Origin of the sequence: Streptomyces iconiensis, assembly GCF_028657195.3 — a bacterium.
In the GTDB taxonomy this organism is placed as follows: domain Bacteria; phylum Actinomycetota; class Actinomycetes; order Streptomycetales; family Streptomycetaceae; genus Streptomyces; species Streptomyces iconiensis.
Window position 1 is genome coordinate 1 of the sequence record NZ_JANCPR020000060.1, and the last position, 57,093, is coordinate 57,093.

Annotated in this window: 47 protein-coding genes and 3 pseudogenes (1 of these 50 only partly in view); 31 read left to right on the forward strand and 19 right to left on the reverse strand. The window is 71.1% G+C overall.

Annotated elements, in window-relative coordinates; translation table 11 throughout:
- A pseudogene (locus NMN56_RS37410) lies at nt 1-111 on the reverse strand (electron transfer flavoprotein subunit beta); the annotation flags it as partial.
- 198 nt (nt 112-309) lie between these two features.
- Between NMN56_RS37410 and NMN56_RS37415 the strand changes: the two are divergent.
- Nucleotides 310-1,197, forward strand: a complete 888-nt coding sequence (locus tag NMN56_RS37415; protein ID WP_274045271.1) for a TetR family transcriptional regulator — start codon at nt 310-312, stop codon at nt 1,195-1,197.
- Nucleotides 1,198-1,419: 222 nt separating this feature from the next.
- Here the strand turns inward: NMN56_RS37415 and NMN56_RS37420 are convergent, their stop codons facing one another.
- On the reverse strand, nt 1,420-2,379 hold the full coding sequence (locus NMN56_RS37420) for an AraC family transcriptional regulator (RefSeq protein WP_274045128.1): 960 nt from the start codon (nt 2,377-2,379) through the stop codon (nt 1,420-1,422).
- A 283-nt stretch (nt 2,380-2,662) separates the two neighbouring features.
- On the opposite strand from NMN56_RS37420, the gene NMN56_RS37425 reads away from it, so the two are divergent.
- The 6 genes from NMN56_RS37425 to NMN56_RS37450 all read left to right on the forward strand — a co-directional run bounded on the left by NMN56_RS37425 (nt 2,663) and on the right by NMN56_RS37450 (nt 10,432).
- Nucleotides 2,663-4,171, forward strand: coding sequence for a 4-hydroxyphenylacetate 3-hydroxylase family protein (locus NMN56_RS37425; RefSeq protein WP_274045127.1), 1,509 nt, complete (start codon nt 2,663-2,665; stop codon nt 4,169-4,171).
- A 5-nt stretch (nt 4,172-4,176) separates the two neighbouring features.
- Complete coding sequence (locus NMN56_RS37430; protein ID WP_274045126.1) at nt 4,177-5,616, forward strand: MFS transporter; 1,440 nt, start codon at nt 4,177-4,179, stop codon at nt 5,614-5,616.
- Nucleotides 5,617-5,728: 112 nt separating this feature from the next.
- Nucleotides 5,729-6,649 carry an SDR family oxidoreductase gene (locus NMN56_RS37435; RefSeq protein ID WP_274045125.1) on the forward strand — a complete coding sequence of 307 codons (921 nt, stop codon included), beginning with the start codon at nt 5,729-5,731 and terminating at the stop codon, nt 6,647-6,649.
- A 454-nt stretch (nt 6,650-7,103) separates the two neighbouring features.
- On the forward strand, nt 7,104-8,330 hold the full coding sequence (locus NMN56_RS37440; RefSeq protein ID WP_274045124.1) for a monodechloroaminopyrrolnitrin synthase PrnB family protein: 1,227 nt from the start codon (nt 7,104-7,106) through the stop codon (nt 8,328-8,330).
- A complete protein-coding gene (locus NMN56_RS37445) occupies nt 8,318-9,613 on the forward strand; it encodes a flavin-dependent oxidoreductase (protein ID WP_274045122.1) in 1,296 nt (431 codons plus the stop codon). Before NMN56_RS37440 ends, NMN56_RS37445 begins: the two co-directional genes overlap by 13 nt.
- A 300-nt stretch (nt 9,614-9,913) precedes the next feature.
- Nucleotides 9,914-10,432, forward strand: coding sequence for a lytic polysaccharide monooxygenase (locus NMN56_RS37450; protein WP_274045120.1), 519 nt, complete (start codon nt 9,914-9,916; stop codon nt 10,430-10,432).
- A gap of 187 nt (nt 10,433-10,619) precedes the next feature.
- Here the strand turns inward: NMN56_RS37450 and NMN56_RS37455 are convergent, their stop codons facing one another.
- From NMN56_RS37455 to NMN56_RS37475, 5 genes are all read right to left on the reverse strand, one after another.
- Nucleotides 10,620-11,318 (reverse strand): LysE family translocator, encoded by a 699-nt coding sequence (locus NMN56_RS37455; protein ID WP_274045119.1) that lies wholly within the window; start codon nt 11,316-11,318, stop codon nt 10,620-10,622.
- Nucleotides 11,308-12,768, reverse strand: a complete 1,461-nt coding sequence (locus NMN56_RS37460; protein WP_274045270.1) for an MFS transporter — start codon at nt 12,766-12,768, stop codon at nt 11,308-11,310. Before NMN56_RS37460 ends, NMN56_RS37455 begins: the two co-directional genes overlap by 11 nt.
- Nucleotides 12,769-12,848: 80 nt before the next feature.
- Nucleotides 12,849-13,445 (reverse strand): ArsR/SmtB family transcription factor, encoded by a 597-nt coding sequence (locus NMN56_RS37465; RefSeq protein WP_274045118.1) that lies wholly within the window; start codon nt 13,443-13,445, stop codon nt 12,849-12,851.
- A 132-nt stretch (nt 13,446-13,577) separates the two neighbouring features.
- The gene (locus tag NMN56_RS37470) at nt 13,578-14,684 is read right to left on the reverse strand and encodes an amidohydrolase family protein (protein ID WP_274045117.1); all 1,107 of its coding nucleotides are present in this window, start codon (nt 14,682-14,684) and stop codon (nt 13,578-13,580) included.
- The gene (locus tag NMN56_RS37475) at nt 14,685-16,076 is read right to left on the reverse strand and encodes a type I glutamate--ammonia ligase (RefSeq protein WP_274045116.1); all 1,392 of its coding nucleotides are present in this window, start codon (nt 16,074-16,076) and stop codon (nt 14,685-14,687) included.
- A 249-nt stretch (nt 16,077-16,325) separates the two neighbouring features.
- On the opposite strand from NMN56_RS37475, the gene NMN56_RS37480 reads away from it, so the two are divergent.
- Nucleotides 16,326-17,345 (forward strand): helix-turn-helix domain-containing protein, encoded by a 1,020-nt coding sequence (locus tag NMN56_RS37480; RefSeq protein WP_274045115.1) that lies wholly within the window; start codon nt 16,326-16,328, stop codon nt 17,343-17,345.
- A gap of 104 nt (nt 17,346-17,449) precedes the next feature.
- Here the strand turns inward: NMN56_RS37480 and NMN56_RS37485 are convergent, their stop codons facing one another.
- Entirely contained in the window at nt 17,450-18,667 is a 1,218-nt protein-coding gene (locus NMN56_RS37485; RefSeq protein WP_274045114.1) for an acetyl-CoA C-acetyltransferase, read from the reverse strand.
- A gap of 313 nt (nt 18,668-18,980) precedes the next feature.
- Between NMN56_RS37485 and NMN56_RS37490 the strand changes: the two genes are divergently transcribed.
- Nucleotides 18,981-20,504, forward strand: coding sequence for a 3-hydroxyacyl-CoA dehydrogenase (locus NMN56_RS37490; protein WP_274045113.1), 1,524 nt, complete (start codon nt 18,981-18,983; stop codon nt 20,502-20,504).
- A 117-nt stretch (nt 20,505-20,621) separates the two neighbouring features.
- On the opposite strand, the gene NMN56_RS37495 is transcribed toward NMN56_RS37490, so the two are convergent.
- From NMN56_RS37495 to NMN56_RS37505, 3 genes and pseudogenes are all read right to left on the reverse strand, one after another.
- Complete coding sequence (locus NMN56_RS37495; protein ID WP_274045112.1) at nt 20,622-21,737, reverse strand: isoaspartyl peptidase/L-asparaginase family protein; 1,116 nt, start codon at nt 21,735-21,737, stop codon at nt 20,622-20,624.
- 40 nt (nt 21,738-21,777) lie between these two features.
- Nucleotides 21,778-21,984: pseudogene (locus NMN56_RS37500) on the reverse strand (cholesterol oxidase); the annotation flags it as partial.
- A 7-nt stretch (nt 21,985-21,991) separates the two neighbouring features.
- On the reverse strand, nt 21,992-23,923 hold the full coding sequence (locus NMN56_RS37505; RefSeq protein WP_274045111.1) for an AMP-dependent synthetase/ligase: 1,932 nt from the start codon (nt 23,921-23,923) through the stop codon (nt 21,992-21,994).
- A gap of 632 nt (nt 23,924-24,555) precedes the next feature.
- Here NMN56_RS37505 and NMN56_RS37510 point away from each other — a divergent pair.
- The gene (locus NMN56_RS37510) at nt 24,556-25,224 is read left to right on the forward strand and encodes a hypothetical protein (protein WP_274045110.1); all 669 of its coding nucleotides are present in this window, start codon (nt 24,556-24,558) and stop codon (nt 25,222-25,224) included.
- 390 nt (nt 25,225-25,614) lie between these two features.
- Here NMN56_RS37510 and NMN56_RS37515 read toward each other — a convergent pair.
- Nucleotides 25,615-26,823, reverse strand: a pseudogene (locus tag NMN56_RS37515) (PucR family transcriptional regulator); the annotation flags it as partial.
- A 576-nt stretch (nt 26,824-27,399) separates the two neighbouring features.
- Between NMN56_RS37515 and NMN56_RS37520 the strand changes: the two are divergent.
- From NMN56_RS37520 to NMN56_RS37600, 17 genes are all read left to right on the forward strand, one after another.
- Complete coding sequence (locus NMN56_RS37520; protein WP_274045109.1) at nt 27,400-28,017, forward strand: hypothetical protein; 618 nt, start codon at nt 27,400-27,402, stop codon at nt 28,015-28,017.
- A gap of 105 nt (nt 28,018-28,122) precedes the next feature.
- Complete coding sequence (locus NMN56_RS37525; protein ID WP_274045108.1) at nt 28,123-29,655, forward strand: DUF6801 domain-containing protein; 1,533 nt, start codon at nt 28,123-28,125, stop codon at nt 29,653-29,655.
- A 53-nt stretch (nt 29,656-29,708) separates the two neighbouring features.
- Entirely contained in the window at nt 29,709-30,839 is a 1,131-nt protein-coding gene (locus tag NMN56_RS37530) for an ABC transporter ATP-binding protein (RefSeq protein ID WP_274045107.1), read from the forward strand.
- On the forward strand, nt 30,836-31,873 hold the full coding sequence (locus NMN56_RS37535; protein ID WP_274045106.1) for an MlaE family ABC transporter permease: 1,038 nt from the start codon (nt 30,836-30,838) through the stop codon (nt 31,871-31,873). The genes NMN56_RS37530 and NMN56_RS37535 overlap by 4 nt, the downstream gene beginning before the upstream one ends.
- 126 nt (nt 31,874-31,999) lie before the next feature.
- Nucleotides 32,000-32,797: an MlaE family ABC transporter permease gene (locus NMN56_RS37540; RefSeq protein WP_274045268.1), complete on the forward strand. Its 798-nt coding sequence runs from the start codon at nt 32,000-32,002 to the stop codon at nt 32,795-32,797.
- A complete protein-coding gene (locus NMN56_RS37545; protein WP_274045105.1) occupies nt 32,794-34,155 on the forward strand; it encodes an MCE family protein in 1,362 nt (453 codons plus the stop codon). Before NMN56_RS37540 ends, NMN56_RS37545 begins: the two co-directional genes overlap by 4 nt.
- Nucleotides 34,152-35,183 (forward strand): MCE family protein, encoded by a 1,032-nt coding sequence (locus tag NMN56_RS37550; RefSeq protein ID WP_274045104.1) that lies wholly within the window; start codon nt 34,152-34,154, stop codon nt 35,181-35,183. Before NMN56_RS37545 ends, NMN56_RS37550 begins: the two co-directional genes overlap by 4 nt.
- Nucleotides 35,184-35,338: 155 nt before the next feature.
- The gene (locus tag NMN56_RS37555) at nt 35,339-36,343 is read left to right on the forward strand and encodes an MCE family protein (protein ID WP_274045103.1); all 1,005 of its coding nucleotides are present in this window, start codon (nt 35,339-35,341) and stop codon (nt 36,341-36,343) included.
- Between the two features lie 122 nt (nt 36,344-36,465).
- Nucleotides 36,466-37,605: an MCE family protein gene (locus tag NMN56_RS37560; protein WP_274045102.1), complete on the forward strand. Its 1,140-nt coding sequence runs from the start codon at nt 36,466-36,468 to the stop codon at nt 37,603-37,605.
- A complete protein-coding gene (locus tag NMN56_RS37565) occupies nt 37,602-38,858 on the forward strand; it encodes an MlaD family protein (protein ID WP_274045101.1) in 1,257 nt (418 codons plus the stop codon). Before NMN56_RS37560 ends, NMN56_RS37565 begins: the two co-directional genes overlap by 4 nt.
- Nucleotides 38,858-40,075, forward strand: a complete 1,218-nt coding sequence (locus tag NMN56_RS37570) for an MlaD family protein (RefSeq protein WP_274045100.1) — start codon at nt 38,858-38,860, stop codon at nt 40,073-40,075. Before NMN56_RS37565 ends, NMN56_RS37570 begins: the two co-directional genes overlap by 1 nt.
- Nucleotides 40,076-40,185: 110 nt before the next feature.
- The gene (locus NMN56_RS37575; protein ID WP_274045099.1) at nt 40,186-40,803 is read left to right on the forward strand and encodes a hypothetical protein; all 618 of its coding nucleotides are present in this window, start codon (nt 40,186-40,188) and stop codon (nt 40,801-40,803) included.
- On the forward strand, nt 40,803-41,351 hold the full coding sequence (locus NMN56_RS37580) for a hypothetical protein (protein ID WP_274045098.1): 549 nt from the start codon (nt 40,803-40,805) through the stop codon (nt 41,349-41,351). Before NMN56_RS37575 ends, NMN56_RS37580 begins: the two co-directional genes overlap by 1 nt.
- A gap of 111 nt (nt 41,352-41,462) precedes the next feature.
- Nucleotides 41,463-42,026, forward strand: a complete 564-nt coding sequence (locus tag NMN56_RS37585; protein WP_430542818.1) for a hypothetical protein — start codon at nt 41,463-41,465, stop codon at nt 42,024-42,026.
- Nucleotides 42,027-42,043: 17 nt separating this feature from the next.
- On the forward strand, nt 42,044-42,943 hold the full coding sequence (locus tag NMN56_RS37590; protein WP_274045097.1) for a hypothetical protein: 900 nt from the start codon (nt 42,044-42,046) through the stop codon (nt 42,941-42,943).
- 95 nt (nt 42,944-43,038) lie between these two features.
- Nucleotides 43,039-44,340 carry a lytic transglycosylase domain-containing protein gene (locus NMN56_RS37595; protein WP_430542819.1) on the forward strand — a complete coding sequence of 434 codons (1,302 nt, stop codon included), beginning with the start codon at nt 43,039-43,041 and terminating at the stop codon, nt 44,338-44,340.
- Between the two features lie 177 nt (nt 44,341-44,517).
- Nucleotides 44,518-45,438, forward strand: coding sequence for a YceI family protein (locus tag NMN56_RS37600; protein ID WP_274045096.1), 921 nt, complete (start codon nt 44,518-44,520; stop codon nt 45,436-45,438).
- A gap of 132 nt (nt 45,439-45,570) precedes the next feature.
- On the opposite strand, the gene NMN56_RS37605 is transcribed toward NMN56_RS37600, so the two are convergent.
- Together NMN56_RS37605 and NMN56_RS37610 are read right to left on the reverse strand one after the other, a co-directional pair.
- Nucleotides 45,571-47,061 carry a carboxylesterase/lipase family protein gene (locus NMN56_RS37605; RefSeq protein ID WP_274045095.1) on the reverse strand — a complete coding sequence of 497 codons (1,491 nt, stop codon included), beginning with the start codon at nt 47,059-47,061 and terminating at the stop codon, nt 45,571-45,573.
- Nucleotides 47,062-47,138: 77 nt separating this feature from the next.
- The gene (locus NMN56_RS37610) at nt 47,139-48,053 is read right to left on the reverse strand and encodes an MBL fold metallo-hydrolase (RefSeq protein ID WP_274045094.1); all 915 of its coding nucleotides are present in this window, start codon (nt 48,051-48,053) and stop codon (nt 47,139-47,141) included.
- Nucleotides 48,054-48,231: 178 nt separating this feature from the next.
- Between NMN56_RS37610 and NMN56_RS37615 the strand changes: the two genes are divergently transcribed.
- Nucleotides 48,232-51,024, forward strand: coding sequence for a helix-turn-helix transcriptional regulator (locus NMN56_RS37615; RefSeq protein ID WP_283742550.1), 2,793 nt, complete (start codon nt 48,232-48,234; stop codon nt 51,022-51,024).
- Nucleotides 51,025-51,165: 141 nt separating this feature from the next.
- On the opposite strand, the gene NMN56_RS37620 is transcribed toward NMN56_RS37615, so the two are convergent.
- Both NMN56_RS37620 and NMN56_RS37625 read right to left on the reverse strand, forming a co-directional pair.
- Nucleotides 51,166-51,417, reverse strand: a complete 252-nt coding sequence (locus NMN56_RS37620) for a hypothetical protein (RefSeq protein ID WP_274045092.1) — start codon at nt 51,415-51,417, stop codon at nt 51,166-51,168.
- Nucleotides 51,414-51,548 (reverse strand): hypothetical protein, encoded by a 135-nt coding sequence (locus NMN56_RS37625; RefSeq protein ID WP_274045091.1) that lies wholly within the window; start codon nt 51,546-51,548, stop codon nt 51,414-51,416. Before NMN56_RS37625 ends, NMN56_RS37620 begins: the two co-directional genes overlap by 4 nt.
- 236 nt (nt 51,549-51,784) lie before the next feature.
- On the opposite strand from NMN56_RS37625, the gene NMN56_RS37630 reads away from it, so the two are divergent.
- Nucleotides 51,785-52,198 (forward strand): TIGR03668 family PPOX class F420-dependent oxidoreductase, encoded by a 414-nt coding sequence (locus NMN56_RS37630; RefSeq protein WP_274045089.1) that lies wholly within the window; start codon nt 51,785-51,787, stop codon nt 52,196-52,198.
- A 21-nt stretch (nt 52,199-52,219) separates the two neighbouring features.
- Here the strand turns inward: NMN56_RS37630 and NMN56_RS37635 are convergent, their stop codons facing one another.
- Together NMN56_RS37635 and NMN56_RS37640 are read right to left on the reverse strand one after the other, a co-directional pair.
- Nucleotides 52,220-52,948, reverse strand: a complete 729-nt coding sequence (locus tag NMN56_RS37635; RefSeq protein ID WP_274045088.1) for an SDR family oxidoreductase — start codon at nt 52,946-52,948, stop codon at nt 52,220-52,222.
- 256 nt (nt 52,949-53,204) lie between these two features.
- Entirely contained in the window at nt 53,205-53,927 is a 723-nt protein-coding gene (locus NMN56_RS37640) for a TetR/AcrR family transcriptional regulator (protein ID WP_274045087.1), read from the reverse strand.
- 62 nt (nt 53,928-53,989) lie between these two features.
- Between NMN56_RS37640 and NMN56_RS37645 the strand changes: the two genes are divergently transcribed.
- Both NMN56_RS37645 and NMN56_RS37650 read left to right on the forward strand, forming a co-directional pair.
- Nucleotides 53,990-55,588, forward strand: coding sequence for an FAD-dependent oxidoreductase (locus NMN56_RS37645; RefSeq protein WP_274045265.1), 1,599 nt, complete (start codon nt 53,990-53,992; stop codon nt 55,586-55,588).
- A 662-nt stretch (nt 55,589-56,250) separates the two neighbouring features.
- A complete protein-coding gene (locus NMN56_RS37650) occupies nt 56,251-56,772 on the forward strand; it encodes a nucleoside/nucleotide kinase family protein (RefSeq protein WP_274045086.1) in 522 nt (173 codons plus the stop codon).
- Nucleotides 56,773-56,863: 91 nt separating this feature from the next.
- Here NMN56_RS37650 and NMN56_RS37655 read toward each other — a convergent pair whose 3' ends face one another.
- Nucleotides 56,864-57,093, reverse strand: partial view of a cation diffusion facilitator family transporter gene (locus NMN56_RS37655; protein WP_274045085.1) — the 3' end only. 802 nt of this gene lie beyond the right edge of the window; the window shows 230 of its 1,032 coding nt (coding positions 803-1,032); its start codon lies off the right edge, out of view — the gene reads right to left on this strand; the stop codon is at nt 56,864-56,866.

Genomic DNA, 57,093 nt, shown 5'->3' on the forward strand with positions numbered 1-57,093 from the left:
CGAGAGCAGACCGTCGACCGACTCGCGGTCAGTGGTCAGATCCTCCGCGAAACGCCGGTCACCCGCAGCGTCAGGCACATACTTCACACAGACAACGATCCTCAAGCTCACGCCGGCTCTCCTACTGGTGCTGAATGGACTGCTTGTCGAACGTAGTTGATGACCGCGAGGTTATGACACTCCGTACCCTCTGTAAAGGTACTCAGTGCCAAATCGCCGTTCCGGTGCTAGGTTCCGGGCATGACTGAGGTGCGCAGACGACGTAAGGGCGCGGGTGCGGCCCCTGCTGAGGCGGCTGCCAAGGCACCCATGCGGGAGGTGCTGGCGGAGGCCGCGTTCCAGCTGTTCATGGAGCGGGGATTCGAGCAGACGACCGTGGACGACATCGTGGCGCGTGCGGGCGTGGGGCGCCGTTCCTTCTTCCGCTACTTCCCCTCGAAGGAGGACGCGGTCTTCCCCGACCACGAGAGCTGCCTGGCCGAGGTGACCGCTTTCCTGGAGGGTGCGGACACCCGTGGGGGAGAGGAAGCGGGCGAGGAGGCGGGCGCCGGCGAGGGCGGCGAGGACCCGGTGCGCAGGGTGTGTGACGCGGCGCGGATCGTGGTGCGGATGTACGCGGCCAACCCGGAGTTCTCCGTACAGCGGTACCAGCTCACGCAGGAGGTTCCCGGGCTGCGGACGTACGAGCTGTCAGTGGTGCGCCGCTACGAGCGCACGCTGGCCGGGTTTCTGCGCCGGCGGTACGAGGGCGCGACGGACGGGGCGCTGCGTGCCGAGGTGATCGCCGCCGCCGTCGTGGCCGCACACAACAACGGGCTCCGTACCTGGCTGCGTTCGGGCGGCGAGGGCGACGCTGAGGCGGCCGTCGACGATGCGCTCGGGCTCGTACGTGCCGTGTGGGGGAGTACGGGTGACCATGCGCGACCTGCCGCCCGCACGGCGGCTGGTTCCGGCGCGGCCGGCGCCTCGGGTGCGGCTGTTGCTTCCGGTTCTGCTTCCGGTTCTGCTTCCGGCGCGTCAACTGCCGCCTCCGCCGCCCCCGTTGAGGACGGCCCTGCCGCTGAGGCGGGTTCCGCCGCTCCTGCCGCCTCGGCCGGGCGGGCGGACGAAGGGGACGTGATCGTCATGGTGGCCCCGAGGGGTGCCCCGCTGTGGCGGGTGGTGCAGAAGGTCGAATCGGCTCTCGGGGAGAGCTGACCGGGGGACGTCAGGGCACTCGGTACCGTTCCGCAGCGACACCCAGTGCCCCGCACCCGGACCCCCGCACCCGGACCCCCGCACCCGGGCCCCCGGGCCCCCGGGCCCCGGGCGGGCCCCCTGTCCCCAGCGCCACCAGCCACAAGCGCCACCAGCCCTCAAGTGACCCTTGCCCCAAGCGAACCGCCCCTGCCTCAAGCTCGGCTTCTGCCAAGGGCCCGTTCAGGCTCCCTCGCCCAGTTCCTGGAGGCGGCGTTCGCGGGTGGCGCGGTACTCGCCGGGGGGTGTGCCGAACTCGTTGCGGAAGGCGAGGTGGAAGCCCACCGTGCTCTGGTAGCCGACGTGTTCGGGGATCTCGCTCAGGGGGATGGCGGTGCCGGTGAGCAGTTGGGCCGCCTCCTTCATGCGCCAGGACGTCAGGTGGCGCGCTGGGGTGTCGCCGACGAGTTGCCGGAAGAGCTTGGCGAACGCCGACCGCGACATGCCGGCTTCCTTGGAGAGCGAAGTCACCGTCCAGGGCCGCCAGTAGGCGGTGTAGATCTGGGTGAGGGCCTTGCTGATGCCCGGGTGGCGCAGGGCCTGGAGCGCGGGGGAGTTCTCCGTGAGCTGTTCCAGGGCGACCCGCAGCGACAGGGCGAAGATCATCTCGAAGGCACGCAGCATGATCAGGCGGGTTCCCGGCCCGGTGCGGTCGATCTCCGCCGTCAGCGACTCCAGGGTGCGCAGCAGCAGCGTCTCCCGTTCCAGGGCGTGCACGCGCAGCACGATCACCCGGGGCAGCGCGCGGTAGAGCGCGGGTTCGCTGGCCGCGTCGTAGTGCAGGCTGGCGCACAGCATCGCCGTGTCGGGTGCGTCGCTGCCGATCCGGATGATGCGGGACTTGCCCGCATGGGTGTGCGGCAGCAGCGTGTTGAGGGCCACGGTCTCGCGGTCGGGGGCGTCGGCGAAGGTGTGCGCTGTGCCGTGCGGGAACACCGCGAGGTCTCCGGGGTGCAGCCGAATGGGCTCCGAGTTGTCCTCAAAGGATATGGAGCACTCGTTCTCCAGCATGTAATGGACGACCGCGCAACTGTCGTCCGTGCCGCGCACGGCCCATCTGCCGCCGGCCAGCCATTTACTGAAGAACACTCCCTGCAGACGCAGGGGCCGTAACAGTTCACTGAGCACGTCGTCACCTGACATGGACAAACCTTAAGCCTCGGCAGCGCATCGTTTATTGATCGCGGTCGCTGCGGGAGACACCTTGTTTCCGGGACTGCCGTCCTGCAGGGCGGTGAGCAGGGGGTGGACGAGCGGGGGGTGGGGAAGGGTGAGGTGGCGCCTCGTCCGTTTCCGTGGTCTCCGTGGTCTTCGCGGCCCCCGCCCCGGCACGCGACAGGGAACCCGGCCCTCAGGGCCCGGGGCAGCAGCCGCGCCGTGAGCCGAACCGGCGCGGCCCGACGAACGAGAGCACGCGAGGAGAGAGATGATCCGCACCGGCCAGGAGTATCTGAATTCGCTGCGTGACGGGCGCGCGGTGTGGTTCGACGGTGAGTTGGTCAAGGACATCACCGAGCACCCGGCATTCCGTAACACGGCCCGTTCCCTCGCGCGTCTTTACGATCTCGCGAACGAGGACGCGTTCCATGAGTCCCTCACCGTCGTTCCGGAAGGAGCGGGCGAGGAGGAACGTATTCTCCGCGCCTACCACGTTCCGCGCACGTACGAGGAACTCGTCGCGCGGCGAAAGGCGTTCAAGACGTGGTCGGAGGCGAGTTTCGGATTCCTGGGACGTTCTCCCGACTACATGGCGGCCGGGATCGCGGGATTCCTCGCGAAACCGGAACTGTTCGCGACCCCGGGTTTCGACGGCTCCGACAATGTGCGCGCCTTTCACCGGCGCATGTCGCGGGGGCATCTCTACGAGGCGTTCACCATCAGCAACCCGCAGATCGACCGTACGAAGCCGGCCTCGGAGCAGGAGGAGAACGACCTCTTCGTGCGTGCCGTCGAGGAACGGGACGGCGGAGTCGTCGTGCGGGGCGCCAAGATGGTCGGGACGGCCGCCGTCTTCGGTGACGAGATCATCGTGGGCACGATCGAACCGCTCGCCCCGCAGGACGTCGACTACGCGCTCTGCTTCTCGATACCCGTCGACACCCCCGGCCTCTCCTTCGTCTCCCGCGCCTCCTACGAGGCGAACGCGCGCAGCGTCTTCGACAACCCGCTCTCCTCGCGCTTCGACGAGAACGACGCCCTGCTGGTCTGCGAGGACGTCTTCGTACCCTGGGAGCGGATGCTCGTCTACCGCAACGTCGAGGCCAACCTCGGCATGTGGTGGAGCACCCCCGCGTACAACAACTTCGTCCACCAGGCGTCGACCCGCTTCTGGACCAAGCTGGAGTTCCTCACCGGCCTCGCCATCCTGATAGCCAAGGCCAACAACACCTACGAACTCCCGCCCGTCCAGACCCAGATAGGCCGCCTGATGGGCTGGCTGAACATCGCCAAGTCCATGGTGCTGGCGGCCGAGGCCGACTACGAGCACACCGCTGCGGCCGAACCCTCCGTGCACCTCAACCGCGAGATGGCCTCCGCACACCGGGCGATGGCGGGTGACCTCTACCCGCGCTTCCTGGCCGAGATCAAGATGCTGGCCGGCGGTGGCCTCATCCAGCTCCCCGCCTCCGGCTACGACCTGCGTCACCCCGAACTCGGGCCGCTGGTCGCGAAGTACATCCGCTCTCCAGGGCATCCCGCCGAGGAGCGCGTCAAGCTGCTCAAGCTGGCCTGGGACGCGCTCGGTTCCGAGTTCGCCTCCCGCCACGAGCAGTACGAGCGCTTCTACCACGGCGCCCCGCACGTCTACTTCCCCGGCATCGTCAGGGACGGCCGCCCGGACCTGCTGGAGGAGTTCGCGCGCACGTGCCTGGACGGCTACCAACTGGACGATGTCCGGGGCCACGGCGGGGACAGCCGCAGCGGGGACAGGTGAAGACCGTGGCACGCAGCGACCAATGGCGCTCGCTCGCCCTGCTGGCGTGCGCCCAGTTCGTCCTGATACTCGACACGGCGATCATCAATGTGGCCGCGCCCTCCATCGGGCGTGACCTGGACATCGCGCCGGCGCAGCTCTCGTGGGTCGCCAACGCGTACCTCGTCTCGTTCGGCGGGCTCCTGCTGCTCAGTGGCCGCGCCGCCGACTTCGTGGGGCGGCGCACGCTGTTCACGGCCGGGCTCGGTGTGCTCGCCATCGCCTCCCTCGCCGGCTCACTGGCCACCACGGCGCCGCTGCTCATCGCCGCGCGTGCGGGGCAGGGCCTGGGTGCGGCGATGGCGGCGGCAGCCGCGTTCGCGCTGCTGCTGGCGCTGTTCCCCGAGGGGCCCGACCGGCACAAGGCGCTCGGTGTCTTCGCGGCCATGGCGGGCGCCGGGGGAGCGGCGGGCACGGTGCTCGGCGGCATGCTGACCAGCTGGCTGGGCTGGCAGTCCACGTTCGCGATGAACGTCACCGTCGCGGTCGTCCTGATCGCCTGCGCCTTCCGGCTGCTTCCCGCCGCGCCCCCGGCCAAGGCGGCGCGCGGCTTCGACCTGGCGGGCGCCGCCACGGTGACGGGCGGGCTGGCCCTCCTCGCCTACGCGCTGGTCAACACCGCGCAGACCTCCTGGACGGCACCCGGGACCCTGCTGACGGGCGGGGCAGCCGTCGTGCTGCTCGCCGCTTTCGTGGTGATCGAACGGTTCGCCGCCGTCCCGCTGGTGCCCCCTTCGGTCTTCCGCCGGCGCACCCTGCGGCGTGCCAACATCCTGGCCGGGCTCTCGCAGGTCTCGCTGTTCCCCATGTTCTTCCTGGTGAGCCTCTACCTCCAGGCCGTACTGGGGTACGAGCCCGTCGCGGGAGGCTCGGCGCTGCTGCCGCTGTGCCTGGTCGTCATGGGCGTCGCCTCCCACGCGGGCCGGCTGATCGGCCGGCTGGGGCTGCGCACGGTGATGTGCGGGGGCTTCCTGATGGTGGCAGGGGGCATGGGCTGGCTCTCCCTGCTGTCGGCCTCGGGGCCCTACGTGAGCGAGGTGCTGCCCGCGACCCTGGTCATCGGGGTGGGCCTGCCGCTGGTCGCCGTCACCACCAATGTCGCCGCGACGGCCGATGCGGGGCCCGAGGAGATCGGGCTGGCCTCGGGACTGGTCAACACCAGCCTCCAGTTCGGCTCCGTCATCGGCCTCGCCGTTCTCTCGGCCGTCGCCGCCGCCCGGTCGGACGCCGTGGGGTCCACCGGTGCCGAGGCGCTGACCGAGGGCTTCGCCGCCGCGTTCCTGACGGGCGCGGCCGTCGCGCTGGCCGGAGCGCTGCTGAGCCTCGCCCTGCGCCGGCCGACGGCGCCCGGAGTCTCCACCCCACTGGGCGCGCCCGGCGAACCCGGCGCGAGGACGCCGGCATGACGGGCTGGACGCACGTTAAAGCCGCGTCGCCTTTCCTTAATTGAATACCTGTTCGCGTGCGGAGAGGCTCGCTCCAGCGCGTACAGGACATACGAACCGGAGGTAGCACCACATGACCGAGGCCCGCTGGAAACACTTCCTGGTGACCGGAGCCACGGGATTCCAGGGAAGCGCCGTCGCAAGGCTGCTGACCTCCCAAGGACACACCGTGCGCGGATTCGCGCGGCATCCGCAGAACGCGTCAGGCGTCGCGCCGAACGGAACGGAGATGGTTCTCGGCGACCTCGCCGACCGTGAATCCGTGCTCCGTGCGTTCGAAGGAATCACCCATGCCTCCGTGGTGATTCCGCTCGCGTACGACCGTGAAATCGTGCTCAGTTACGCACGGAACATCGCCGACGCCGCACGCAGCGCGGGTGTCGAAAGGCTCGTCTACAACACCAACACGCCCATTCCCGGCGCGCGTACACACCGCCCGGGTTTCGAGACGCGGCGCGACGCCGAGGCGATCCTGCGCAAGAGCGGCGTACCCACCGTCGTTCTGAGCCCGCCGGTCTATCTGGACAACCTCTTCAGCCCCTGGAACGGTCCTGGGCTCGTCAACGACGGCGTGCTCGCCTACCCGCTCCCCGCCGAACAGCGCGTCTCCTGGCTCTCGCACGCCGACCTCGCGAAGGCGACCGTCGCGGCACTGGAGCACGACGGGCTCGACGGCGAAGTGATCGCACTCGGTGGCCCCCAGGCGCTCACGGGCCACGAGCTGGCCGACCAGTTCGCGCGGGGCCTCGGCAGGGACGTGCGGTATCTCTCCCTCGAAGTGGAGCAGTTCGAGTCGGGGCTCGCGCAGCTGCTGGGCAACGAGGCGGCTGCCGGTGTCGCCAGCATCTACCACCATGTCAGCGACGGAAGGGCGACCGACCTGCTGGCCGTCGACGCGGCGGTGCTGGAACGCAGGCTCGGCATCCGCCTGACACCCACCGTCGACTGGGTCGCACGCCAGCCCTGGCAGCAGTGGTCAACGGTCGGTGCCTGACACTGGGCACAGCACCCGGGCGCGGCCCGTACACCACGGTGTACGGCCACGTCCGGGGAAGTGAACGCCATCGGCCCGTCCGACGGCTGAACGGGCCGGGCCCGCGGCCCTGTCCGACCGCACCACCCGGACCCCTCAGCCCGCCCGCGGGAGGCGGCGCACCACCGCACGGCACCGAACGACGCGGCACCGAACGACACGGCGCTGAATGACACGGCACCGAACGACGCGGCGTGCACGCGCACGACGCAATCCGGACGGCGCCCCGCACACACGACGCACCGCACACGAGCACATCGCACCGCACACCCGCACACCGCACGCATCGCACGGCACAGCAACGGATCGCCCAGTACGTACGGCAACGGATCGCGCACGTTCCCAGGAGACGACCCAGCTCATGAGTCCGATGATCGATCATGGCAGTGACGCGCAGACGGAGAGAGTCCGCGCGATGGACCCCCTCCGAGCCGACGGGGCGTGTCAGGCGTTACGCACATGGAACGGGACCGCGGACATCGCGGCGATGGCAGCCGCGCTGCGTACGCTCGTTCCCGCTCTGCCCGAGGCCGGGGCATACTCCGCCGACGAGGCGCTGGCGGCGATGCGCGACCTCGGGATCTTCCTCGGCTCCCTCAAGCGGCACGGCACCGAACCCCTCTCCCTGGTGCCCGAGGCGCTGCCCGTACTGACCGAACTCGGCCGCCGCACCGGCATGGTGCCCCGCGACACCGTGCACCACTACTGCACCTGGAACCCCGTCGGCGAGCGGCGCCGGATGTACACGGGAGACGCGCAGGAGGCGCACCTCCAGGACTCGGTGCGCATGGTCTTCCCCAGCCTGCGCGACGGTCTGGAGAAGGGCAGCAGCCTCTCGGAGACCGATCCGCTCGACCCGAAGTTCGCCCTGCTGATGGACGAACTCGCCGCGCTGCTGGAGTGCATGGTCGAGTCCATCACGATGGTCATCGACCGGGTGTCGCCCCACTGGTTCGCGCGCGAACTGCGCCCCTACTTCGAGGAGATCACCGTCGGCGGACGCGTCCTGCTGGGGCCGGCGGCGGCGCAGGTACCGCTGTGGCTGCTCGACCAGGTCGTGTGGGCCTCCGACCACGCCGAGCCCGAGTACGCCGAGTTCCTGCGCGAGTCGGTGCCCTACAGCCTGCCGCGCTGGCGGGCCTTCTACGGCCACTGGAGCGTCGTACCCTCCGTCGTCAGCCGCCTCGTGCAGTGCTACGGCGACGACCCGGAGGCCGCCGAGCTGCGCCACCCCCAACTGCGGCTCTCGGCCGAGGCGTTGATCCGCATGCTGCGCGTCGTCATCGTCTTCCGCGGGCGCCACCTGGGCATCGCGCGCCAGGCGTACGAGTCGGAGGTGCGGCTCTACCCCGTGGGCAGCGGCGGCGCCGGCGTCGACCTGCTGCGCCAGATACTCGACCTCACCCGGCAGACAGCCCGGATGAGCGGCGGCGCGGGCGTGCCCCGCCACGACCAGGCGCACCCGCTTCCCCGCACCTGCGCGGGCGCCAGGGCAGCGCAGTCACGGGCGACGGCGAGCACTCCGCACGGCTCAGCTGTACCGGCCTCGGCCCCGTCCGCGGTGCCGGCGCCGTCCGCCCCGTCCGACCAGCCGGCTCCTGTACCGGCCCTGAACGGCAAGGAGGCACCGTGGAGATCCTGATCGCCGGCGCCGGGGTCGGCGGGCTGACGGCGGCGCTGAGCCTGCACGCCGCCGGGTTCGAGCGCGTCCGGCTGGTCGAGACAGCGCCGCGCATCGCGCCCCTCGGTGTCGGCCTCAACATCCTGCCCAGCGCGGTGCGCGAACTGGACGAACTCGGCCTGTACGGCGCGCTCGCCCAAGTCGCCGTGCCCACGGGCGCGCTGTCCTACTACAACCGTTTCGGCTCCCTGATCTGGAACGAGCGGCGCGGACTGAGCGCCGGGTACCGGTGGCCCCAGCTGTCCGTTCACCGTGGCGCGCTCCAGCGCGTACTGGCGGACGCGGTACGCGAGCGGCTCGGCCCCGACGCGCTCACCTGCGACGCGAGAGTGGAGGAGCTGTGGGCCGTGGACGGCGGACGGGTCACGGTGGGGCTCTCGCATCCCATGGCGGGCGGCCGGTCCACGGCCGGTGCCGATGTGCTCATCGGCGCCGACGGCATACGTTCCGGGGTACGCGCCGCGATGTACCCCGACGAGGGCGACCCGCCGTGGAACGGGCTCATCGTCTGGCGCGGCATCACCTGGGCGCCGCCCTTCCTGGACGGCCGCACGATGATCATCGCGGGGGACCTCAGGCGCCGCGCCGTCGTCTACCCCATGTCGGCGGCGCCCAACGGCCGCCCGGTGATGATGAACTGGGCCGTCGCGCGCGCGGCCGACCCCGGTGAGCGCCTGCAGCCGGCCGACTGGAACAGGGCGGCCGAACCCGCCGCCTTCCTCGGCCACTTCGCCGACCTGGACTTCGCCTGGCTGGACGTCCCCGGGCTGGTACGCGGCGCCGAGCACGCCTACGTCTACCCGATGGTCGACCGCGACCCGCTGCCCCGCTGGACCGCCGGCCGCGCCACCCTCCTCGGTGACGCCGCACACGCGATGTACCCGATGGGCTCCAACGGCGCCACCCAGTCCATCATCGACGCACGCGTCCTGGCCCGCGCACTGGCCACCCACGAGGACGCCGACGAGGGCCTCGCCGCCTACGAGTTGGAACGCCGCCCCCCGGCGACCCGGCTCCAGGAGAAGGGCCGTAAGCGCGGCCCTGAGATCGTCATCGACATGGCGCACGAACGTGCCCCTGAGGGATTCGACCGCATCGAGGACGTCATCCCGCCCGACGAACTGGCCAACATCTCGGCGCTCTACGCCCAGCTCGGTGCCTTCGACCCGGAAACGGTCAACAACCGGCCCACCTACAACGTGCCCCTTCACAGAAGAACCCACCACTGCGGGGGAACCCGCTGACCAAGGCGACCCCGGGTGCGGCAACGCGGCCGTACCGGCGGGGAGTTGGGCGCGTGGCAGGGCGGGCAGGGGTTCTTGAACCATGAACGGCACTCTTGACCGTGGGCAGACAGCCGGTAAAGTCTAGACCAATTGCGGAGCGCGAACCCGGGCCGGCCGGGTCGCGGCTGTCAGGACTTCACGGGGCTGCCGTAATCCACGCCGGTGACGGAGACGTCTTCGTGCCCGCTCTACCCCCCACTCGATGAGGCTGTCGCCACGGTACGGGTGAGTGACGGTCTTCACCGTGAAGGAGTTGACATGCACAAGAAAAGGAAGCTGGCCGCGCTCATCGGGGCCGGAGCCTCTCCGCTGCTGGTCCTCGGCCTCTCCGTGACCCCCGCCAGTGCCCACGGCTACATCAGCGACCCGGCCAGCAGGCAGGCGCAGTGTGCGGCGGGCGTCGTCGAGTGCGGTTCCATCAAGTACGAGCCGCAGAGCGTCGAGGGCCCGAAGGGCCTCCAGGACTGTGCGGGCGGCCACGACGAGTGGGCCGAACTCCGTGACGACAACCACGGCTGGAACGTCGCCAATGTCGGCAGCTCCGCGACCTTCAACTGGAAGCTGACGGCGGCCCACCGCACCACCACGTGGGACTACTTCATCGACGGCCAGAAGATCGCCTCCTTCGACCAGGGCGGCCAGCAGCCGCCGTCCGAGCTGTCCCACAAGGTCGACTTCGGCGGCAAGAGCGGCAAGCAGACCGTGCTCGCCGTATGGAACGTCGCCGACACGGCGAACGCGTTCTACGCCTGCGTCGACGTCAACATCGGCGGCTGACCCCACCGTCGTCCCGTGACGACGCCCCTTGCCTCCGTCCGGCGCGCGGGGCAGGGGGCGTTGCGGTGTTGCGTCTCCGCCCACGTGGGGGCCGCACCCGGAAGTGCGCGACCGGCCCCGAACAACCCCAGGCCCGCGACGCGCGACCAGGGTCACTCCCTCCCCGACGCGAACCACCGGACACGAACTAACGCTTCTGCGCCCCCAGCCGGCCCGCCAGGGCGAGCATCGCGAGGCCGGTGCCGGCATCCAGGAGGCGCTGGGCGCGGCGGGTGAGGCCGAGGCGCTTCAGCCGGGCACCGATCGCCGCGTAGCCGCACGCGCAGCAGAACTCGACGGCGATGTAGGCGACGCCGAGTGCCAGCAGGGGCGGGGCGACGTGCGGGGCGCCGTCCGTGAGGAACTGCGGGAGGAAGACGGTGAACAGGAGGAGGGCCTTCGGGTTGGAGGCCGCCACCACGAACTCCTGCCGCGCCAGCTTCCACGAGCCCATACCTCCGGGCTTCCCCGGCGTCGCCGTCAGCTCGGTCCCGGACCGGTGGGCGCCCCGCACAGCGGTGGGGCGCGTGCCTCGTACAGCCGTGAAGCGCGTGCCTCGTACGGCCGTGAAGAGGGAGCGGCAGCCCAGCCAGGACAGATAGGCGACGCCGCACCACTTGACGAGCGTGAAGACACGCTCCGAGGTGGCCAGGACCGCGCCCAGGCCGGCGGCGACGGCCAGGACCATCAGCGCGAAGGCGGCGAACCGGCCGAGGGAGGCGTGGATCGCGGGCCGCGGGCCGTGGCGGACTCCGTTGCGCAGGACCAGCAGTTGGTTGGCGCCAGGTGTCGCGGCCAGGAGGACGGCAGCGGGCAGGAAGGCGAGCCATTCGACGTCAGGGATCATCCGTCACGGATACCCGGTCTCCGGCGTGCGTCCCGCCGCCCCGTGTCGCATCGCCCCGTGTCCCGTCGGCCGGTGACGGGTCGGCCGGTGACGGGGCGGCCCGCGCCGTGGGGGCCGGTTGTGGTGGGGGTTCGGGGTGTGGGGTGCCGGAGGCGGTCGCTTGGGTGCGGGCGCGGTCCATCTCGCGCCATTCGGGGCGCAGTCCGGCCAGGTTCGTGGTGAGGAAGTAGAGGGCGCCGCCGGTGAGGAGGACGGGGACGAGACCGAAGGCGGCGACGGCGGCGCCGGCTGCCAGGCCGCCCAGGGGGATGCCGGCCCAGGCCAGCGAGTCGCCGAGGGCCTTGACGCGGCCGAGGAGCGGGCGCGGGACGCGTTCGAAGGCGAGGGCGCCGAGGATCGGGTTGAGGAAGCCCGCACCGAAGCCGCCGACGGCGAACACGGCCAGTACCACCCACATCGGCTGGTCCGTGGCGAGGATCAGAAAGCGGGGCGCTCCGGCGAGCAGGAACCCGGCGAAGAAGACCGGCCTGCGGCGCATGCGGTGGGCGATGGCGGCGGCGATGAGGCTGCCGCCCATGCCCAGGATGCCCTGGGCCGCGTTGACCTGGCCGATCGCGGCCGGTCCGTGCCCGGAGTCGTGTGCCCACACGGGCAGCAGCACGGACATGAAGGCCGCGTCCAGGAAGTTGACGACCGCGATCAGGACGACGACGGTCGCCAGCAGCGGGTCGCCGCGCAGGAAGGTGAAGCCTTCGCCGAACCTGCGCCAGTATCCGGGCCCGGGGACGAGCGTGCCGTCCGCTTCGGTGCCCGCGTGCGCCTGCGGTACGGGGCGGCCCATGCCGCGCGGCAGGCAGGCGGCGACGAGCAGCGAGCCCAGTGCGAAGCAGGCCGCGTTGACCGCCAGCCCCGCCATCGGGCCGAGCGCGGCGACGAGCGCGCCGCCGGCGGCAGGGCCGACCGTGGAGGCGAGCCGTTCGATGGTGCCCTCCAGGCCGGTCGCCCGCTCCAGCCGGATACGGCTGCGCTCGGCGGCCTCCGGAACCATGATCTGCTTGGCCAGGTCGCCGGGGCCCCGTACGGCGCCGATGACGGCGACGAGCACGAGCAGCGACGGGAACGACAGCTGGTCCGTGGCGTGCAGCACGGGGATGGCGACGGCCGCAGCCGCGCTCGTCAGGTCCGTCGTCCAGGACGTCACCCGGGGGCCGAACCGGTCGACGAGTGGCCCGGTGAGGGCCTTGACGACGACGTACGGCGCCATCTCGCAGAAGGCGACGACTCCGGTCTGTGTCGCGCTGCCGGTGGTGACGAGGACGAACCAGGGGATCGAGATCGCGGATATCCGGGTGCCGGTCAGGGCGACGGCGATGGCGGTGAGGAGCCCGGCGACCGGCCGGAGGGTACGCGGGCCGGCCTCGACGGGCTTGCCGGCCGACGCCTCCGGTATGCCGGATGTCCCCTTCGGCCCAGCCGTTTCCGCTGTGTTCTCTCCGGCTGTCTTTGCTGTTCCGGGGGTCTTGCCGCGTCTCACGAGGCGTCGGTGTCCTCTTCGGGGTCGGGGAGGAGATAGGTGATGAGTTCGACGCGTTCGGCGTCTGCCGGTGCCTCGGCGGCCTGTTCGGGGGTGTCCTTGCGGTAGCGGGCGATGACCTCGCGCAACTCCGCGCGCAGCGAGGCCGTCTCGCCCGGGGTGAGGCGCAGCGGGAAGTCGCTGAGGTCGGAGACGTCGCGCCAGGTGTGCGACATCGTCGTGAAGGCGTTCAGCGCGCGCTGCACCTGGAGGGCGTTGGTCGCGGTGACCCCGCGCAGGTAGGCGAGCGTCGCCTCGGGGTCGTGCTGGAGCATCTCCGCGCTGTCGAGCCAGGTCTCCTCGTGCGCTGCCTGCCACCACCGCTCGCGCCCGTTGCCCCGCTCGCTCAGCTCCTCGACGAACCCCACGGCGTGCAGCTGCCGCAGGTGGTAACTGGTGGCGCCGGAGTTGAGGTCGAGGCGCAGCGCGAGCTGGGTCGCGGTGGCGGGCCCGTGCTTGCGCAGCAGGCCGATCAGCTGGACGCGCACCGGGTGCGCGAGTGCGCGCAGGCCCTTGGTGTCCAGCACAACGGCGTTCGGGTGCGGTGTCTCCATAGCGCGCACCCTAGACTCCAAAGAACTCTTTGCCAAGAATCCTTTGGAGTCCTGCCGGGGGCCCGGCCCAGGAGCCCTTCTGCTGACCCCGCCTCCTACGTCAGGCCGAAGCCCCCTACGTGCCGATGCCCCCTACGTCAGGCCGTAGAGCCGGGTCGCCGTCTCCGCGGCGATCATGGCGGTGACGCGCGGGACGTCCTCGGGGGACCAGGCTTCCGCGGCCGTCCAGGTGTCGGTGAGGGTGGTGAGCGCTTCGCGGAAGAGCTGGGTGCCGACCACGTACAGCTCCGGAAGGCCGTAGGCGTCGGTGGAGAACAGGAGCTTGCCGAACGGGGTGAGTTCGAGGAACTCGGCCAGCACCTGCCCCGCGCGGGCGCCCGTATGGGAGAGGGTGAGGCCGAAGTCGACGTAGACGTGCGGGAAGACGGCCGCGAGATAGCCGGCGCCCCGGTGGTACGGATAGCAGTGCAGCAGCACCAGTGGTGTGCCGTAGGAGGCAGTCGCGCGGACGAAGTCCGTGAGTAGCAGCGGGTCGCAGCGGTCCAGGCGCAGATCCGGGTCGCCGAAACCGGTGTGGAGCTGGAGCGGCAGGCCCGTACGGACGGCGGTCCACAGCAGGTGCCGCAGCAGTACGGGGTCGGACAGCCTGCCTCCCGGCACCCGGGAGCCCAGCCAGCGGTCGGCTGCCGTGTAGATCTCCGAGGTGCTGGGCGGGTGCGGCTCGAAGTGCAGGCCGTAACGGTAGGCGATCACCGACTTGAAGCCGCGCGCCGTACGCACCGCCTCCCGTATGCCGTCGGAGAGTTCGGCCAGGAAGGAGTGTGTGTCCCGTGCGGTGTCGGCCGCGCGTTCCGCCAGCCGTTCGAGGCGGACGATCTCGTGTGCCTCGCCGCCCGATGTCTCGGCCAGTTCGCCCGGGGTGAGCAGATTGCCCGGCAGCCCGGTGTCCACGAGGAACGTGGAGATGCCGCTCGCGCGCAGCAACCTCCTGGTCGTCTCCGGCGTCCCCAACTCGGCACGCCTGTCCAGGTACTCGCGCGGCGGGCAGTGCGGTTCGAGCCCGAGCACCGGGGCACACCAGCGCCGCACGGCGAAGCCGAGCTGGGTGTCGAAGAAGGAGACTCCCGGGGGCGGGGGCACCTGCGCTTCGGTCAGGTACGACTCGAAGGTGCCTCGGTCGGGACCTGACCTGAGCACACCGTGACAGTGCTGGTCGACCAGGAGCGGGAATCCGTGCATTCAGTACCTCCCTCGGGTGGCCGCCGCGATTTCCAGCGGGGTCGCGCCGTCGAACAGCTCGCTCTCGGCCCTGCGTACGGCGGCGACGGCGCCGAACAGCGCCTCGCCCAGCGCCTCCCGCAGTACACCGGAGCGTTCGAAGTGTCCCAGCGCGACAGCCAGGCTGGTGGGCAGCCGGGGCTGGATGCCCTCGTCCACCGGGTTGCCCGTGATCGGCGGCGGCAGCCGCAGCCCCGCGCCCAGGCCCGCCAGCCCTACCGCGATCACGGAGCCGGTCAGCAGATACGGATTGGCCGCCGCGTCCACGCACTTGACCTCAGCGTTCGCCGCCTCCGGTGCCCGCTCGCCACCGGCGACGAAGCGCAGTGCCGCCTCCCGGGTCTCCAACCCCCAGCACTGATGGGCGCCCGCCCAGCGCGAGGGCCGCAGCCGCAGATAACTCGCGGGGGAGGGTGCGCCGATCGCCAGCAGCGCCGGCAACTCCCGCAGCACGCCCGCCAGGAACGCCTCGCTCTCGGGCTCCATGCCGAACGGGCCCTCGCCGCCCGCGCACAGGTTGCGTCCTTCCCGCCACAGGCTCAGGTGCAGATGCCCGCCGTTGCCCACTCCACCGGGTTCCACCACGGGTGCGAACGACGCCGTCAGCCCGTGCCGCAGCGAGACGGCGCGGATCGTCTCCCGTACGAGCACCGTCAGATCGGCCGCGCCGACGGGATCGGAGGGCGCCACCGACACCTCGAACTGCCCCTGCGCGTACTCCGGGTGGATCTGCAGCACCTCGACACCCTGCGCCGCCAGGGCCTCCAGGATGTCGCGCAGGTAGTCCGCCATCTCGGCCAGCCGCGCCATCCCGTACGCGGGCCCCGTGCTCGGGTACTCCAGCTCGGCGCCCGTCTGCGGCAGCGGACCGCGGGTGACGATCCATTCCGTCTCCAGGCCCATCCGCAGCTCGATCCCGTGCTCGCTCAGCGCCCGTTCGGCCATCCGCCGTGCGAACCCGCGCTGGCAGGCCACGTAGGGCGTGCCGTCCTGTTCGTAACGGTCGACCGGCGCCCACGCCCAACCGGGCTGCGCCGCCAGCACCGTGACCCGGTCCAGATCGGGGAAGAGCCGCAGATCCCCGTCGGGGCCGCCGATGTGCGGGCTGGAGGTCGCGGAGTCGTCGACAAGGTAGACGTCGAAACAAGGGGACATGCCGACACCCATGCGTACCGTCTCGGCCAGGCGCCCCACGGGGACCGCCTTGACCCGGGTGATGCCCGCGTTGTCCACCCAGGTGAGCGCCGTCCCGTGCACTCCGGCGGCCGTGAGCCGCGCCGCAGCGGCGCGTGCCCGCTCCTCCGCGTGGCCGTAGGGCGTGGAGCCGAGTGGTTCGGTGGTCTCTTCGGTCATATGTGCCGCCGTCCGCCGTGAGGTTCCCATGCACGTGGCGTTTACTCCGCGCGCGCTCCCCGGGCAAGGCGGGAGCACCGCGTGGCGCCCTTCACAGGAACGGTATGTGCCCCGGGCACGGAACATGGGCACTGACGTGCCTGACTCCAGGCGGAGTTGGGCAGGGTACCCCCGTGCGGTGTCAGTGAAGCGGGGAGGGAAACTGAGAAGGTGGCGAGACCTATGCGGCTACGGTACGGGAGCGGCGGCATGCACATCACTGACGTCACCGACGGCGGTCGGCCGGATGCCTCCGTCGTCGGGGACGACGGCGGAGGCGGCGCGGACGACGGCGCGGCGGAACAGGCGTGGGAGGGCACGGTGGCCTCACCCGCCGTACCCCGGATGGTGCTCGGCACCCGGCTGCGGAGGCTGCGCGAGGCGCAGTACATATCGCGCCAGGAGGCGGCCGAGACCATCCGTGTCACGCTCGGCAGGATGGAGGAGATGGAGCAGGGGCGCACCGGCTTCGCACAGCGCGACGTGGCCGACCTGCTCAGGATCTACGGCGTCACGGACGAGAACGAGCGCGCCATGATGGCCGCGCTGGCCCAGCAGGCCAACACCCCCGGCTGGTGGCAGTCGTACCAGGGCATCGTGCCCGCGTGGCTGCACACCTACATCGGCCTCGAACAGGCCGCCAGCGTCATCCGCACCTACGAGGTGCAGTTCGTCCCCGGCCTGCTGCAGACCAGGGAGTACGCGCGCGCCGTGATCGAACTCGCCCACGGTGACGCACCGGAGACGGAACTACGGCGCCGGGTCTCCCTGCGCATGCGCCGTCAGCAGATCCTGTTCGGCCCCAGGGCCCCGCACCTGTGGGCCGTCGTCGACGAGGCGGCGCTGCGCCGTCCCGTCGGCGGCCGGGCCACGATGCGGGCACAGCTGCGGCACCTGGAGGCGATGAGCGAACTGCCGCATGTGACGGTGCAGGTCATGCCGTTCAGCGAGGGCGGTCACGCCGCTGCGGGCGGCCCCGTCACGCTGCTGCGGCTGCCCGAGAGCGAGCTGCCCGACGTGGTGTATCTCGAACAGCTCAACAGTGCCACGTACTTCGAGGACGCCCCCGACATCGAGTCGTACCGCCGCGTCACCGACCGGCTGGTGACCAGCGCCACGCCACCCGCCGAGTCGACCGAACTGCTGCGGCGGATAGGCGAAGAACTGGGCGGGGAGCCGGTCTCGGAGCGGGGCGCGAAGCCGGAGGGCCGGCCCGCGCGCGGACGCTGACGGGCGGCAGCCGCGCGGCCCGTTCGGCGCGGCACCCCGGGCCCCTGCCGACCGCCCTCTGTCGGCCCCCTGTTGGTGACCCGGCAGGGGGCGACAGGGGGACGTCAGTCCGGTACGCGTTCGAAGACGGCGGCCAGGCCCTGGCCGCCGCCGATGCACATCGTCTCCAGGCCGTACCTGGCACCGGTGCGGCGCATGGTGTGCGCGAGGGTCGCCAGGATGCGGGCGCCTGTGGCGCCTACGGGGTGTCCGAGTGAGATGCCCGAGCCGTTGACGTTGATCCGGCGCTCGTGGTCCTCCTCGGTCAGCCCGAGCGCACGCGTGCAGGCGAGGACCTGCGCGGCGAACGCCTCGTTCAGCTCGATCAGGGCGATGTCGGCCGGCGAGAGGCCCGCCCGCTCCAGCGCGTCCTGTGTCGCCCGCACGGGGCCGAGGCCCATGATCCTGGCCGGCACGCCCGAGCGTGCGAAGGAGACCAGCCGCACCAGCGGGGTGAGACCGAGGCGTTCGGCCGTCTCTGCGCTGGTGACCAGGCAGGCCGCGGCGGCGTCGTTCTGGCCGCTGGCGTTGCCAGCCGTGACGGTCGCGCCGGGGTCGCTCCTGCCCCGTACGGGCCGCAGCCCGGCCAGTTGCTCTGCCGTGGTCCCCGGGCGCGGGTGTTCGTCGGCCGCGACCACGGTCTCGCCCTTACGGGCACGCACCGTGACGGGGACCGTCTCGGCCTCGAACAGGCCCTTCTCCAGCGCCTCGGCCGCACGCCGCTGGGAGCGCAGCGCCAGCGCGTCCTGGTCCTCGCGGCTGATCCCGAAGTCGCGGCGCAGGTTCTCCGCCGTCTCGATCATGCCGCCCGGCACCTGGTGGTGCTCGCCGCCCGCCGTGACCCGGCCGCGCGCGAGGGCGTCATGGAGCTGGAGGCCCGGGCCCTTGATGCCCCAGCGGCCCTCGTGCGTGTAGTACGGCGCCGCGCTCATCACCTCGACGCCGCCCGCGATGACGACCTCGCTGAACCCGGCCCGTATCTGCATCGCCGCGTCCAGCACGGCCTGGAGCCCCGAACCACAGCGCCTGTCGATCTGCGTGCCGGTCACCGACTCGGGCAGCCCCGCGTCCAGCGCGGCGACCCGGCCGATCGCGGGGGCCTCGGCGCTGGGATACGCCTGGCCGAGGATCACCTCGTCGACGGCGCCCGGCTCGATGCCCGTACGCTTCACGACCTCCGCGATCACCGTTGCGGCGAGCGTGGCGGGAGGCACGCTCGCGAGCCCGCCGCCGAAGGCGCCGATCGGGGTGCGCAGCGGCTCACAGATGACGATGTCGGACATACGGGGCCTTTCTCGGAGCGGAACGGACCGAACGAGCGGAACGGGTGGGAAGGACAGGGTTGGGTGGCCCCCGGATTCCGCTGAGCCACGGCTCCGCGCCGGAGGGCGCGGCTCCACGAGCGAAGGTAATGCGCTCCAGGGCCCTGATCAACGCCGCCTGCCGGGCCGCCCCGCATCTCGCCGTCCCCGCTGCCCCGTCGCCCCCTGCCCTGGCGTCACGCCGCCCCACCGCCCCCGGCCGCTCGGGACCGGGGCGCTGCGCGAGGATGTGGGTTCCGACCGGGTCTACCTGCGCTGAGGAGAGGGAGCCGTCATGCGGATCAGGATGGTGGGAGCGGGCACGATGGGCCGCGGTATCGCGCAGTGGGCCGCCACGGCGGGCCATACCGTCGAACTCGCCGACGCGCGGCCCGCGTCCGTGACCGAGGCGGTGGACGCCGTACGCAGGCTGCTCGAACGCGCAGCCGAGAAGGGGCGGATGAGCCGCGAGGAGGTCGACAGCGCGCTCGGCCGGCTGGTACCGCTCGACTCCCCGTACGCGCGGCCCGCGGCCGACGAGGAAGCGCCGGACCTGGTCATCGAGGCCGTCATCGAGGAACTGGACGTCAAGGCCGAGCTGTTCACGGGGCTTGAGCGGGTGCTGCCTGCCGCGACCGTCTTCGCGACCAACACCTCCTCGCTGTCCGTGACCGGGATCGGATCCCGCCTCGCAGACCCCGGGCGGCTGGCCGGGCTGCACTTCTTCAACCCCGTACCGCTGATGAAGGTCGTCGAGGTGGTTCCGGGAGCGGCGACGCGGCCCGGCATCCCGCCGCTGCTCACCTCCCTCGTCGAGGGCTGCGGCCACCGGGCCGTCACCGTCGCCGACACCCCCGGCTTTCTCGTCAACCACGCGGGGCGCGGCCTGGTGACCGAGGCGTTCGCGCTGCTGGAGGAGTGCGTCGCGGGGCATGCGGAGATCGACCGGATCGCGCGCGACGTACTGGGGCTGCGCATGGGCCCGTTCGCGCTCATGGACCTCACCGGACTCGATGTCACCGCCTCGGTGATCGACAGGGTCTGGCGCGGCTTCCACCACGCCGACCGGCTCCGGCCCTCGTATCTGACGGCGAACCGGGTGGCGGCCGGGCTCTACGGCCGTAAGTCGGGGCGCGGCTTCTACACGTACGACGGTGAGGACCCCGCGGTCCCCGAGCAGCGGCTGGGAGCGGGCGACGCCTCGCGTGCGGTCGCGGTCGTCGGCGAGGGCGCTGAGGCGGACGCGCTGCGCACCGCCGTGGGCGCCGCGAACGGCGTTCCCGGGGGCGGCGCCGACGCGGCGGATGGGCGGCTGCATCTGGTGCCCACCTGGGGCACCACGGTGGCGGCGGCGGTCGCGGAACACGGGCTTCCGGCCGAACGTACGCTCGGCGTCGACCCGTTGGCGCTGGGCACGCGACGCCGCGTGCTGGCGGTGACACCGGCGACGGACGACAGGGCGCTGCGGGACGCCGCCGCCGTGCTCGCGCGTGACGGGCAGGCGGTCAGCGTCGTACGGGACACGGCGGGCTCCGTCGCGCAACGGCTCCTCGCCTCCGTCATCGGCGTCGCCACCGCGCTCGCGGAACGCGGTATCGCGGCGCCCGCCGACATCGACCTCGCCGTCACACTCGGCCTCGGCTATCCGCACGGGCCCCTGGCCTGGGCCGACACCCTGGGCGCCGGGCGGGTTCTGGCCCTCACCGAGGCGCTGTACGCCACCACGGGAGACCCCCGCTACCGGCCGACACCCTGGCTCACCCACAGGGCACAGCTGAACCTGCCGGTCACCACACCGATGCGTCCACTGCCGGAGTGAAGTCCCGTGCGGGGGAGGCCCGTTCGGGTCAGGGGCCGCCGCTCGCCGGGCGGGGCCACGGCTCTCGTGCGCCGGGCGGGGCCCCGGGTGCGGCGTGCACGCCGGGGCCCCGTGGCGTCACATGTTGGGCGGGGACTCGTCCTTGAAGATCTTGGTGACGAGCTTTCCGTCCCGGGTGAGGTAGCCGTGCAGCATGCCCTCGCTGCTGTGCGGTGCGTCGAACGTGCCCTTGCCGTCGAGCGCGATCACGCCGCCGTCGCCGCCGAGCTTCGGTAGCCGTTTCACCAGCACCTCGTAGGACGCCTTGGCGACATCCTTGCCGCCGAACTCCATCAGATGGGAGATCGTCGCCGTCGCCGCGCCCCGGATGAAGATCTCACCGTCGCCCGTGGCGCTGGTGGCGACGTTGCCGTTCTTCGCGTACGTACCGGCGCCGACGACGGGCGAGTCGCCGACGCGGCCGGCCATCTTGTTGGTCATGCCGCCCGTGGAGGTCGCCGCGGCCAGGTCCTTGTGGCTGTCCAGCGCGACGGCGCCGACCGTGCCCTTGGCCTCTTCCTTGTCGGGCTTCTTGCCCTTGGCCTTCATCAGGTCGTCCCAGCGCCGCTGGGTCCAGTAGTAGTCCTGCGTCACGGGCTTCAGGCCCTGTTGCAGTGCGAAGTCGTCGGCTCCCTGACCGGCGAGCATGACGTGTTTGGTCTTCTCCATGACGCGGCGGGCGGCCGTGATCGGGTTGCGTACGTGCTTGACGCCCGCGACGGCGCCCGCCTTGAGGTCGGAGCCGCGCATGATCGAGGCGTCCAGCTCGTGCCCCGCGTCCGCGGTGAAGACGGCGCCCTTACCCGCGTTGAACAGCGGGTCGTCCTCCAGGACGTTCACGGCCTTCTGTACGGCCTCCACGCTGTCGCCGCCCTTGTCGAGCACCTTCTGCCCCGCGCGCAGGGCGCCCGCGAGGCCGTCGCGGTACGCCTTCTCCTTCTCCGGGCTGGTCTCGTCCCGGGCGAGCGCGGTACCGGCACCGCCGTGCACGGCGAGGACGACATCCCGCGCGTCGGGCTTCGCCTTGCCGGGCACGGCCTTGGCCTGAGCCGCGGTGGCGGTCTGCGCGGTGCCTGTCGTCCTGCCTGCCGTCTCGCCTGTTGCCTCGTCCCCTGGGACGGCGACCAGCGCCACGGTGAGGGTGGTCGCCGCCGCTACGGCGGGAATGAGCCACGATCTGGGACGTATGTGCATGGGTCCTCCTGATCCACGACGACCTTGGTCGCGGCGAACCTTACTGGAGGCGCAGCGCTGCGAAAGCCCCCGCGGGTACGGCGGGTTGGCGCGGGGGGACGGGTTCCAGTCGTTGGTACGGGGTGTTCTGTGGGGGGCGGGGGTCGGTCTCGTTCTTGTTGGGCCACAGGGACATGGCGCGTTCGGCCTGTGCGGTGATGGTGAGGGAGGGGTTCACGCCGAGGTTGGCGGAGACCACGTCATAGTCATACGGCTCATCCGGCATACAGCGCCTCGATGTCGTCGCCGTAGGCCGCTGCCACGGCCCGCCGCTTGATCTTCAGCGAGGGCGTGAGCAGCCCGTTCTCCTCGGTGAACTCGCCCGCGACGATGCGGAATCTGCGGATGGACTCGGCGACGGAAACGGACTCGTTGGCGTGGTCGACGGCCTTCTGCACGTCGGCGATCATTTCCGGGTCGTCGCGCAGCTCCGCGAAGGTGGTGTCGCTGGGCCGCTTGCGTACGGAGAGCCAGTGCGTGACGGCCTCGGGGTCGAGGGTGACCAGCGCTGCGGCGTAGCGGCGCCCGTCGCCGACGACCATGCACTGGGCGACGGGCGGGCGGCTGCGCAGCCGGTCCTCCAGCGGTGCGGGCGAGATGTTCTTGCCGCCGCTGGTGATCAGGATGTCCTTCTTGCGGCCGACGATGGTCAGATAGCCGTCGGCGTCGAGCCGCCCGAGGTCGCCCGTGGCGAACCAGCCGTCGCTGAGCACCTCGTCGGTGGCCGCGGGGTTGTTCCAGTACGAGCCGAAGACGATGCCGCCCTTGAGGAGTACCTCGCCGTCTTCCGCTATGCGCACGGCCGTTCCCGGTACGGGACGTCCGACGGTGCCGGGGCGGGGCCCGAGCGGCGGAATGATGGTGGCAGCCGCCGTGGTCTCGGTCAGGCCGTAGCCCTCGTAGATGACGATGCCCGCCGCGTAGAAGAAGAGGTTGAGCCGCCGGTCCAGGGGCGAGCCGCCGCTGATCGCGTAGTGCAGCCTGCCGCCCAGCTCCTTGCGTATGCGCCGGTACACGAGCAGGTCGTAGAGGCCCCACGCCAGGTAGAGGCCGAGCCCGGGGCCCCTGCCCGTCTCCAGGAACTTGCCGAGGTACGCCTCACCGAAGCGCACGGCGATGCGGTCGGCGCGCTCGAAGGAGGCGCCGCGGCCCATCTTCTCCGCCGTTTCGCGCCCGGTGTCATGGATCTTCTCGAAGAGGTACGGGACACCGACGATGAACGTGGGCCGGTACGAGCGCAGTTCGGGCCGCAGCTCGTCCGGTTTGACGCTGGGGCAGTGCCCGAACTCGATGCGCGCTTTCAGGCAGGCGATCTGGATCGTGCGCCCGAGTATGTGCGCGAGGGGCAGGAAGAGCAGGGTGGAGGCGGTCTGGCCCGTGACCTCCTTGAAGAGCGGGTGCAGCAGCTCCACGGTGTTGGCGGCCTCGGCGTGCAGATTGCCGTGGGTGAGGACGCAGCCCTTCGGCTTGCCCGTGGTGCCGGAGGTGTAGCAGAGGGTCGCCACGGAGTCGGGGCCGAGCGACGTGCGCCGCTTGGTCACCTCCTCGTCCGCCACCTCGCGTCCTATCTCCGCGAGTTGGGCCGTCGCGGGCTTCTCGCCCGGCGGCGCGTCGATCTGCCACACATGCGGGCGGTGGGGGAGTGCGGCGAGCGCGGGCTCCGCCGTCACGGCGTTCTCCGCCGTCTCGGCCAGCAGGAGCAGCGCACCCGAGTCCCGCAGGATCCACTCGATCTGGTCGGTGGACGAGGTGGCGTAGATCGGAACGGTCTGCCCGCCGGCCGCCCATATGGCGAAGTCGAGAACACACCACTCGTAGCGCGTACGGGACATGAGCGCGACCCGGCCCCCGGGCTCAAGTCCCGCGGCGATCAGCCCCTTCGCCGCCTCGGTGACCTCACGGGCGAAGGCGGCAGCCGTCACGGGCTGCCAGGTGGCGCCGGACTTGCGGCGCATCACGACGGCGTCCGGGGCCTCGGCGGCGTTGGCGAACGGGATGTCGGCCGTGCTGCCGGTGGTGGCGGGGGTGACGAGCGGCTCGGCGCGCACTTCCCGTACGACGTCGCCGTCCTTGATCACCGTGAGCGGGCTGCGCGCTGCGAGGTCGCCGCGCCGCTTCGCCGTCCTCAGATCCTTCCTGACGCCCATTTCGGCTCCTGTTCGCAGGTGCGGGTGTGGTGCCTGGGGTGTGCTCGGATGCCTTGACGTGCTCTGACGTGCTCTGACGTGCCCAGATGCCCTGACGTGTGCCTGCCACGTCCTGCCGCGTATCTGCCACGTGCCTGTCTGCCACGTATTTGCCACGTGCCTGCGACGTGCCGGGGGTGTTCCGGGATGCCGGTGTTGTCGGGAGGGGGCGCGCGGGTGGTGCGTGGGGGTAGCGGGCCTCCGAGCGTGCTGACGGAAGAGTCAACTTACTTGTGCGTAGGGAGAAATCAATGCCCTGGACGCAGCCAACCTTGATCGTTGTTTGAGGGGGCCCGTGCCGTGTCGGGAGCGGCGTGCTCAGCCGGCGATGAAGAAATCTTTCCCATTGCTCCGGCACAGATAAGAACGACGCGCATTCACAAGGCTGTTCCGGAAATCAAGGAATGGGTATTGCGCAGTGGGTTACCCGCTCGTAGCGTTCGTTTCACCGGGGCGCCGCCTTTCCGTCGGCGTCATGGCTCGCGAGTCATTTCCCAAGGCCACATTCGTGGTCAGGACCCCGTGGCCTCGCCCCCCTTGGCCACGGGGTCCGCTCATGCGTGGAAGAGCCGCCACGACACTCAGGAGCTGATATGAAACGCATGCTGTCCGGAACCACCCGCGGTCGCAGGGCCGCCGGCCGCGCCGGTGTGGCGATAGCGGCCACGCTCGGCTGTTTCGCGCTCACCACGGTGAGCGCGCAGGCCGAGGGGTCCGGCGAGGCGGGAGCCGCCGCACCGGTCCGCCTCGACTACCCGCTCAGCGGCACCACCCATCTGAGCGGCCCGGGGAGCGACCTCACGCTGGGCCCCGGCGCACTCAAGTCGTCCACCGACATGACCACGGGCGCCCTCACCGCCGAGACCCAACTCCCGGACGCACAGGGCTCGTTCAAGGCGCTCGGCATCCCCGTCTCGGTGACGACCGAGTTCATCGAGGAGGAGCCGACGACGGGCACCCTCGACCTGGACGCCGGCAGCGTCAAGACCACCTCGCGGCTGACGCTGCGCCTGAAGAACCTCAAGGTCGCGGGGCTGCCCATGCCCGTGGGGCCGCACTGCAAGACCAGGACACCCGCCGTCATCGACCTCGCCTCGGAGGACGGGTTCAGCGTCTTCGGCGGCGGCAAGCTGAGCGGGACCTACACGATCCCGAAGTTCGAGCACTGCCTGCTGGCCACCCCGGTCATCAACAGCATGGTCCCCGGTGACGGCAACACCATCACCCTCACCCTGGGCAAGGCCACGGCGCCCGCACCGTAGGCAACGCCTCTGCCCGCACGTGCAGCCCCGCAGCCCAGCACCACCGATCAGTCCCGTGGGCCCCGTCGGTCAGCCTCCGTCGTGGCCCCGGGGCATCTCCGGCTCCCGGCCCGGCGCATGCGTACCGGCCGGGGGCACGGACGGTACGGGCGGGGACATGGGCGGTACGGGCGAAGGCATGGGCGGTACGGGCGGAGGCATGGAGGGCCCGGCCAGGCGCATGGAAGCCGACGGCGCCGCATGGCCCGTGAGCGGCGTCGCCACGGGGCCAGGGCGCTGCGTCGCGGCAGGGCCCGAACGCGTCGCGGCGGAGCCCGAACCCGCTGCCGGCGGGGCCGAACGCGTCGCCGCAGGGCCCGTCGCCGCAGGGCCCGAACGCGAGGCCACGGCCGCGGCACGCCCCCGCAGGTGCAGCGCCCGCAGCGCCATCTCCGTGGCGAACCGCTGGTCGGGGTCGCTCAGCTGCGTGCCCAGCACCTTCTTCAGCGCCCGCATCCTGTAGCGCACCGTCTGCGGGTGCAGATGCAGCAGCTCCGCCATGTGCGCCGCCGTGCCGCGCGTGGTCAGCCACGTCCTGAGCGTGTCGACCAGGCGCTCCTTCTGGCCCGCCGTCAGCCCGGCCAGCGGTGCGAGCTGCCGGGTGGCCAGCCGCTCGGCCAGCGCGGGGTCACCCAACAGCCAGAGCGTGACCAGGTGTTCCTCGCACCTGATGAGCCCCGCCTCCTGGACGACACCCGACTCGGCGAGGCCCAGCGTCTGCCGGGCCCAGCGCAGCGAGTCGGCGGCTCCCGCCAGCGGCACCGTCGCGCCGATCACCGCACGCCTGCCCTCAAGCGCCGCCTCCAGCATCGCCTGCCGTGCCTCGTCCACGGGCCCCGGCACCAGCAGATGGGGCCGCTGGTCCTCCAGGTCGACGAGTACGTCACCGTCAAGTCCCCTGATACGCAGGTGACTTCGCTCGCCCGGGGGCGCCAGCGCCACGAGCGTCACCTCGGCGGGTACCGCCCAGCCGATACGCCCCGCGAGGTCGGGGACCGCGGGGTGCGGCACGGCTGAGCCGGCGAGGATCAGCCGCAGCAGCCGCCCGCGCTGGGACTCCCACTCGTCGGCGCGCGCGCCCTTGGCCTCCACGTAGCCCTCGCGGCACAGCGACTCGATCACGTCCGTGTACGCGAAGACGGCGTCGGCGAACGCCACGATGAGGGAGGCGGGGAGGCTGTAGCGGGTGCCGACCGAGTTCGCGCGCCGCAGCCCGACGCGTGCGCTGGTGCGCATCGCCGACTGGAGACAGTGCAGCCCCCTGCCCTCGTGCGCCTCGAACCTGCCCAGCCTGCGGCACATCTCGTCCCGCTGCGCCGTGGAGGCCCCGGGATTGGCCACCAGCTCGACGAAGCTGGTGAGGTTCTGCTGGACGCTGTGCAATAACACAGTTCTGTACGGGCCCTCCAGCAACGGTCTGTACTCCGGCACCGCCTGGCCGATCTCCTCCACCATCTCCTCCGCCACGGTGGGGAGTTCAGGCCACATGATGGCCGCGAACTCCTGCGGGAGCGGGCCGGGCGCCTCGGTCAGGCCGGGGGACACTGCTGTCTGCACCATGGACGTACCCTCCACTGCCGGCCTCGGGGCGTGGCGAACGTGCCAACCGGCCAGGGTGGGGGACGAGTCCGGTGTGCGCGGCCTGCGCGGCCGGCGGTCTCCGATCTGAACGCGGATCCCGGCTCCCGGGCCCGCGCGGGGGCAACACCTGGGCCTGTGCTGTACGGCCTCGGCGCCTCGTGCACCGCAGACCATAAACCAGCCGAGGCTCGGAGCGCAGCCCTCCGTAACCAGGAGGATGGGGGATACACGCGGGAGTCACCACGCTGGCACCGGCGGCGCGACCCGTCACCTGGTACGGACCGCTATGCGCACTCAGTGATGAATTTTTTCCTGCCCCTACTGCGCGAGTGACAAGAAACGCGGTTCTCCGAATTGTGCGCGAACCGACCTTGCACAGAGGTATTGCACGGCTGCGTTACTAGTGCGTAACGTCATTCTTGCCAGGTGCCCTGCAGGGCATACGGAAAATGGCGTGGCGCAGCGTTCCGTGCGAAGAGTCACGGCTGTGCTAATTGCTGCCCCGGTGCGGAGTACAGCTCTTCTGGATACCCAATCCGATGGAGGGAACCTCACGTGCGCAAATTCACCAAGCGGGCCGCTTTCGCGGCTGTCGCCGCCACCGCGGCACTCGGCTTCACTGCGGCCACCGCGTCGGCCACCACGGCCGACACCTGGACCGTGGCCCCGGGCGGCGCCTTCACGGCGACCGCCTCGAACCCCACGCTCTCCGTACCCAACGCCACGCTGAAGTGCACCAGTTCGACCGCGACGGGCACGCTCAAGACCGGTTCAGGCAATGCGGGCGCCGCCATCGGCAACATCGCCACGCTGAAGTTCACCGGCTGCTCCCTCGCCGGCATCAACTTCAACGTCACCGTCGCCAACAACCTGAAGATCAACGCGAACTCGGTCAGCACCACGAACCCGAACCAGGTCGTCGGCTCCGTTTCCGGCGTCACCGCCAGCATCGCCGACACCGGCGGCATGTGCAGCGCGACCTTCGCGGCCAGCGGCGGCGGCCCCGCCACGATGACCGGCTACTACGACAACTCCACCCACCGCCTCGTCATCAACGGCGGCAACCTCAAGGCCACCAGCGCCAACTGCCTCGGCCTCATCAACGCGGGCGACAGCGCCAACTTCAACGCGTCCTACCTCACCAACCCCAACCAGACCATCACCAAGGACTGACGTCCTGCCCGCTGTCCGCCCCGCCGCTCCAGAAGGCGGGGCGGACACCGCTCCCCTCCCCGGGCGCCCAGCGCCCCTCGCCCCCTCCTGTCCCCGAGGAGCCCCGTGAACCCGAGCGCCAGGACCCGACGCCGTACCGCGCGGCTTGCCGCCGTGGGTGCGGTCGCGCTGCTGGCTGGCGCATTACCCGGGACGGGGTCGCAGGCTCGGGAGCAGGAGGCGAAGGTGACCGCCGCCTACGACTGTGCGCTGCCGAAGGGTACGGCGCGGATCGAGGCCGTCTTCACGGGGAACTTCCCGGAGTCGGCAGCGCCCGACAAGCCGTTGCAGCCGGGCGAGTTGAGCGCCGAAGTGAAGGTGCCTCGCGGTGCGCTCGCCGACGTGCTGCCCGAAGGCGCGGTGTCCGTGACCTCGGAGGCGGCGCTCACGGTGCGGGTGGCGCAGGGTGATGCCTCCGCGGACGCCGACTGGTCCGGGCTGAAGGCCCCCTCGACACCGGTGCCGGAATCCGGCGATCTCACGCTCGCGCACAAGGGAGAGGTGCCGCCGGTCACCGTCGCCGCCGAGGGTGACGTGACCTTCACGGCCGGAGACCTCGCCCTCGAACTCGACCCCAAGGCACCGAAGGCGCTGCCGTCCGACGGGCCCTCGACACTGCCCGCCGAAGTGGCGCCCCGCATCGTGTGCAAGGCGGCGCCGGACCAGGATCTCCGGCTGGCCATCGTGAGGGTGGGGGGTGACGCGGAGGGGCCGGGGTCGCCCTCGCCCTCTGCCTCCGGCGAAGCCCCCCGCCCCTCGGCCTCGGAAGGTGGGGAGGGGCAGGGGCAGGGGAAGGAATCCGCAGACCGGCGTGAGGCCGGGATCGACGTGGGTGCGGAGGCGATGCCGCCGCCGAAGCCGTGCGAGTCCGAGCGGCCGACGGGGAATATGGACCGTTCCAAGTTCCCTGTGCCGCCCAAGGGCTCGACGACAACCGTGAGCCCGATGGGCGGAATCCACTGGTGCGCGGTCCCGGTTGCGGTCTCGAACGTCCTGAAGCTCAGGGGCGCCATGGTCATCAACGACCCACGTGCCGGGGCGGCGACCGCTAATCTCGCGGTGCAGAAGGAATGGGTGAACGGCCCCGAGGACAGCTCTTACAACCAGCTTCGAAGCCTGGGGGAAATCGATCTCCCAGACTCTAGAGCCACCTTCTTGGATTTCGACTTCATGCCCGTTACCGCGAAGATCGAGTTCACCAGCTCGCCGATGACGATCGTAACGGAGCAGCGTCATAACGATCTTCCCAATTATGCCTACATCTATATGAGCCAGACATTGCGCATGCACGATGTGGAAGTCAACGGTACGGCACTTCCAGTCGGGCCCAACTGCCGTACTGCAAAACCGATTTCCCTGGAACTCAGAGGGAAATCGGACGAGTACAGTGTTTTCGGGGGTGGCACCCTGCGGGCCAAGCTTGATATCCCTCCGTTCACCGGTTGCGGGACAGGCGGGGAAAACCTCAACCCGCTTTTCACCGCCTCCATTTCGGGAAGCGGAAACTACCTGAAAATGGAACAGGGGATGGTGTGCAACGTCTTGCCCACCACGGGGAAGTGTCCGGCTCCGCCGGAGGTCCCCGAACTGCCCAAGTAATTCAGGCGAAGCTCACAGCCGAAGAACGCCGAAGAACAGTGCCGGGAGGTGTCATGGGAATCGAAGTAGCCGTCGAGGGTCTCACCAAGTCCTTCGGCAGGAAGAACATCTGGCAGGACGTGACCCTCACACTGCCGGCGGGCGAGGTCAGCGTCATGCTGGGGCCTTCCGGTACGGGCAAGACCGTGTTCCTCAAGTCGCTGATCGGGCTGATCAAGCCCGAGCACGGCAGCGTGACCGTCGACGGCGTCGACATGGTCAACAGCAGGGAACGGGACGTGTACGAGGCACGGAAGCTGTTCGGGCTGATGTTCCAGGACGGCGCGCTGTTCGGCTCGATGAACCTCTTCGACAACATCGCCTTCCCCCTCCGGGAGCACACGAAGAAGAAGGAAACAGAGATCCGCCGCATCGTGATGGAGCGGCTGGACATGGTCGGCCTCGTCGGCGACGAGGGAAAGCTGCCCGGCGAGATATCCGGCGGCATGCGCAAGCGTGCGGGACTGGCGCGCGCACTCGTACTCGACCCGCAGATCATTCTCTGCGACGAACCGGACTCGGGCCTCGATCCCGTACGCACCGCGTTCACCTCGCAGTTGCTCATAGACCTGAACGCGCAGATCGACGCGACGATGCTCATCGTCACGCACAATCTCGACATCGCCGCGACCGTGCCCGACAACATGGGCATGCTCTTCCGCCGGAATCTGGTGACGTTCGGGCCGAGGGAAGTGCTGCTCACGAGCGAGGAACCGGTTGTCGCGCAATTCCTCAGCGGCAGTCGTACGGGGCCCATCGGAATGTCGGAGGAAAAGGACGCGGCGACTCTCGCACGCGAGGCGGACGGAAGCGCGGCGGGCGCGGGGCCGCTGAATGCCACGTCACGCGAACTCGTCCCGCAACTCGAACCCACAGCGGGACTCCCCGAACGGAAAGCGGTCGCGCGGCGCAGGGAACGCGTGAAAGGCATGCTCGGGCAGCTTCCGCCCGCCGCGCGCAGCGCGATCGAGGCGAGCATGCCGCAGCCGCTGCCGAAGCGCTCCAGTCAGCGGAACGGAGGGCCTGGTGCCGACGTCGGCACCGTCGATCCCGAGGCGCCGACCCTCGCCGTCGACACCTCGTCCGAACCGGTGGACGCCCCCACCAACGCCGCGGACACCCCCTCCAACGGGGAGCGCACATGACCACGACCGAGCCCGAACCCCCGGCGTCCGGCGGGGACCCGTCCGGCGGAAATCCGGCCGACGGGCACGCGGCCGAGGGAACTCCGGTCGGCGGGCACGCGGCCGACGGCATCCCCCGCGAGGGCAAGGGCGCCGAGGACGGTAACCCGCCCGGCGGCACGCCGGGCAGCGGCACGCCGACAAGCGGTACGCCCCCGCACGGCCTGCCCACCCCGCCCAGCCCGCACGCCGGAAACGGGGCGGCGGCCCCCGTCGCCAAGCTCCCCGCGAGGGGCCTCGGTTTCCTGCGCGAGCCCGGCAAACTGTTCGCGCTCGCGCTGGCCGTGCTCCGGGCCATCTTCCGCAGACCGTTCCAAGTGCGGGAGTTCATCGAGCAGTTCTGGTTCATCGCGAGCGTGACGATCCTCCCGGCCGCGCTGGTCTCGATCCCGTTCGGCGCCGTGGTCGCGCTCCAGGTGGGCTCGCTGGCGAGTCAGATCAGCGCGCAGTCTTTCACGGGCGCTGCCAGCGTCCTGGTCAACATCCAGCAGGCCAGCCCGCTGATCGTCGCGCTGCTGATCTCGGGTGCGGCCGGCTCCGCCATCTGCGCCGACCTGGGCTCGCGCAAGATCCGCGAGGAGCTGGACGCCATGGAGGTCATGGGCGTCTCGCCCATCCAGCGTCTCGTCGTGCCGCGCGTACTGGCCACCGTCTGTGTCGCCGTACTGCTGAACGGCATGGTGTCGGTCGTCGGCACCCTCGGCGGCTACTTCTTCAACGTCGTGCTCCAGGACGGCACTCCCGGCGCCTACCTCGCCAGCTTCTCCGCGCTCGCGCAGCTACCCGACCTGTACATCAGCGAGATCAAGGCGCTGATCTTCGGGTTCATCGCGGGCATCGTCGCCTCCTACCGGGGCCTGAACCCCCGTGGCGGCCCCAAGGGGGTGGGCGACGCGGTCAATCAGTCCGTCGTCATCACCTTCCTTCTCCTCTTCTTCGTGAACATGGTCCTCACCGCGATCTACCTCCAGCTCGTCCCCCCGAAGGGAGCCTGAGCGATGGCACTCCTCGACAAGGACGGGACCGGCGCCGGTGCGGGCGCGGGCAAGCAGGGCAGGTCAGGCAAGCAGCCGCGGGCCGCGAAGGAAGCGGGCGGCGGGCGGCGCCCGCGCCCCTGGCGGCTGTTCGCGTGGCTCGATCAGCCCGGTGACCAGCTTCTCTTCTACGTACGCGCGCTGCTGTGGGTGCCCAAGACGCTGTTCCGCTATCTGCGCGAGGTCCAACGGCTGCTCGCCGAGGTCGCGTTCGGCAGCGGCGGGCTCGGCGTCATCGGCGGCACCGTCGGGGTGATGACGGCGATGACGCTGTTCACCGGCGCCGTCGTCGGCCTCCAGGGGTACGCGGCGCTCAACCAGATCGGGACCGAGGCGTTCACCGGCTTCATCTCCGCCTACTTCAACACCCGTGAGATCGCGCCCCTGGTCGCCGGTCTGGCACTGTCCGCCACGCTCGGCGCCGGGTTCACCGCGCAGCTCGGTGCGATGCGCATCAACGAGGAGATCGACGCGCTCGACAGCATGGGCGTCAGGTCGATGCCGTACCTGGTCACCACCCGCATCATCGCGGGCGTCATCGGCATCATCCCGCTCTACGGCATCGGACTGCTCAGCTCCTACCTGTCCTCGCGCTTCATCACCGTTCTCTACAACCAGCAGTCGGCCGGCACCTATGACCACTACTTCGCGCTGTTCCTCTCGCCCACCGACGTGCTGCTCTCCTTCCTGAAGGTCCTCATCTTCAGCGTCATGGTGATCCTCACCCACTGCTACTACGGCTACCGCGCCACCGGCGGTCCCGCTGGCGTGGGCATCGCGGTGGGCCGGTCCGTACGGAACGCGATCGTGCTGATCAGCGTCACCGACTTCTTCCTCAGCCTCGCCATCTGGGGCGCGACGACGACCGTGAAGGTGGCCGGATGAGTACCGTGCTGCGCCGGCGGCTGGCCGGAGTCGTCTTCCTGGTGGTGCCCGCGCTGCTGATCTGGCTCGCGGTGGCCGTCTACGACAAGCAGTTCACCGACGAGGCCGACCTCGTCGTGCGCACCTCCGAGGTGGGCAACGAGATGCACGTCAACGCCGATGTGAAGCTGCGCGGCGTGGTCGTCGGGCAGGTGCGCGAGATCAGCTCCGACGGGCGCGGCGCGCGGCTGCGGCTCGCCATCCAGCCCGGCAAACTCGACGGCATCCCCGCCGATGTGACCGCGCAGATGCTGCCCACGACCGTCTTCGGCCAGCGCTTCGTGGCGCTCGTACCGCCCCGGGACACGACGGGTCAGGCGATACGGGCCGGCGCCACCATCCCGCAGAACCGCAGCCGCAACGCCATCGAGCTGGAGCAGGTGCTCGACAACCTGCTGCCGACGCTGACCGCCGTGCAGCCGCAGAAGTTGTCGGCCACCCTCACCGCCGTCTCGCAGGCGCTGGAGGGCAGGGGTGCGAAGCTCGGCGCCAACCTCGTCACGCTGGACGCCTATCTGAAGAAGCTCAACCCGCATCTGCCCGCGCTCAACCGCGACATCACGGAACTGATGCGGGTCAGCAATCTCTACGCCGAGGCGTCCCCCGACATCCTCACCGCGCTGTCCGACTTCGCGACCACCAGCAGCACCCTCGCCGAGAAGGCCAAGGACCTGGCAACGGCCTACGGGGCAGCGACGGGCACGGCACGCGCGATGACCACGTTCCTGCGTGCGAACAAGGACAACATCATCCGGCTGTCCTCGGCGAGCAGGCCCACGCTCCAGCTCCTCGCCGAGCACGCGCCCGCCTTCCCCTGCACGCTCCGCACCCTCACCCAGTTCGTGCCCGTCATGGACAAGGCGCTGGGGAAGGGCACCGACCAGCCGGGGCTGCATGTCGACCTGAAGGTCGTCCCCTCGCGCGGAAAGTACGTGCCCGGCAAGGACACCCCCCGCTACGGGGCCGGCGGCGGGCCGCGCTGCTACTCCGTCCCCTACCTCGGCCCCGCCGGCGGTACGGCGCCCAAGGGCGCGGCGGCGAGCGCGGCACCCGAGGGCGCCACCATCGCCGATGCGACGGGCGGCGTCGGGATGCCCAACTCGCCCCAGGAGAACCGGCTCGTGAACGAACTGCTCGCCTCCGCCGACGGATCCGGCTCCCCCGACGGGTCCGGCTCCCCGGACGGGTCCAGCTCCGCCGAGCGGCCCGCAGTGGGGGAGAAGGGCAAGCCGTCGGCCCGGCGTCCTGGAGACCTGCCCGACTGGAGCAGCGTCCTGGTCGGCCCCGCACTCCGCGGTACGGAGGTGACCCTCAAGTGAAGCGCAGCAGCCTGGCCGGGCCCCTCGTCAAGTCCCTCGTCTTCGTGCTGGTGACCGCGCTGGCCACCACCGTGCTGGCCCTCAGCATCTCCAACGCGGGCGTGGGCGACACCGATACGTACCGCGCGCGGTTCAGCGACGCGACGGGACTGGTGGAGGGCGACAGCGTACGGATCGCCGGGGTCAAGGTCGGCAAGGTGGAGAAGATCACCGTCGTGGACCGGCGCGTCGCCGAGGTCAGCTTCTCCGTCGAGAAGGACCGCGCCCTCCCCGGCACGGCCCACGCCTCCGTGAAGTACCTCAACATGGTCGGCCAGCGCTATGTGGACCTCGCACGCGGCACGGGGCCCGTGGGCACCCGGCTCCGGGCCGGCGACACGATTCCGCTCTCGCGTACGACACCGGCACTGGACCTCACCCAGCTGTTCAACGGCTTCAAGCCGCTGTTCGAGGGGCTCTCGCCCAAGGACACCAACCAGCTCGCGGGGGAGATCATCCAGGTTCTCCAGGGCGAGGGCGGCACCGTCGGCTCGCTCGTCGAACACATCAGCTCCCTCACCACCACCCTCGCGGGCAAGGACAAGGTCATCGGCTCCCTCATCTCGAACCTCAACACCGTCCTCAAGACGGTCAACACCCGCGAGAAGGGCTTCAACGAACTCGTCGGCAGCCTGCGCGAGCTGGTGTCCGGGTTCGCCAAGGACCGCGAACCGCTCGGTGACGCCGTCACCGCCATGGCCGGGCTCACCACCACGACGGCCGACCTCCTGCACGACGGAAGGAAACCCCTCAAGAAGGACATCCGGGAGCTGGGCAGGCTCTCACGCCAACTCGACAAGGGCACACCGCAGTTCGAGGCGTTCCTGCGCAACGCGCCGAAGAAGATGAGCACGGTGGCCCGGCTGTCGTCCTACGGCTCCTGGTTCAACACGTACCTGTGCGAGGCGAAGGTGCACGGACTGCGCACGTCCGACGGCAGCAAGCCGTCCACCGGTATCGGCATCACCCAGGCGAGGTGCCGGCCATGAGACGCCCCCGCCTGGGAAGCCCCCGTACGCGGCGCCCCCACGTGAAGGCGCCGCGCCCGGAGCGATCGCGTACGGAGCGGTCGCGTACGGACGGTCCGCGCCCCGACCGGTTACGTGCGAACCGGTCGCGCCCGCGCCTGCCGAGGCTCAAGCCGATGCGTGAGCGCAACCCCATCGGCGTGTGCCTCGTCGGCCTCGTCGTCCTCGCGCTGCTCGGTACCGTCGCCTACCGCGCCGACGACCTGCCCGTCATCGGCGGCGGGACCTCGTACACGGCCGACTTCACCGAGGGTGCGGGGCTCCGCTCGGGCAACGAGGTCCGGGTCGCCGGGGTCAAGGTCGGCAAGGTCACCGATGTCGCGCTCGACGGGGCCAAGGTGAAGGTCACCTTCCGGGTCAAGGACACCTGGGTCGGCAACGCCAGTACGGCCGCCATCAGCATCCGCACACTGCTCGGGGAGAAGTTCCTCGCGCTCGACCCCCTCGGCACCGGCCGCCAGAACCCCGGACAGCGCATCCCGGCGAGCCGCACCACCTCGCCGTACGACGTGACGCAGGCGTTCACCGGGCTCGGCCGCACCTTCGAGGAGATCGACTCCAAGCAGCTCGCCAAGAGCTTCCAGGCCGTCTCCGACACCTTCCAGAACACCCCCGCACACGTACGCGGCGCGGCCGAGGGACTGTCCGACCTGTCCCGCACCATCTCCTCGCGCGACAGCGAGCTGACCCAACTCCTGCGCGGCAGCAAGAAGCTGACCAGGACCCTCAAGGGCCAGCGCGCCGACTTCGCGGCTCTGCTCGCCGACGGGAACCTGCTGCTCGGGGAGATCCGCAAGCGGCGCACCGCCATACACCAGCTCTTCACAGGGACCCGCGACCTCGGTACCGAACTCACCGGCGTCGTGGAGGACAACGACAAGCAGCTCGGCCCCACCCTGGAGGCCCTGGACCGCGTCACCGACGTTCTGCTGAAGAACCGCGAACGGCTCGACAAGGCACTGGAAGTCGCGGGCCCCTACTACCGCCTGGTCGGCAACACCCTCGGCAACGGCCGCTGGTTCGACAGCTACCTGTGCGGCCTCGTCCCGCAGCGCTACCTGTCGCAGAGCGCCCCGTCCGACACCCCGTGCCGGCCGCCGAAACCGGGAGGCCGACGCTGATGAGGCGACCGCACGCCAGAAGGCTGCCGAGGCGAGCGCACACCCCAAGCACGACGGGACGAGCGCACACCCCAAGCACGGCGGGGCGACCGCGGGCCCGCAGGCTCAGGACCGTCGCGCTGATGGCCGCGGGCGCGCTCGTGCTCGGCGCGGGCGCCGGGGGAGCGGCCGTGCTCACAGACGGCTCCGACGGCACCCGGGTCACGGCGTGGTTCGACCGCGCCGTCGGTGTCTACGAGGGCTCGGACCTGCGCGTACTGGGCGTACGCGTCGGCAAGGTGGACGCCGTGGCGCCGCACGGCAAGAGGGTCGAGGTCACCCTGCTCGTGGACAAGGGAGTCACGATCCCCGCGAACGCGCGCGCCGTCGTCATCGCACCCAGCCTCGTCTCCGACCGCTACGTGCAGCTCACCCCCGCCTACACGGGAGGCCCCCGGCTCGCCGAAGCGGCGGTGCTGCCCTCGGGGCGCAACTCCGTTCCCCTGGAGGTCGACCAGCTCTACGCGAGCATCACCGAACTCAGCGACGCGCTCGGTCCCGGGGGTGCCAACGCCGAAGGTGCACTGTCCGGGCTCCTGGACACCGGGGCCAAGAACCTGAAGGGCAACGGTAAGGCGATCGGCGAGTCCATCGAACAGTTCGGCAAGGCGGCCAAGACCCTCAACGGCAGCAGTACCGACTTCTTCGACACCGTCGCCTACCTGCGCTCCTTCACGGCGATGCTCAAGAGCAACGACAAGCGGGTGCGCAAGGCCGAGCGGCAGCTCGCCGACGTCAACACGTTCCTCGCCGACGACAAGGAGAACCTCGCCAAGGCACTCGAACAACTCGGCACCTCCCTGGGCAAGGTGAAGAAGTTCATCGAGGACAACAGAGGCAGCCTCAAGAAGAACGTCAAGAAGCTCGCGCCGCTCACCCGGATCCTCGTGGACCAGCGCCGTTCGCTCGCCGAAGCGCTGGACACCGCGCCCCTGGCCGCGGGCAACTTCCTCAAGGCGTACAACCCGCGACAGGGCACCATCGACAACCGCGCCAACATCAACGAGCTGAGCATGGGCGGCCCCCTGGCACCCTCGGCCGGCGCCGCCTCAGGAACCGCGGGACTCGTCCCCGTCGACCCCGGACGCCGCGAGGCACTGCCCGCCGTACCGCTTCCCGCCGTCGGCCCGGTATACGGCTCACCCGACGGTGACGGGCCATCGGACGGCGGCGGCTCACCCGGTGGGGACGGACCCAACAGCCGTAAGGGGGCGGCCCGATGACCGAGCCAGGACCGGCAGGCCCGGCCCGCAGCAACCGGAAGACCCGCGCCGCCACGGGCCTCACGGCGGGCGCCCTCGCGCTCCTGCTCGGCTTCACCCTGGTGAGCGGCGGCATCGGAGGCGGCATCGGACTGCCGCGCTTCTCGGGCCTGGAGGACCTTCCGCTGCCGGGCGGCGCCGACCTCGGCGACCGCCCTTACACGGTGACGGCGGAGTTCAAGGATGTGCTCAGCCTCGTTCCGCAGTCCTCCGTGAAGATCAACGATGTCTCCGTCGGCAAGATCAGCAAGATCGCGCTGGCGGACGACGGCTGGACGGCGAAGGTCACGATGCGGGTCAACGGCGATGTGCGGCTGCCCCCGCACCCGTACGCGCGCATCGAACAGTCCAGCCTGCTCGGAGAGAAGTACGTCCAGATCCTCCCGCCGCCCAAGGGCGGGGGCACCCAGGGCGGCGCCGACCCCGAAGCCGGGTCCGGTAGCCAGGACATCGAGCCCGCCGCGCATCCCGCGGGGGCCAGCACCCACATCCCGCTCTCGCGCACCAACCGCAACCCCGAGGTCGAAGAAGTGCTCGGCGCACTCTCGCTGCTCCTCAACGGCGGCGGCGTCAGCCAGCTCAAGACCGTCACCCGCGAGCTGAACAAGGCACTCGACGGCAACGAACCGGAGGTCAGGTCCATGCTCCGCCGCGTCAACAAGCTGGTGGGCAGCCTCGACGCGCACAAGGGCGACATCACCCGGGCACTCGACGGCGTCAACCGCCTCTCCGCCACCCTCTCGGCACGCAAGAAGAGCATCGGCACCGTACTGACGGACGTCAGCCCGGGGCTGACCACCCTGGAGGACCAGCGCGGCCAGCTCATGACGATGCTCAGGTCCCTCGACACCCTCTCCGGAGTCGCGGTCAGCACCGTCAACGCCAGCAAGGACGACATCGTCGCCGACCTCAAGGCCATGGGCCCCGTGCTCCAGCGGCTCGCCGACTCGGGCCAGGACCTGCCCGACTCCCTCCAGGTGCTGTTCACCTACCCGTTCACCGACGAGGTGCTGAACGGTGTCAAGGGCGACTACCTGAACGTGTATCTGAACCTCGCGGCGCAACCCGGGACGACGCTCACCCCGCCGCTCAAGGAAGAGCCCATCCCGCAGGACCCGGGCGCACCCGCGGCGGGCACCCCCACAGGAGAGGTCGCCGCGCTGCCGCTGCCCGCGGTCACCACCCCACCCGGAACGGCCGGAGGTGGGCGCTGATGCTCACCCGTGCCACGGTCCTCAAGAACATCGCGTTCTTCGCGCTCGCCGTCGTCGTCCTCGGCGTCATCGGAGTGCGCTACGCCGACATCGGCCACTACTTCGGCTACCGCGACCACTACACCGTACGCGTCGAACTCTCCCGTACGGGCGGCCTGTTCGAGCACTCCAACGTCACCTACCGGGGTGTCTCCGTCGGCCGCGTAGGCCCCATCGAGCTGACCGACGGCGGCGTCGAGGCCGAACTGAGGATCAAGAAGTCGGCACCGAGAATCCCCACCGACCTCAAGGCCGTTGTCGCCAACCTCTCCGCCGTCGGCGAGCAGTACATCGACCTGCGCCCCGGTACGGCGGAAGGTCCCTTCCTGCACGAAGGCTCCGTCATCAAGCAGCCCGAAACCGGCCTGCCCGCGCCCCCCACCAAGGTCCTTACGAGCATCGACGGCCTCGTCTCCTCCGTGCCCCTGAAATCGCTGCGCACCGTCGTCGACGAACTCGGCACCACGTTCGAGGGACGCGGCGACGACCTGGAGGTGCTGCTCGACACCGGCAGCGAGTTCCTGGAGGCGGCCGACGCGGCTGCGCCCGAGACCACCGGGCTCATCGTGGACGGCGAGACCGTCCTGCGCACCCAGCGCGAAGAGGGCGCCGCACTGCGGGAGTTCGCGACCGGGGCCAGGGAACTCATGGGCCGGCTGAAGAAGTCCGACCCCGATCTGCGCCGGCTCATCGCCGCCACACCCGGCGCCGCCACCCAGACCACCGGGCTGCTCCGCGACCTCGACCCCGGCCTCAGCGTGCTCCTCGCCAACCTCACCACCACCGCGGAACTGGCCGTCACCCGGCAGCGCGGCATCGAAGAACTGCTCGTCAAGCTGCCTCAGGCCGCCGCTGCCGGCTCCACGGCCATCACCAGGAAGGGCGCCTCGTTCGGCATGTCCCTCACCTTCTTCGACCCGCTGCCCTGCACTTCCGGATACGGCGGAACCCGCTACCGCGACGGCCTCCGGACCGGCGCAGCACCCCCGCTCAACGACCGCGCGCGCTGCGCATCCCCGGCCTCCAGCGGCAAGAACGTGCGCGGCTCTGCCCACGCCCCCGGCGGCGGCCCGCTCCCCGCACCCGCCAGACCCGGCGCCTTCCCACTCGGCACGCCCGGCCTCCCCGCCGACGGACCGCGGGACATGGCGGGTCTGCTGGGAGTGGAGGACCGATGAGCGCGCGGACGGGCACGGAGACGAGTGAAAGCCCGGTGCCGGGGCGGCAGTTGGAGCGGGGGAGAGAGGAGTCCGGATCGGACGGGACGAGGGCGGGGGAGCCCTCAGAGATGGAGCCCTCAGAGGCGGAGCCCTCAGAGGCGGAGTCCGGGCCGGACGAGCCCGGACAGGTGGAGCAGTCCCGCACGCCGCGCCGTGCGCCCGGTGCGTCCGGGGCGCCCCGCGCATCCGGCACGCTCTGGCTGGCCGGAGCGCTGGCCGCGGCTCTCCTCTTCGTCGCCTTCTCGGGCTGGATCCACTGGACGGCCCGTTCCGACAAGGACCTCGCCTACTCGCAGGCCAGGGACGAAGCGCTCGCGGCGGGCCGCACCCACATCGCGACCCTCAACTCCATTGACGCCAAAGGCATTCGGGCCGACATGAAGGACTGGCGCGAGGCCACCACGGGCCCGCTGCGCGACGAGCTGCGCCGTACGGAGAAGAAGAGCGCACGCACCCTCGCCGAACGGGGGACCAGCGCGCGTGCCCGTGTCACCGCAGCCGCGCTCACCAGCCTCGACGAGAGAGCGGGTACGGCCGCGCTCATCGCGACGGTACGGATCGAGGCCACGACCCGCGCGGGCGCCCCCGCCACGGACCGCAAGCGGTTCGAAGCGGGCCTGGAACGCACGCCCGACGGCTGGAAGCTGGTCTCCCTCGCTCCCGTACCGGTGGGGAAGGGGTCCTGATGACACTCACCGGCCTGCGCGGAAAGCTGAGGAGCCCGAGGGAGCATCTTCGGGCGCGTGCCCGCTGGTACGCGGTCGCCGTCCTGGTCGCCGCACTCCTGGGCGGCACCGCACTCCTCGTCGGCGCCGCGCGGCTGACCGGCAGCGAGGCGGCCAGGAACAAGGCGCTGACCGACACCGCCGCCACGAGCCGCGTCTCAGGAGAGGTGGGGGACGCGCTGGCCCGGATCTTCTCCTACACCCCGCAGGGCGTCGCCAAGACGGAACAGGACGCCAAGGGCGTGCTGGACGGCAGGGCGGCCCGCCAGTACGAGTCGCTGTTCGGCCAGGTGAGAGAGCGCGTGGCCGAACAGAAGCTGACGCTGGCCACCCGCGTGGTCAGCTCCGGCGTGACCCGGCTGCACGGCGACCGCGCCGAACTCCTCGTCTTCCTCGACCAGACCAGCACCCGCGAGGGCCGCAAGCCCAGCACCGCGGCGGCACAGCTCTCCGTCAGCGCGGAACGGCGGGACGGTGACTGGCTGATCGTCGGCATCAAGGCCAGATGACGAAGACGCGCGCCCCGTACGGAGCGTATGGAGGCGAGCAGCTCGGGCGGAACGAGTGGCACGGACGGACGAACGGCGGAACGTGCGCCGGTAGAGCGAGAGGAGACACGGGTGGAACGGGTGAGACGGGCCAACCCCGTACTGCTGGCGGCCATGGCGCTGGCCGTCGCCGCTGTGTGCTGTGCGGCGTGGGCGGGCTGGTCCTGGTACGGCGCTGCGCACGACGACTCTCTGGGGTACGCCACGACGCGGGACAAGGTGCTGGCCGCCGGTGAACAGTCCGTGCAGAACCTCAACACCCTGGACCACCGCAGGCTCAGCAGTGGACTCGAGGCCTGGGAGGAGTCGACCACGGGTGCGCTGCGCGGGCAGCTCAAGAAGGGGCGCGGCCAGTTCGAGAAGCAGATACGCGCGGCGAAGACCGTGACCTCGGCCAAGATCCTCTCCAGTGCCGTCGCCGAACTGGACGAACGGGCAGGGAAGGCGGGCGTCCTCGTCGCCGTCCGCACCACGGTCAGCGCGCCCAAGGAGAAGCCCGCGACCAAGCAGACCCGCATGCGCGGCGAACTCACCCGCACCGCCGACGGCTGGAAGCTCAGCGCGCTGGAACAGGTCCCGGTCGGCTACACGGCCCCCGACTCCGCCGACTCCGCCGACCCCGCCGACCGCGACTGAGCAGGAGGAAGGAACCCATGTCGACCACGCGTCACCTCCTCAACCGCCGGCGCAGAATGGCGGCTCAGCCCGGCGGGGCCGAGGAGACACCCGCCGAAAAGAGCGCCACGAAGACCGCGACCGCCGTACGCGAACGTGACCGCGAAGCCGGGCGCGACCGCGACCGCGGTCCCAAGTCCGGACGCGAACCTGGGCGCGAACCCGGACACGAACCTGGGCGTGATCGCGGGCCCGCACCCCGCACCGCCGCCACGAAGCCCGCGTCCACAAGAACGCCCTCCGCCAAGGCCGGGGCGGAGGCCGCGCCCGTGGCGGAACGTACGGCGCGGCGCGGCACCCCGCGGCGCCTGCTCGCGCTGTGTGCCGTGGTCACCGTCGCCTGCGGGGCGTTCGCCGCGTGGGGCGCGAACGAGGCGGGCGCTCTCCGGGATGGAGCGGCGGCACGCAACACGGCGCTGGCGGACGCGGGCCGTACCAGCGAGGTCAAGGGCGAGGTGACCAGCGCCGTCAACGCCCTCTTCTCGTACGACCACGCGGGCCCCGCCAAGAACGCACGCGCGGCGGAACGGCTGCTGACGGGGCGCGCGGTCAAGCAGCACCGCGCCCTTCTCGCGCAGGTGCGGGCCCAGGGCGGCAAGCAGCGGCTCGTGCTCACCACGACGGTCACCGACAGCGCCGTCGCCGCGCTGGAGGGCAACCGTGCCCGCGTACTCCTCTTCGCCGACCAGCACAGCGCCCGTACGGGCAAGTCGGCCCAGAAGGAGAGCAAGAGCGACAAGGGCACCAGGGGCAAGGGTGGTAAGAGCAGCGACAAGAACGCCGCCGCCGACGCCACCTACGCGGGCGCCATGCTCTCCGTCGACGCGGTGCACGAGGCCGGCACCTGGAAGATCGCCAACATCGACACCCTCAACTGATCCCATCGACACCCTCGACTGACCTCATCGACACCCACGACTGACCACGCTCAACTGACCACGCGGTCAGCCCAGTTGACGCGGGAGGACGGCACATGCCCAAGGAGCACCGGCGCGGCGGACGGCACACCCCGGCGCATACGCACCCGGCCGCGCCCATGGAACCCGGCCCGCCCGGGGCCGCGCCCACCGGAGGCCGGTCGCCGGCCCGCGTGCGCCTGCGGCGCGGCGCCGCGAGTACCGCGCTGGCGGCGCTCGCCGTCGCCGCGCTCACCGCCTCGCAGGCACCCGGTGCCGCGGGCGCCAAGGACGCGCGTAAGCCGTGGGCATCCGGGCTTGCCGACGTGCCGTACCAGTCGGGCACCCCCGACGACGGCTCGTACCACACCGAACTCCCGCCCCTGGCGACCCGCGAGAGCAACCTCGCTCCCCGCGTCCTGGACGCCAGGGTCAGGGCCGAGTCCGGGATACCCGCGACCGTCCTCAAGGCGTACAAGAACGCCGAGAAGTCGATGGCCGGAAGGTCACCCGGCTGCGGGCTGCCCTGGCAACTGCTCGCCGCGATCGGCAAGGTCGAGTCGGGCCAGGCGCGCGGCGGCGACGTGCGGGCCGACGGCACCACTCGGAAACCGATCCTCGGCCCCGTGCTCAACGGCGGCGGCTTCGCGCACATCAAGGACACCGACGGCGGCGCGTACGACGGGGACAGCACCTACGACCGCGCGGTGGGACCCATGCAGTTCATCCCCTCCACCTGGAAGGGCTGGGGAGCCGACGGCAACGGCGACGGCAAGAAGGACCCTCACAACATCCACGACGCCGCGCTCGCAGCCGGACGGTACCTGTGCGCCGGCGACCGCGATCTGTCCCGAAAGGCCGACCTGCGCCGGGCGATTCTCAGCTACAACCACTCCACGGCCTACCTGCGTACGGTCCTCGCCTGGCTCGACTTCTACCGCACCGGCGCCCACACCGTTCCGGACGGCGAGGGCGTGCTCCCCTCCAGCCCCGGCGCGGGCAGCGATCCGGAACCCGGAACCAAGAAGGGCGGCAAGGGCGGCAAGAGCGGCGGCAACAAGGCAGGAAAGACCCCCGGCAAGGGCGGGGGCGGCGGAAAGGGCGGCGGAGGAACGGGAAACGGGGACGGCAGCGGCGGCGGTGGCGGCACGCGCCCCGGCGGCGGGAAGCCGGGCCCAGGAGACCCGGGTCCCAAGCCCACCGACACCGTCTCACCAGGCCCGACCGACCCCGGTGACCCCACTCCCACGGACCCGCCGGACTGCCAGGACGACACCACCTCGCCCTCGCCGGACCCCACCGGGTCCGAGACCACCACACCGTCACCGTCCCCCAGCCCCGGTGACAGCGGCGCTCCGTGCGAGACCGGGAAAGAGTGAGAGGAGACCTGGTGAGGAAACGGCGAAGCGGCCACGCGTAACGCCCGGCCCGTTTGCCTGCCGAGGGCCTGGTGTGGATGAGTGTGGGGGTACGTACGTACGATCGGAATCGGCCATCGGGCCTCCACCCCCCACGCACACATCAGAGCAGCAAGCCAGGAAGTAGGGCGAACACATATGGGCCTCGGGTCGTTCCTGAGGAGGAAGCCGCGAACCGCAGCAAACGGAGCCAACGGGGGCTGGTCGACCGTCGGACTGCCGGAGGGCGCGGGTGTCCTGAGCGTCGAGATCTCCGATCCGCTGGGCAACCCGCTCCCCGGCGCCGACATCACCCTGACCGACGCGGCCAACGGCAGACGCGTCGTCAAGGCCACCACCGACCCGTACGGCCGCGTCACGGCAGCCCTTCCGCACGGCCGTTACGCGCTCATGGCCACCGTGGAGGGCCTCCAGCCCGTGCACCGCACGATCGAGGTCGTTGCCGGTGTGCACCCCCAGCCCGAACGTGTCCGCATGGAGGCCGGACAACAGCCCACGCTGCCCCAGCCGGGAGTGTGGATGTTCGACCCGCCCCACACCGCGATCCGCTTCGTGGCCCGGCACGTGGGCATGGCCAACGTGCACGGCCGCTTCACCCGCTTCGACGGCGGCATACGCGTCGGTGAGCGCGTCGAGGACTCGTACATCGAGATCACCATCGACGCCGCCAGTATCGACACGGGCAACAAGTCCCGTGACGAGCACCTGCGTTCGGCCGACTTCCTCGACGTCGAGCGCTACCCGTACCTCCACTTCGTCAGCAACAGGCTCACCCACCGCACCGGCACCAAGTGGACCCTCCAGGGCACCCTGACCCTCCACGGCGTCAGCCGCACCCTGAACCTGGAGACCACCTACCTCGGCGCCGTCAACGGCGGCTACGCCGAAGAACTCCGCTGCGCCGCCCTCGCCACGGCCGAACTCCACCGCGAGGACTACACCCTCAACTGGCGCAATATGCTCGCTCGCGGCATCGCCATCGTCGGCCCCACCGTCAAGCTCGAACTCGACATCCAGGCGATGTACCGCAACGAGGGCACCCCCACCCCGCCCGAGTAACCCCCGGCCGGCGGGGATTCCAGGACGCAAGCGGGCCGGTGAGGCAGTCGGGACTGCCACCGGCCTGCCGCATCGCCCGACGCCTCGCGGGGAGGTGTGTGCTGGGAAGAGTTGGAAGAGAGGGTCGGCGGGTCAGTGCCAGACCTGTCGTTCCTGGCTGCGGGGGTCGTCGACCCGGGTCCACTCGGCGTCGATGCGCATCGTGGCCCGGCGCATGCCGTCGTACGGTTCCCAGCCGGGGTCGCCGGTCCTGGCGAACCTGACCCATGCACCGTGCATACGGGCGGCGAGATCCGCGGGGGTCCCGTCGGGGCCGAGCAGGGCGGATGGTCCGTGCAGCCGCGGAAGCTGGGCGGCATCGAAGACGAAAGGCAGCTCGACCGCGTGGGTGGCGCCGAGCTGCCCGTCCAGGGCAGGGGAGCGCCAGGCGAACTCGTAGGCGTAGGTGGCGGATTCGCCGTGGGCGGCATGTGCGCCGGCCAGCGCCCAGCTGCCCGCGCCGAACAGTGCGTCGCCCAGGATGGCGGAGCGCAGCTCGCCGGAGGAAGCGCCGGGGCGTGCCTTCCGGTACGTCTCGACGAGCCGCGCCGGCTCCGGGTGCGAGCGCGCCGCCACCTCGTCGACGTCCCCGTCGGTCGAGGTGGCGTACTTGTCCACGGGGGCCAGGTAGAGGTTTCCCTCCTCGGTGTTGGTCCCGATGAGCAGGTCGATGTCGTGGCTGAGGCCGGCGGCGACGGACGCGGCGGGCTGCGTGTCGAGGACCAGGCTGAAGGGGCTGAGTCCGACCAGCGGGTCGTGGTGCGTCCCGGTCCGCAGGTCGATGCCCGCGAGTTGGTTGGCGGCCTCGACCAGGCGGTCGTCGGAGAGGTCGGCGAAGGCGTCTGCCTGGGGTTCGATACCCAGCGCCCCGGCCGCTGCCCGGGTGACGCGGGCGGCCTGCTCGGTGCTGAACGCTCCCTGGCCGCTGCCGCTTTGCACGATCGCCCGGCGGACGAGGCCGGCGGCTTCGGGGGTGGCGAGGACGCCGCCGACGATGGTCGCCCCGGCCGACTGGCCGAAGAGGGTGACGTTGTGCGGGTCACCGCCGAACGCGGCGATGTTCTCCCGCACCCAGCGCAGCGCGGCGACGACATCGAGCAGCCCGCGGTTGGGCGGCGTACCGGGGATGTCGAGGAACCCGGCGATGCCCAGCCGGTAGTTGAGGGTGACGAGGACGACGCCGTCGCGGGCGAAACCTGAGCCGTCGTACAGCGCTGACCGCGTCGATCCGGCGACGAATCCGCCGCCGTGTACGAACACCATGACGGGCAGGTCGCCGCTCGGGGCTGCGGGCGTCCAGACGCCGGCGGTGAGGTAGTCCTCGCCGCGGCTCCAACCCGGGCCGAAGTAGGGGGACATGTCGACGCTGCCGAGCTTGCGCTCGGACTGCGGCGCGTTGGGCCCCGGCGCGGTGGCGTCCCGTACGCCGTTCCACGGCTCGTGCGGCTGGGGTGGCGCGAACCGGCCGGCGCCGCGGGGCGGGGCGGCGTAGGGAATGTTGAGGAAAGCGGTGGTGTCGCCCTGGCGCAGGCCGCGGACGGCTCCCTGCGCCGTGGTCACGACGGGGTCGGGGTGGTGGCTCATGTCTCGTGTCTTTTCCGTGGACTCGGACGTGTTCGGCGTACGGGGCAACCTGCTCGGTGTACGGGGCACAGCGGGACTCAGACCTGCTCGGCGTACGGGGCGAAGGGTGCCCAGCCCTTGATGGCGAACCTGTCGCCCTCGCGTGCCACTTCGGCGGCACCGTGGCCGCCCAGATGCGCGGGGATCACGAGCGCGTTGTTGTCGGCCGCCCAGCCCAGCACCTTGCGGCGGGTGGCGCGGGCGCCCGCGGGGTCCTCGCAGAAGCAGCTGTTGGCGTCGGGTTCGAGGATCTGCACGGGGTTGTGCAGCATGTCGCCGACGAACACCGCGCGGTCCGTCCCTGAGGTGAGGGTCAGTACGGACGAGCCGGGCGTGTGTCCGGGAGCCGCGTCGAGGCGGAGGCCGGCGTCGATCTGGTGGCTGTTCTCCCACAGCAGCGTCTGGCCGGCCTTGTGCACCGGTGCCACGCTGTCCTCGAAGACATTCTGATTGCCGCGACCGAGCAGCGGTTTGTGGTCGTTCTCGGGATTCCAGAAGTCGAAGTCGTCCTTCGGCATCAGATAGGTGGCGTTGGGGAAAGTGGGAACCCACTGCCGGCCGTCCAGATACGTGTTCCAGCCGACGTGATCGATGTGGAGATGTGTGTTGATCACGATGTCCACGTCCTCGGGCGCGACCCCGGCGCGCGCGAGATTGGCCAGGAAACCGGTTTCGAGGCGGTTCCAGACCGGCGCGTACGGGCGGTCCTTGTGGTTGCCCACGCCGGTGTCGACCAGGATGGTCCTGCCTCCGCTGCGCAGCAGCCAGGTCTGGATCGCGGAATTGACGACATGGGTCTCGGAATCGAAGAAGTGCGGGGCAAGCCAGGAGGAGCCGCCGTTCCACACTTCCTTCGTGCTTTCGGGGAAGAAGGTGTTGGTCGTCATGTCGACGGAACCGAAGTACTCCCATACCCGGGTGACCGTGGTGTTTCCGAGCGTGATGGTTTCCATGGAATGTCCTTGGGACAGGGGAAGATTTCCCTGAACCGTACGAGCGGCCTCGGCGCGCGCGGTATCCGTAAGGTGACTGCACCTGTGCGCACGGTCCGGCGCGAAGCCGGGCCGCTTGTAGCCTGGAGCGGCCAGGACAAGGCAACTCCGATCGAAAGCCGCAATTCCGGGAGACTCCGTGGACGAGCACACAGGCGACCGCGGTGCGGGCAGGGAAGCGGAGCCGGACCACCCGGGGGAGCCGATCGTCGGCCGGGAAACGGAGTTGGCACGCCTCTTCCGCGCGGTGGACCCGATGCCGGCCGACCCGGTGCTGATGCTGGCCGGCGAGGTGGGCTCGGGCAAGAGCGCGCTGCTGGAACACGCGGTACGCCGGGCCGCAGCAGGCGGTGCCCGCGTACTGCGCGCCGAGGGGCGCGAGTCGGAGTCGAGCCTGGCGTACTCCGCACTGCACCAGCTGCTGCGGCCGGTGCCGGCCGAGGTGGACGCGCTGCCGGAGAGGCAGCGCGCCGCGCTGCGGGACGCCTTCGGCGAGGGCCCGTCCGCTTCGGGACCCGACCTCATGCTGGTCGGGGTCGCCGTCCTGAGCCTGCTGTCGGACATGGGCGAGCACCAACCCATGCTCGTGGTGCTGGACGACGCGCAGTGGTTCGACCGTGCTTCCCTGGACGCGCTGTCCTTCGTCGCCCGACGGTTGGAAGGCGAACCCGTCACGATGCTGGTCGGGGCCCGCGGCGGCGATCACGTTCCGGGATTCGACCGGAACGTGCCGACGCTCACCCTGGAACCGCTCGACAACGCCGCGGCCGGTCAACTGCTGGACCTGCAACCGGAGAGCCCCACAGGACGCACCAGGTCGCGCATCCTCGACCAGGCGGGCGGCAACCCGCTGGCGCTGGTCGAACTGGCGAGGACGGCATCGGCACAGGACCCGCCGGCGGGGCTGCCGGCCGCGGGCCCGCTTCCCGTCGCCGACCACCTGGAGCGCATCTTCGCCGCCCGCCTGAGCAGCCTCCCCGCCTCCACCACGAGGGCTCTGCTGCTCCTGGCCGCCATGGACAGCGCCGACTCCGCGATCGCCGTCCCTGCGGGGCTGCCGCCCGCCGAGGACCCGGCCTGGCTGCCGGCCCGGCAGTCCGGGCTGGTCCGGCGGACCGGCCCGGACATCCGGTTCCGTCACCCGCTGGTCAGGTCCGCCGTGTATCACGCCGCGTCCTGGGGCGCCCAGCGCGAGGCGCACCTCGCGCTCGCCGAAACGCTGCGGGACGAACCCGACAGGCGCGCCTGGCACCTTGCCGCCGCCTGCGCGCACCCGGACGCGGCCGTGTCGGCGGAGCTGGAGCGGACCGCGGGACGGGCCCGCCGCCGCGGCGGCCATGCGGCGGCGGCCCAGGCCCTGCGGCGTGCGGCGGATCTCGCACCGCTGCGCGAGGACAGCGCCCGGCTGCTGGTCGAAGCCGCCGCCGCGGCCGTGTTCACCGGAGACATCGCCTGGGTCGAGGAGTTGGTCGCCGCGGCACGCACGCGCACGGATGACGTGGCCCTGCTGGCCACCGCCGCCGTACAGGCGGGACGGCTGGCGGTCCTGACCGTGCGCCACACCGTGGTCTTCTCCCGACTGGCCGCCGCCGCCGAGCAGTTGGCGGCCTCCCGGCCCGCCGCCGCGCTGGACCTCCTGAGCGGCGCCGCCGTGGTCCGCTTCTACTCCGGGGAGGACACCCAGCGCCACCGCATACAGGAGGTCCTACGGCGCCTCCCCGCGAACGCCTCGTACGCGGGCTTGCGCACCTGGGTGGCGACCGTCTCGGACCCCTTCGACGGCCGGGCCCGACTCGTCTCCTCGCTGCCGCGGTTGGCCGCGGAGGCGGAAGACCGGCCGGAGCGGCTCACCGCCGTCGGGATCATGGCGTGGCTTCTGGACGAGACGCCACAGGCCGTCCGCGCCTTCGACGAAGCCTTCGACCGCTGGGAAGCGCAGGGAGCCTTGCCCGAAGGGCTGGGCGGCGCGGTCGCCTGGGCCTATGTGGAGCGAGGACGGTGGGAACAGGCCCGTGCGGCCTGCGCCCGCGTCACCGCTGTCGGCCGGGCGGCCGGCCTCGACCACGCCGTGGCGTGTGCGGCCACGGTGGAAGCCACCGTGCTGGCCTTCCAGGGCGACGCGTCCTCGGCCAGGACCCGGGCCGAGGACGCGCTCACACAGGTCGATCCGCTGGAGAGCCGCTCGGTCGCCGTCTACGCCCGCCGTGCGCTCGGTGCCGCGGCAGCCGCTGAAGGCGCCTACGAGACCGCGTACGACCAACTCCGCATGCTCTTCACGGCGGACGGTACGCCCACGCATTACCACGCCTGCTACCCGGCCCTCGCGGATCTGGCCGCCGCCGCCGTGCGCTGCGGACGCCGCGAGGAGGCCGTCGCGATCGTCGAGCGCTCGGCGTCCGCACTGGCGGACAACGCTTCACCTCGTCTGCGTGCGCTGATCAGCCGGGCCCGTGGCCTTCTGGCCGACCCCGAGGACGCCGAACCGCACTTCCGGGCTGCTCTGGCGGACCCGGTACTTGAGTACTGGCCCTTCGAACGGGCACAGACCCTGCTCGACCTCGCCGAATGGCTGCGCCGCCGGCGGCGCGTCGCCGAGGCGCGAGGGCCGCTCACCGAGGCACTGGAGGTCTTCCGCCGCCTGGGAGCGCGCCCGTGGATCGAGCGGGCCAGGGCCGAATCGCGCGCCGCCGGTCTCGACGTCACGGACGCGGCCCCCGACGCGCTCGCCGGACTCTCCCCGCAACAGCAGCAGATCGTCCGGCTCGCCGCCCGCGGGCTGACCAACCGTGAGATCGGCGAGAAGCTCTTCCTCTCCCCGCGCACCGTCAGCTCGCACCTCTACCGCAGCTTCCCCAAGCTGGGCATCACCGCCCGCTCCCAACTGCGCGACCTCATCGAGGGAACCCTCGCGACGGCGGCCCACCAGGAGTAGGGCCCCGTCGCAGGTTCTCCCCGCCGCCCTCCCCCGCACGGCGCTGCCACCGAGCACCGGCCCGGCCACGGCCCACGTAACCATCAGCCCCACCCGGCACCGCACCGGCCGCACGGAACAGCACGGGCACGGTCGCCCGGCTCACGCGCCGGTGCCCGCCCCTGGGTCGGGGGCCAGGTGCAGGCCGGCTCGCTCGCAGAAGTCCTGGAGGGTGATCTCGCGGTCCTGCATGCTCAGACGGCCGAATCGGGTGGCCGGCTCGTCGGCGTCGTGCGGGGTGACGGTGCCGACTCCGAACCGGTAGCGCAGGTGGAGCAGTTGGCCGTCGGAGGTCCAGGCGTCCCACGTGAGGGGTGCGGCTGAGCTGGTCTGTACGACGCGTACGAGCTTCACGGCCGGTCCTCCTTCTCGGTGCGCGGTCCGCCGCCCCCGCGGGAGCGGAGTTCGGCGGGTGTGCGTTCTTCCCAGGTGACCTTGGGGGCGCGGCAGCGCGGGGCGTAGGCGGGAGCGGAGGCGTTTGGCATCTCCCGGATGTTCCCACACGGGTCCCCCGCACCCGCGCGGAGGCGGATGCGGACATGAACGGAGCCCAACCTCGGCCGGCCCCGGCCGAGGGGCCCACACCCGACGGTCTGCGGTCCCGGTCCGGCGGTACCCGGGACTGCGGTCCTCGGTCCGGCGGCTCTCACGGCGAGTGCCCCGCGTGCCGGGCGGGCCGTGTCGCTGGTACGGGGCGGCGGAGCACGGATAGCTTCGGCCCATGCAGATGACCGAGGGGGAGGCGCGGCGGCGGTTCGCGGCGGCGCGTGTGCTGCGCCTCGCGACCGTCGGAAGCGGTGGTACGCCGCATGTCGTCCCGGCGACGTTCGCCGTGTCCGCCGATTCGGTGGCCGTCGCCGTGGACCACAAACCCAAGCGGCACACACGCCTCCAACGGCTCCGCAACATCGAGGCCAACCCCCACGTCGCGCTCCTCGTCGACCACTACAGCGACGACTGGGCCCGGCTGTGGTGGGTACGGGCCGACGGCGAGGCGCGGGTGCGGACGAACGAGGAAGTGGTGGGCCTGGTCGACCAGTTGGCCGCCAAGTACCCGCAGTACCAGCGGATCCGGCCCGCCGGCCCCGTCATCGAGATCACCGTGCGACGGTGGAGCGGCTGGCAGGCGGCGTAGGCCCCACGGTCACGAGTGCGCTCAGACCTGCTCGAAGTGGAACGCCTTGATGAAGCAGTCGCGGGGCTGGGAGACCGCGAACTGCACACATTCCACGAGCGACTGCGCGGTGAGCGGGCTCTCGGCGTTCCGTGGGGTGGAGTTCCATTCCTCGGACAGCGGGGCGGCGTTGTCGAAGTCGGGCGGGTAGAGCGAGATGACCCGGACCCCCTGGGCGCGCAGGCGCTTGGAGAGGATCTCCGAGAACCCCGCCTGGGCGCTCTTGGCAGCGTAGAAGGCGTCGTGAGCCTCGGAACGGTGGTGCCCGGCCGTGCCGCACGCGGAGACCAGTGTCACCACGTCCGGCTTGTCGGAGGCGAGCAGGAGGGGGAGAAAGTTCTTCACGGTCAGCACCGTGCCCGTCGCGCCGGAGGCGAGGGTGTCCGCGATCTCTTCGTCGGAGGCCGCCAGGAGATCCGGCCCGTCGAGGTAGCGGGAGCCGTTGTTGATCAGGATGTCGATGTGCTCGGTATGGCGGGCGACCCCGGCGGCGAAGTCGCGGATCGAGGCCGGGTCCGTCAGATCGCAGGCGAAGGCGTGGACCCGTTCCGAGCCCCGTGCGCGGATCTCGTCGCGGACACGTTCGGCGGCAGCGACACCGCGGGCGGAGAGGAAGACCTCTGCGCCGAGGTCGGCGAACCGGATCGCCAGGGTGCGGCCGAAGTCACGCCCGGCAGCCGTGATGACCACACGGTGGTTGTCGAACCTCATCGTGCTGCTCCTCCTCCTTCGTCAGCGGGCAACGGACGGCCACGCACCGAGGGGCACGCCAACGGGCCGTAAGCGGAAGGGCGTTCGCACGCCGTACGGCACGGAGGGCACACGGGGTGTGTGTTCGGGACGCCTGGCATGCCCGCAACTCTACGATCACGGCCCGGCACCGGCGCGACGCGCCACCTGCCGCGCCTGTGCCACCGACCTGCCGCACCCATGCCTCGGGGCCCCGGCACGCTCCATACGAGAGGCGTTAGCGGTGTGCGAGGCCGTCGATCATCAGGCTGAGGGTGAAGTCGAACCGGTCGTGGCCCTTGCCTGCGGTGAGTTCGGCGGCATGGCGGGTGGTGTGGGGGAAGGTCTCGGCGGGCAGCGCGGTCAGGCGGCGCTGGAGTTCGTCGGTGTCGACGACCCAGTCCGCCTCGTCGTGGACCTTGCGCTGGTCCAGGACGGAGATCTCCAGGCAGTAGGCGGCCACGTACAGCAACAGCGCGTCGATGGCCCAGGAGGCGGACTGCGGGGCGACGCCTCCGGCGAGCAGGATCGCCAGCATTCCTTCGCTGACGCGCAGGATTTCGGGGTCGGTGGGAGCCATGGCGAGCGCGGCGCGGGAGATTCCGGGGTACTTCAGGTACTGGTCGCGCATCTGGACGCACATGCCGCTGACCTGCTCGCGCCAGGCCGCGGGTTCGGGCTCGGGGAGTCGCAGCTCGGCGCACAGCCGCCCGATGAGCAGCTCGTCGAGGTCGGCCTTGTTGACCACGTGGGCGTAGAGCGAGGCGGGCCCGGTGTCGAGCGCGCCGGCCAGCCGGCGCATGGTCAGTGCCTCGTAACCCTCTGTGGCGATGACGCCCAGCGCGGTGTCGACGACCTGTTCCACGGTGATCGGGGCCTTGCGGCGCCGCGGCCTGGGGGTGGCTTCGGCTTCGGGGTTCGGCGGCCGGTGGCGTGCCGCGCGTCGCTCTCTCGGATTCACCGGACCACTATAACTTGACGCGAACGCTGTTCGTACGTAGAACGGTGTTCGTGAACAGGGATATGGAACAGGCAGTGGACGTGACCGTGGTCGGAGCCGGCCCCGTGGGCCTCGTGCTCGCCGCCGAGCTGGCGCTCTCCGGGGTGGCGGTGCAGGTGCTGGAGCGCAGGGCCGAGCCGGACGAGGGAATGAAGGCGGGGGCGATCAACGTGCCGACGGCCGAGGCGCTGGACCGCCGCGGCCTGCTGCCTGCCGCCGAAAAGGTGCAGCGAGAGGTCCTGGAGCGGGTGGGGTCGTTCGCGCCCAAGGCCGACGACGGGCGGCCCGGCGGCGACAGGCGGGCACAGGAGCCGCGGTTCACCGGGCACTTCGCCGGAATGGTCCTCGACGCCGACCTCGTGGACTGGGCCGACGCCGACCTCGCCGCGCACACCGCCGGCGCCGGGGCCAGGATGGTGCCGCAGCGTGAGCTGGAGGCGCTGCTGGCCGGCCATGTCGCGCGGCTCGGCGTACCGGTGCGCCGCGGGGTGGAGGTCACCGCGCTCGAAGACACCGGCGACGGCGTGCTCGTCGGGACCACCGCCGGCACGGTGCGCACCGGATGGCTGGTCGGATGCGACGGCGGGCACAGCACCGTACGCCGCCTCGCGGGCATCGACTTCCCCGGTACCGATCCCGAACTCACAGGGCACCTGGCGGTCGCCGACCTGGACGACCCTTCGGTGCTCGTGAACGGTTGGGCGTGGTCGCCCGAGGGCGCTTACCGTTACGGGCCACAACCGGGCCGGGTGGTCACCGTGGAGTTCGGCGCTCCCACCCACCACTCCGACCCCCGGCTCCGCCCGCGCGGTGGGACCCCCCAACCGCCGGTCACCGCTGAGGAGTTGCAGACCAGCCTGCGCCGGGTCTCGGGCACCGACATCACGGTGACCGGACTGCGCGGCGCCGCGACCCGCTGGAGCGACAACGCCCGCCAGGCCGCGAACTACCGGTCGGGACGGGTGCTGCTGGCCGGCGACGCGGCGCACGTGCACTCGCCGTTCGGCGGCCAGGGACTCAACCTCGGGGTCGGCGACGCGATGAACGTCGGCTGGAAGCTCGGTGCCGTGGTCGCCGGATGGGCACCCGAAGGGCTGCTCGACACCTACGACGCCGAACGTCGCCCCATCGGCGCCTGGGTACTGGACTGGACGCGGGCCCAGATCGGGGTGATGCGCGGGGACGCCAAGTCGGCCGCGCTCCGCGAAGTCGTCGCCGATCTGCTGAGCACCCGGGACGGCACGACGTACGCGGTCAAGAAGATCTCCGGTGTCACACAGCACATCGACCTGCCCGGCGACCACCCGCTGACCGGCCGCTTCGTCCCCGACCTATGGCTGAAGGACGGCTCCCGGCTGGCCGACCACGGCCACGACGGCGGATTCCTCCTGCTCGACCGCACCCCCGACGGCACCTTCACCCGCCTGGCCACGGCCTGGACCGGTCGAGTGCACAGCGTGCCCGACGCCCCCGCGACACCGGCCGGAGTACTGGTACGCCCGGACGGCGTGGTCGCCTGGGCCTCCGACGTGCCCGACACGACGGCCACCGTCACCACCCTCGAAGCCGCCCTGCGCCGCTGGGCCGGCCCCCCGCCCCCCTCACCCGGCACAAGCCATTGAACGGACCCGCTGTCCGCACCGCGCCCCCCGTAGGCGTGCCGCGGGCCGACGCACCGGCGACATCCAGGTGAAGGCCGCGGAAGGGACCGCTCCCCGGGCCACGGAGACGCGGAGACACGGACTCCACGGCCGCGAACACGCAGCCTCGCGGGAACACGGACTTTGCGGGAGATCGGACTCGCGGGCACGGAGACACCGACTCAACGGGCCCGAGGAGAACCCCGGCACGGCCTGGCATGTCGCACGTACGCCCAGGCGTGCGACGGGTGACGCCTGGGCGTACGTGGGGCCGGTCCGTGGCCGCTCAGCGACGGACTCGGCCCCATACCCCCCCACTGTCCCGGGGTCCGAGGCGTGCCCCGGGGGTGATGCTCCAGAGTGCCCAAGCCCGGCCGCCGCCAGCAGGGGCCGAACGGCCCTGTCTGATGAGTCAGAAGTCCACGGCACGTCTCCATCCCCCAACTCCCTTGCCCCGCGACTCCCTTGGGGGCACACTCGGGCACCCGGACACCGACACGATGTTCGCCGAACCGACGGCGCTCGGTACTGGCGGCGACCGGTTGCTCCGGGGGCCCACGACGAAGACACTGGTGCACCGTGCCGCGGGCGTCGCGCAGCCCTTGTTTCACGTTCATGCCCGAGCAGCGCTAGCGTCGGGCCTCATGATCGTATGGCTCAACGGCACCCACGGTGCAGGCAAGACGACGACCGCTGCGCTCGTGCAGCAACTGCTCCCGGATTCACGGGTGTTCGACGCCGAGAAGGTCGGCGAGACACTCATGGACATCACGCCGGGGCTGCCCTGGACGGGCAACTTCCAGGACTGGCCGCCGTGGCGTCCTCTCGTGGTCGAGACCGCCCGCAGGGTACTCGACTACACCGGCGGCACCCTGGTGATGCCCATGACCGTCCTGGTAGAGCAGTACTGGCGCGAGATCAGCACGGGCCTGGCCCAACACGCCATACCCGTACGGCACTTCGTCCTCCACGGCGACCAGGACACCCTCCGCGGACGCATCGAGGGGGACACTCTTCTCGGCCCTTCCCCGTTCCGCCTCACATACCTTGAGCCCTACGCCGAGGCCGCCCGCACGTGGCTGCACCGGGAGGCCGAGGTCGTCGACACCACGCACCTCACGCCCGCCCAGGCAGCCGAGCAGATCGCGGAGTCCGTCAAGAGCTGAGGCCCACCAGCCAGCGCTCCCCTTCGAGCGGGAGGCCGTACGGCGCCGCCCGCGTCCCAGATCAGGGCATTGCGGGCCAGGGCGTTGGGGGTCAGTGGTCGTGCGGGCCGTCGTGGTGTACGGGGCCGTGCGCTGTTGCGCAGTGCGGGGCGCCTGCGAGGGCGGGGGTGTTCAGGGTGTCGAGGGGGACGGCGTGGTCGATCTGGAGCGTCGAGTGCGTGAGTCCGTACTCGGCGCTCAGCATCCGGTCCAGCTCACGCCGCACCCGGTGGCAGTCGCCGCCCGGCTCGACGAGTACGTGTGCGGAGAGCGCGGGCTCGC

What these genes read in the sequence shown, in the direction of transcription:
- NMN56_RS37415 (WP_274045271.1), top strand. Translation starts at nt 310, where the DNA reads ATGCGGGAGGTGCTGGCGGAGGCCGCGTTCCAGCTGTTCATGGAGCGG.
- NMN56_RS37420 (WP_274045128.1), bottom strand. Translation starts at nt 2,379, where the DNA reads ATGTCAGGTGACGACGTGCTCAGTGAACTGTTACGGCCCCTGCGTCTG.
- NMN56_RS37425 (WP_274045127.1), top strand. Translation starts at nt 2,663, where the DNA reads ATGATCCGCACCGGCCAGGAGTATCTGAATTCGCTGCGTGACGGGCGC.
- NMN56_RS37435 (WP_274045125.1), top strand. Translation starts at nt 5,729, where the DNA reads ATGACCGAGGCCCGCTGGAAACACTTCCTGGTGACCGGAGCCACGGGA.
- NMN56_RS37440 (WP_274045124.1), top strand. Translation starts at nt 7,104, where the DNA reads ATGGACCCCCTCCGAGCCGACGGGGCGTGTCAGGCGTTACGCACATGG.
- NMN56_RS37450 (WP_274045120.1), top strand. Translation starts at nt 9,914, where the DNA reads ATGCACAAGAAAAGGAAGCTGGCCGCGCTCATCGGGGCCGGAGCCTCT.
- NMN56_RS37455 (WP_274045119.1), bottom strand. Translation starts at nt 11,318, where the DNA reads ATGATCCCTGACGTCGAATGGCTCGCCTTCCTGCCCGCTGCCGTCCTC.
- NMN56_RS37465 (WP_274045118.1), bottom strand. Translation starts at nt 13,445, where the DNA reads ATGGAGACACCGCACCCGAACGCCGTTGTGCTGGACACCAAGGGCCTG.
- NMN56_RS37470 (WP_274045117.1), bottom strand. Translation starts at nt 14,684, where the DNA reads ATGCACGGATTCCCGCTCCTGGTCGACCAGCACTGTCACGGTGTGCTC.
- NMN56_RS37475 (WP_274045116.1), bottom strand. Translation starts at nt 16,076, where the DNA reads ATGACCGAAGAGACCACCGAACCACTCGGCTCCACGCCCTACGGCCAC.
- NMN56_RS37480 (WP_274045115.1), top strand. Translation starts at nt 16,326, where the DNA reads ATGCACATCACTGACGTCACCGACGGCGGTCGGCCGGATGCCTCCGTC.
- NMN56_RS37485 (WP_274045114.1), bottom strand. Translation starts at nt 18,667, where the DNA reads ATGTCCGACATCGTCATCTGTGAGCCGCTGCGCACCCCGATCGGCGCC.
- NMN56_RS37490 (WP_274045113.1), top strand. Translation starts at nt 18,981, where the DNA reads ATGCGGATCAGGATGGTGGGAGCGGGCACGATGGGCCGCGGTATCGCG.
- NMN56_RS37495 (WP_274045112.1), bottom strand. Translation starts at nt 21,737, where the DNA reads ATGCACATACGTCCCAGATCGTGGCTCATTCCCGCCGTAGCGGCGGCG.
- NMN56_RS37505 (WP_274045111.1), bottom strand. Translation starts at nt 23,923, where the DNA reads ATGGGCGTCAGGAAGGATCTGAGGACGGCGAAGCGGCGCGGCGACCTC.
- NMN56_RS37510 (WP_274045110.1), top strand. Translation starts at nt 24,556, where the DNA reads ATGAAACGCATGCTGTCCGGAACCACCCGCGGTCGCAGGGCCGCCGGC.
- NMN56_RS37530 (WP_274045107.1), top strand. Translation starts at nt 29,709, where the DNA reads ATGGGAATCGAAGTAGCCGTCGAGGGTCTCACCAAGTCCTTCGGCAGG.
- NMN56_RS37535 (WP_274045106.1), top strand. Translation starts at nt 30,836, where the DNA reads ATGACCACGACCGAGCCCGAACCCCCGGCGTCCGGCGGGGACCCGTCC.
- NMN56_RS37545 (WP_274045105.1), top strand. Translation starts at nt 32,794, where the DNA reads ATGAGTACCGTGCTGCGCCGGCGGCTGGCCGGAGTCGTCTTCCTGGTG.
- NMN56_RS37555 (WP_274045103.1), top strand. Translation starts at nt 35,339, where the DNA reads ATGCGTGAGCGCAACCCCATCGGCGTGTGCCTCGTCGGCCTCGTCGTC.
- NMN56_RS37560 (WP_274045102.1), top strand. Translation starts at nt 36,466, where the DNA reads ATGGCCGCGGGCGCGCTCGTGCTCGGCGCGGGCGCCGGGGGAGCGGCC.
- NMN56_RS37565 (WP_274045101.1), top strand. Translation starts at nt 37,602, where the DNA reads ATGACCGAGCCAGGACCGGCAGGCCCGGCCCGCAGCAACCGGAAGACC.
- NMN56_RS37570 (WP_274045100.1), top strand. Translation starts at nt 38,858, where the DNA reads ATGCTCACCCGTGCCACGGTCCTCAAGAACATCGCGTTCTTCGCGCTC.
- NMN56_RS37575 (WP_274045099.1), top strand. Translation starts at nt 40,186, where the DNA reads ATGGAGCCCTCAGAGGCGGAGCCCTCAGAGGCGGAGTCCGGGCCGGAC.
- NMN56_RS37580 (WP_274045098.1), top strand. Translation starts at nt 40,803, where the DNA reads ATGACACTCACCGGCCTGCGCGGAAAGCTGAGGAGCCCGAGGGAGCAT.
- NMN56_RS37590 (WP_274045097.1), top strand. Translation starts at nt 42,044, where the DNA reads ATGTCGACCACGCGTCACCTCCTCAACCGCCGGCGCAGAATGGCGGCT.
- NMN56_RS37595 (WP_430542819.1), top strand. Translation starts at nt 43,039, where the DNA reads ATGCCCAAGGAGCACCGGCGCGGCGGACGGCACACCCCGGCGCATACG.
- NMN56_RS37600 (WP_274045096.1), top strand. Translation starts at nt 44,518, where the DNA reads ATGGGCCTCGGGTCGTTCCTGAGGAGGAAGCCGCGAACCGCAGCAAAC.
- NMN56_RS37605 (WP_274045095.1), bottom strand. Translation starts at nt 47,061, where the DNA reads ATGAGCCACCACCCCGACCCCGTCGTGACCACGGCGCAGGGAGCCGTC.
- NMN56_RS37610 (WP_274045094.1), bottom strand. Translation starts at nt 48,053, where the DNA reads ATGGAAACCATCACGCTCGGAAACACCACGGTCACCCGGGTATGGGAG.
- NMN56_RS37625 (WP_274045091.1), bottom strand. Translation starts at nt 51,548, where the DNA reads ATGCCAAACGCCTCCGCTCCCGCCTACGCCCCGCGCTGCCGCGCCCCC.
- NMN56_RS37630 (WP_274045089.1), top strand. Translation starts at nt 51,785, where the DNA reads ATGCAGATGACCGAGGGGGAGGCGCGGCGGCGGTTCGCGGCGGCGCGT.
- NMN56_RS37635 (WP_274045088.1), bottom strand. Translation starts at nt 52,948, where the DNA reads ATGAGGTTCGACAACCACCGTGTGGTCATCACGGCTGCCGGGCGTGAC.
- NMN56_RS37645 (WP_274045265.1), top strand. Translation starts at nt 53,990, where the DNA reads ATGGAACAGGCAGTGGACGTGACCGTGGTCGGAGCCGGCCCCGTGGGC.
- NMN56_RS37650 (WP_274045086.1), top strand. Translation starts at nt 56,251, where the DNA reads ATGATCGTATGGCTCAACGGCACCCACGGTGCAGGCAAGACGACGACC.